39 protein-coding genes are annotated in these 42,428 nt (G+C 71.6%); 28 read left to right on the plus strand and 11 right to left on the minus strand.

The annotated features are described in order from the left end of the window. The first annotated feature begins 219 nt into the window (after window positions 1-219). From VGO10_RS11265 to VGO10_RS11300, 8 genes are read left to right on the plus strand one after another with little or no spacing between them, the layout of a single operon-like run. Window positions 220-1,677, plus strand: a complete 1,458-nt coding sequence (locus tag VGO10_RS11265) for a hypothetical protein (RefSeq protein WP_327468272.1) — start codon at window positions 220-222, stop codon at window positions 1,675-1,677. A 7-nt stretch (window positions 1,678-1,684) separates the two neighbouring features. Next, window positions 1,685-3,166 (plus strand): hypothetical protein, encoded by a 1,482-nt coding sequence (locus VGO10_RS11270; protein WP_327468274.1) that lies wholly within the window; start codon window positions 1,685-1,687, stop codon window positions 3,164-3,166. Beyond that, a complete protein-coding gene (locus tag VGO10_RS11275; protein WP_327468277.1) occupies window positions 3,153-4,955 on the plus strand; it encodes an ArnT family glycosyltransferase in 1,803 nt (600 codons plus the stop codon). Before VGO10_RS11270 ends, VGO10_RS11275 begins: the two co-directional genes overlap by 14 nt. 34 nt (window positions 4,956-4,989) lie before the next feature. Next, a complete protein-coding gene (gene ribD, locus VGO10_RS11280) occupies window positions 4,990-6,126 on the plus strand; it encodes a bifunctional diaminohydroxyphosphoribosylaminopyrimidine deaminase/5-amino-6-(5-phosphoribosylamino)uracil reductase RibD (RefSeq protein WP_327468279.1) in 1,137 nt (378 codons plus the stop codon). Further along, entirely contained in the window at window positions 6,127-6,720 is a 594-nt protein-coding gene (locus VGO10_RS11285; RefSeq protein WP_327468281.1) for a riboflavin synthase, read from the plus strand. After that, on the plus strand, window positions 6,717-8,027 hold the full coding sequence (locus tag VGO10_RS11290; protein WP_327468283.1) for a bifunctional 3,4-dihydroxy-2-butanone-4-phosphate synthase/GTP cyclohydrolase II: 1,311 nt from the start codon (window positions 6,717-6,719) through the stop codon (window positions 8,025-8,027). Before VGO10_RS11285 ends, VGO10_RS11290 begins: the two co-directional genes overlap by 4 nt. Further along, the gene (ribH, locus tag VGO10_RS11295; protein WP_327468285.1) at window positions 8,024-8,470 is read left to right on the plus strand and encodes a 6,7-dimethyl-8-ribityllumazine synthase; all 447 of its coding nucleotides are present in this window, start codon (window positions 8,024-8,026) and stop codon (window positions 8,468-8,470) included. The genes VGO10_RS11290 and ribH overlap by 4 nt, the downstream gene beginning before the upstream one ends. Before the next feature lie 43 nt (window positions 8,471-8,513). Then, entirely contained in the window at window positions 8,514-8,855 is a 342-nt protein-coding gene (locus VGO10_RS11300) for a hypothetical protein (RefSeq protein ID WP_327468287.1), read from the plus strand. On the opposite strand, the gene VGO10_RS11305 is transcribed toward VGO10_RS11300, so the two are convergent. The 3 genes from VGO10_RS11305 to VGO10_RS11315 all read right to left on the minus strand — a co-directional run bounded on the left by VGO10_RS11305 (window position 8,852) and on the right by VGO10_RS11315 (window position 12,266). After that, window positions 8,852-9,433 (minus strand): helix-turn-helix domain-containing protein, encoded by a 582-nt coding sequence (locus VGO10_RS11305; protein ID WP_327468289.1) that lies wholly within the window; start codon window positions 9,431-9,433, stop codon window positions 8,852-8,854. The genes VGO10_RS11300 and VGO10_RS11305 overlap by 4 nt on opposite strands. Before the next feature lie 3 nt (window positions 9,434-9,436). After that, complete coding sequence (locus tag VGO10_RS11310; protein ID WP_327468291.1) at window positions 9,437-10,243, minus strand: N-acyl homoserine lactonase family protein; 807 nt, start codon at window positions 10,241-10,243, stop codon at window positions 9,437-9,439. Window positions 10,244-10,688: 445 nt separating this feature from the next. Further along, the gene (locus tag VGO10_RS11315; RefSeq protein ID WP_327468293.1) at window positions 10,689-12,266 is read right to left on the minus strand and encodes a serine/threonine-protein kinase; all 1,578 of its coding nucleotides are present in this window, start codon (window positions 12,264-12,266) and stop codon (window positions 10,689-10,691) included. A gap of 82 nt (window positions 12,267-12,348) precedes the next feature. Between VGO10_RS11315 and rpmB the strand changes: the two genes are divergently transcribed. From rpmB to VGO10_RS11340, 5 genes are read left to right on the plus strand one after another with little or no spacing between them, the layout of a single operon-like run. Continuing rightward, on the plus strand, window positions 12,349-12,540 hold the full coding sequence (rpmB, locus tag VGO10_RS11320) for a 50S ribosomal protein L28 (RefSeq protein ID WP_327468295.1): 192 nt from the start codon (window positions 12,349-12,351) through the stop codon (window positions 12,538-12,540). 55 nt (window positions 12,541-12,595) lie between these two features. Then, complete coding sequence (locus VGO10_RS11325; RefSeq protein WP_327468297.1) at window positions 12,596-14,320, plus strand: DAK2 domain-containing protein; 1,725 nt, start codon at window positions 12,596-12,598, stop codon at window positions 14,318-14,320. 15 nt (window positions 14,321-14,335) lie between these two features. After that, window positions 14,336-16,486: an ATP-dependent DNA helicase RecG gene (locus tag VGO10_RS11330; RefSeq protein ID WP_327468299.1), complete on the plus strand. Its 2,151-nt coding sequence runs from the start codon at window positions 14,336-14,338 to the stop codon at window positions 16,484-16,486. Between the two features lie 43 nt (window positions 16,487-16,529). Then, the gene (gene coaD / locus VGO10_RS11335; protein WP_327468301.1) at window positions 16,530-17,027 is read left to right on the plus strand and encodes a pantetheine-phosphate adenylyltransferase; all 498 of its coding nucleotides are present in this window, start codon (window positions 16,530-16,532) and stop codon (window positions 17,025-17,027) included. A 16-nt stretch (window positions 17,028-17,043) separates the two neighbouring features. Continuing rightward, a complete protein-coding gene (locus VGO10_RS11340) occupies window positions 17,044-17,514 on the plus strand; it encodes an ATPase (protein ID WP_327468303.1) in 471 nt (156 codons plus the stop codon). Between the two features lie 23 nt (window positions 17,515-17,537). On the opposite strand, the gene VGO10_RS11345 is transcribed toward VGO10_RS11340, so the two are convergent. From VGO10_RS11345 to VGO10_RS11355, 3 genes are all read right to left on the minus strand, one after another. Continuing rightward, window positions 17,538-18,335: a hypothetical protein gene (locus VGO10_RS11345; protein ID WP_327468305.1), complete on the minus strand. Its 798-nt coding sequence runs from the start codon at window positions 18,333-18,335 to the stop codon at window positions 17,538-17,540. Then, entirely contained in the window at window positions 18,332-19,264 is a 933-nt protein-coding gene (locus tag VGO10_RS11350; RefSeq protein WP_327468307.1) for an ABC transporter ATP-binding protein, read from the minus strand. The genes VGO10_RS11345 and VGO10_RS11350 overlap by 4 nt, the downstream gene beginning before the upstream one ends. A 116-nt stretch (window positions 19,265-19,380) precedes the next feature. Further along, the gene (locus VGO10_RS11355) at window positions 19,381-19,980 is read right to left on the minus strand and encodes a TetR/AcrR family transcriptional regulator (RefSeq protein ID WP_327468309.1); all 600 of its coding nucleotides are present in this window, start codon (window positions 19,978-19,980) and stop codon (window positions 19,381-19,383) included. An 82-nt stretch (window positions 19,981-20,062) separates the two neighbouring features. Between VGO10_RS11355 and VGO10_RS11360 the strand changes: the two genes are divergently transcribed. Continuing rightward, on the plus strand, window positions 20,063-20,968 hold the full coding sequence (locus VGO10_RS11360) for an oxidoreductase (protein WP_327468311.1): 906 nt from the start codon (window positions 20,063-20,065) through the stop codon (window positions 20,966-20,968). 2 nt (window positions 20,969-20,970) lie between these two features. Here the strand turns inward: VGO10_RS11360 and VGO10_RS11365 are convergent, their stop codons facing one another. After that, window positions 20,971-24,567 (minus strand): AAA family ATPase, encoded by a 3,597-nt coding sequence (locus tag VGO10_RS11365; protein ID WP_327468314.1) that lies wholly within the window; start codon window positions 24,565-24,567, stop codon window positions 20,971-20,973. Next, window positions 24,564-25,808, minus strand: coding sequence for a DNA repair exonuclease (locus tag VGO10_RS11370; RefSeq protein ID WP_327468316.1), 1,245 nt, complete (start codon window positions 25,806-25,808; stop codon window positions 24,564-24,566). Before VGO10_RS11370 ends, VGO10_RS11365 begins: the two co-directional genes overlap by 4 nt. Before the next feature lie 68 nt (window positions 25,809-25,876). On the opposite strand from VGO10_RS11370, the gene VGO10_RS11375 reads away from it, so the two are divergent. Together VGO10_RS11375 and VGO10_RS11380 are read left to right on the plus strand one after the other, a co-directional pair. Next, window positions 25,877-26,812, plus strand: a complete 936-nt coding sequence (locus VGO10_RS11375; protein WP_327468318.1) for a hypothetical protein — start codon at window positions 25,877-25,879, stop codon at window positions 26,810-26,812. 59 nt (window positions 26,813-26,871) lie between these two features. Further along, entirely contained in the window at window positions 26,872-28,530 is a 1,659-nt protein-coding gene (locus tag VGO10_RS11380) for an acyl-CoA synthetase (RefSeq protein ID WP_327468320.1), read from the plus strand. Window positions 28,531-28,532: 2 nt separating this feature from the next. Here the strand turns inward: VGO10_RS11380 and VGO10_RS11385 are convergent, their stop codons facing one another. Continuing rightward, window positions 28,533-29,489, minus strand: a complete 957-nt coding sequence (locus VGO10_RS11385; RefSeq protein ID WP_349258940.1) for a zinc-dependent alcohol dehydrogenase family protein — start codon at window positions 29,487-29,489, stop codon at window positions 28,533-28,535. Between the two features lie 28 nt (window positions 29,490-29,517). Between VGO10_RS11385 and VGO10_RS11390 the strand changes: the two genes are divergently transcribed. After that, window positions 29,518-30,039, plus strand: coding sequence for a DUF177 domain-containing protein (locus tag VGO10_RS11390; protein ID WP_327468324.1), 522 nt, complete (start codon window positions 29,518-29,520; stop codon window positions 30,037-30,039). Between the two features lie 36 nt (window positions 30,040-30,075). On the opposite strand, the gene VGO10_RS11395 is transcribed toward VGO10_RS11390, so the two are convergent. After that, window positions 30,076-30,960, minus strand: coding sequence for a GNAT family N-acetyltransferase (locus VGO10_RS11395; protein WP_327468326.1), 885 nt, complete (start codon window positions 30,958-30,960; stop codon window positions 30,076-30,078). A 75-nt stretch (window positions 30,961-31,035) separates the two neighbouring features. On the opposite strand from VGO10_RS11395, the gene rpmF reads away from it, so the two are divergent. The 6 genes from rpmF to VGO10_RS11425 all read left to right on the plus strand — a co-directional run bounded on the left by rpmF (window position 31,036) and on the right by VGO10_RS11425 (window position 37,500). Next, the gene (gene rpmF / locus VGO10_RS11400; RefSeq protein ID WP_327468328.1) at window positions 31,036-31,236 is read left to right on the plus strand and encodes a 50S ribosomal protein L32; all 201 of its coding nucleotides are present in this window, start codon (window positions 31,036-31,038) and stop codon (window positions 31,234-31,236) included. 4 nt (window positions 31,237-31,240) lie between these two features. Beyond that, window positions 31,241-32,344: a phosphate acyltransferase PlsX gene (gene plsX, locus VGO10_RS11405; RefSeq protein WP_327468331.1), complete on the plus strand. Its 1,104-nt coding sequence runs from the start codon at window positions 31,241-31,243 to the stop codon at window positions 32,342-32,344. After that, on the plus strand, window positions 32,341-32,595 hold the full coding sequence (locus VGO10_RS11410; RefSeq protein WP_327468333.1) for an acyl carrier protein: 255 nt from the start codon (window positions 32,341-32,343) through the stop codon (window positions 32,593-32,595). The genes plsX and VGO10_RS11410 overlap by 4 nt, the downstream gene beginning before the upstream one ends. Window positions 32,596-32,654: 59 nt before the next feature. Continuing rightward, a complete protein-coding gene (locus VGO10_RS11415) occupies window positions 32,655-33,305 on the plus strand; it encodes a ribonuclease III family protein (protein WP_327468351.1) in 651 nt (216 codons plus the stop codon). A gap of 56 nt (window positions 33,306-33,361) precedes the next feature. Further along, window positions 33,362-36,706, plus strand: a complete 3,345-nt coding sequence (locus VGO10_RS11420; RefSeq protein ID WP_327468335.1) for a chromosome segregation SMC family protein — start codon at window positions 33,362-33,364, stop codon at window positions 36,704-36,706. 431 nt (window positions 36,707-37,137) lie between these two features. Next, window positions 37,138-37,500: a PRC-barrel domain-containing protein gene (locus tag VGO10_RS11425; protein ID WP_327468337.1), complete on the plus strand. Its 363-nt coding sequence runs from the start codon at window positions 37,138-37,140 to the stop codon at window positions 37,498-37,500. 9 nt (window positions 37,501-37,509) lie between these two features. Here the strand turns inward: VGO10_RS11425 and VGO10_RS11430 are convergent, their stop codons facing one another. Next, complete coding sequence (locus VGO10_RS11430) at window positions 37,510-37,968, minus strand: GNAT family N-acetyltransferase (protein ID WP_327468339.1); 459 nt, start codon at window positions 37,966-37,968, stop codon at window positions 37,510-37,512. Window positions 37,969-37,987: 19 nt separating this feature from the next. On the opposite strand from VGO10_RS11430, the gene ftsY reads away from it, so the two are divergent. The 5 genes from ftsY to ffh form a co-directional block, all read left to right on the plus strand. Then, window positions 37,988-38,995, plus strand: coding sequence for a signal recognition particle-docking protein FtsY (gene ftsY, locus VGO10_RS11435; protein WP_327468341.1), 1,008 nt, complete (start codon window positions 37,988-37,990; stop codon window positions 38,993-38,995). A 47-nt stretch (window positions 38,996-39,042) separates the two neighbouring features. Then, window positions 39,043-39,474 (plus strand): NfeD family protein, encoded by a 432-nt coding sequence (locus VGO10_RS11440; protein WP_327468343.1) that lies wholly within the window; start codon window positions 39,043-39,045, stop codon window positions 39,472-39,474. A gap of 55 nt (window positions 39,475-39,529) precedes the next feature. Then, on the plus strand, window positions 39,530-40,444 hold the full coding sequence (locus VGO10_RS11445) for an SPFH domain-containing protein (RefSeq protein WP_327468345.1): 915 nt from the start codon (window positions 39,530-39,532) through the stop codon (window positions 40,442-40,444). Further along, entirely contained in the window at window positions 40,422-41,057 is a 636-nt protein-coding gene (locus VGO10_RS11450; protein WP_327468347.1) for an O-methyltransferase, read from the plus strand. Before VGO10_RS11445 ends, VGO10_RS11450 begins: the two co-directional genes overlap by 23 nt. A gap of 45 nt (window positions 41,058-41,102) precedes the next feature. Further along, on the plus strand, window positions 41,103-42,428 hold a 1,326-nt coding region (ffh, locus tag VGO10_RS11455), incomplete at its 3' end, for a signal recognition particle protein (protein ID WP_327468349.1).

A 42,428-nucleotide genomic window follows, 5' to 3' on the forward strand; every position in this document is an offset into this window, starting at 1 on the left:
GAGCTTCATGAGAAGTGGGGTGGGGACGGCGCGCGAAGGGAGGGATGCGTGCCGTACACTCGCGGGCCCAGTATCTCAGAGGTTCGGGACGTTCGTCGTCGCACGCAACACCTCCTAACCCGGGCCACTGGAACCTCGACCCCGTATGGAGAGCGCGACGCTCACCTCGCCGCGCGCCGGCACGGCACCCACAGCACTATGGCTGGGGTAATACGCCCCTTGCCGCGTCGCAAGCTCGGCCTGCTCGGGCGGCTGCGCGCCGTGCCGGAACGCGTGTACGCGCGCGCCGGCTTCGCGCTGCTTTGTCTCGGAGCAGCCATCGGGTACCTGGTGTACCCGACCTATCCCAACTACGACTCGGCCTACTCGCTGATCTGGGGGCGGGAGCTGCTGGACGGCGCGCTGCCGTCCTTCGACGCCTACCGCGCGCCGACCGAGCATCCGCTGGCCGTCGCGTTCGCCGCGGTGCTGTCGCCGCTGGGCAATGCGGCGCCGCGAGTCTGGCTGGGGTTCACGGTCCTCGCCTTCTGCCTCCTGGTCGCGGGCGTCTACCGCCTGGGCCGTGCGGCGTTCACGCCGTGGGTCGGCGCGATCGCAGCGCTGCTTGTTCTTAGTCGCCTGGATTACGCCTTCCTGGCCGCGCGCGGCTACATCGACATCCCGTACCTGGCGATGGTCGCCTGGGCCGCGGCGCTGGAGACCGGGAAGCCACGGCGCGGCGGCGTCGTCTGGCTCCTCCTCACGCTCGCCGGCCTCTTGCGCCCCGAGGCGTGGATCCTGCTCGGCGCCTACTGGCTCTGGTGCAAACCGAGCGTCAGGACCACGCTGATCGCCGCGATCGCGCCCCTGTTGTGGGCGCTGACCGACCTGCTGGTAACCGGCGACGCGCTCTTCTCCCTCAGGCACACGTCGTCGCTGGCCAACGACCTCCAGCGGACCAAGCCGGCCTCCGAGGCTCCCGGCTTCGCGATCCACTCCCTGACCGGCACGCTGAAGTGGCCGGTCCTGCTCGGGGCGGTCCTCGGCGTTCTCCTCGCGCTCGCCTTCGCCCGCCGCCGCGCGGCCGTCGTGCTGGCGATCACCGCCTCGGGCCTGCTCACCTTCGGCCTGATCGCCGCCGCCGGCCTCTCGGTCATCGACCGCTACCTCGCGGTCACCGCGCTCGGCCTGCTGGTCTTCGCCGGCTTCGCGATCGCCGGCTTCACGGTGCTGCCGGAAGGCCATCGCGCCCGCCGTGCCTGGATCGCCGCGGCGGTGGTGGTCGCCCTGGGTGGCGCCGCGTTCACGGCCACGCATCTTCATCCTGGGTACATCGACCGCGAGCTGACCACCCGCCGCGAGTTGCGCCAGGAGCTGGCGCGCCTCGTCAAGACGCCGGCCTTCACGCTGGCCAACCGCTGCGGGCCGGTCACCGTCCCCAACCACAAGCTGATCCCCGACACGCGCTGGGTCCTGCATGCCGATGCGGATGAGGTCCTGGCCCGCTCCGACCTCCCGGACTTCGGCCAGCGCGAGCATGGCGTCCAGGTCTTCGTGACCGGCCCGATGATGTTCACCAACTCGACCTACGGGCCGTTCGTCCCCGGCTCCCGCGACGATGCACGGATCCAGGTGCCCGGCCCAGGACTCCGCCTCATCGACCGCAGTGCCCATTTCCTCGCATATGCCAGCTGCTGAGCCCGCGGTGCGCAGCGCGCGCGCGCCCCTGCTCCGGCGCGCGGCCGGCCTGCCCTGGCCCGCGCTGGCGCTGCTCGTGCTCGCCATCGCCACCTTCGTCGGCTTCCTCGTCTACCCGACCTATCCCAACTACGACAGCTACTACTCGCTGCTCTGGGGCCGGGAGGTCCTGCACGGCCACCTGCCGAGCTTCGACGAGTACCGCTCGCCGACCGAGCATCCGCTGGCGGTGGTCTTCGGTGCCGCTCTGTCGCTGCTGGGTCGCCACGGCGACCGCGTCATGGTCTTCTTCACCGAGGCGTCGTTCGTCGTGCTCTGCGCCGGGATCTACCGGCTGGGCCGGCTGGCCTTCACGCCGCTGGTCGGCCTCGCCGCCGCCGGCATCCTGTGCACGCGCTTCGACTTCCCGTTTCTGGCCGCGCGCGCCTACATCGACATCCCGTACCTGGCCTTCGTCATCTGGGCGGCGGCCTTCGAGCTGGCGCGCCCGCGCCGCGGTGGGATCGTCTGGGTGCTGCTCGCGTGTGCCGGCCTGCTGCGCCCGGAGGCGTGGATCCTCATCGGGCTGTACTTCCTGTGGATGTGCTCCGGGGAGCTGCAAGCGCATCACAACCCGCGCGAGCGCCTCATCCGCTGGGCCCGCTACGCGGCGTACGCCGCGGTCGGTCCCGTCGTCTGGGTGGCCACCGACTTCATCGTCACCGGCCATCCGTTCTTCTCCCTCCAGCACACCACCGGCCTGGCCGAGGAGCTGGGGCGCACCAAGGGCCTCTCCGAGGTCCCGACCGCGACGAGGAAGTTCTTCCTCAACCTGGCCAAGGCGCCGGTGCTCTACGCGGGCATCGCGGGCTTCATCGCAGCGGTCTGGCTGGCGCCGCGGCGGGCGCTCATGCCCGCAGCCCTGTGGCTGATCGGCACCGGCACGTTCGTCCTGGTCGGCGTCGCGGGCCTGTCGGTCATCGACCGCTACCTGCTGGTCCCGACGCTGATGGTGATGGTCTTCGCCGCCGTGGCGCTGGCGGGCTGGACGATGCTGCGCGAGGGCCTGCTGATCCGCAAGCTCTGGGCCATCGCGGCGGCCGCGATCGTGATCTACGGCATCGCGTTCACCGCGACGCGGGTCAGCTTCCACAACTTCGACGGCGAGCTGCGGCTGCGCGGCAACTCGCACCGCTCGCTCGTGGAGCTGCTCGACCAGCCCGCCGTGCGCGCCGCGCGTCGCTGCGGGCCGGTCTCGACGCCCAACCACAAGCTCGTGCCCGACACGCGCTGGATCCTGGGCGCCTCGGCGAGCCAGGTCGTCGCGCGCGCCGATGACGCCCAGGCCCAGCGCGTGAAGCGCGGCGTCTCGCTGTTCGTGGTGGACCGCGGCGCGCTGCTGCGCCAGGCGCTGGTCGCCGACACCGACGACCCGTTCGACAACATCCCGCTGCCGGACTTCCGCCGCCTTGCGTTCACCGACTACTACGCCGCGTATGTCCGTTGTTGAGGAGGCCGTGACCGCGCTGCCTCATGACGACGCGCCGGTGACCGAAGACGCAGCCCGTGCGGCGGTGCGGCGCACGCAGCGGCGCGAGCGCCTGCGCTGGGCGCCGGCGGTCCTCCTGCTGTTGGTCGTCAGCTTCGCGCTGCGCGTCTGGGGTGCCAAGCAGGGGTTGCCTTACGCCTACAACGCGGATGAGAACGCGCACTTCGTGCCGAAGGCCATCGGCCTCTTCGGCCATGGGTTGAACCCGCACTACTTCGTCAACCCGCCCGCCTACACGTACCTGCTGCACGTCGTCTTCGCGGTCTGGTTCGGCGGTCGCGAGGGCGTGTCGAACTCCTATGCCGCCGACCCGACCGACGTCTTCTTCGTCGCGCGGATCGTCGCGGCCGCCTGCGGGACGATCGCCGTCTGGCTGCTCTACCTCGCCGGGACCAAGCTCTTTGCCGATCGCCGCGTCGGCTTCCTGGCCGCCGGCCTGCTCGGCGTCGGCTTCCTGCCGGTCTTCTACTCGCACCTGGCGCTCAACGACGTCCCGACGCTCGCGCCGATCTGCCTCGCGCTCTACGGCACGGCCGGCATCGTGCGCCAGGGGCGGCTGGTCGACTTCCTGGTCGCCGGCGTGGGCCTCGGGCTGGCGTGTGCCACCAAGTACACCGGCGGGATCGCGCTGCTGCCGATCCTCGCGGCAGCCGGTGGCTGGTTCGTCGGTCGCCGGCGGCTGCGACCGTCGACGGTCATCGCCGGCCTTGCGATCACGGCGTTCTTCGCGCTGGTCGCCTTCGTCGTCTTCGACCCCTATGCGTTGCTGGACTTCACCGGCTTTCGCGACGGCCTGCAGCACCAGACCTCGGTTGCCGACGACGCGCTGGGCAAGCTCGGCCTGACCGAGGACAACGGGCTGGCCTACTACCTCTGGACCTTGACCTGGGGGCTGGGCTGGGTCCCGGCCGTCGCGGCCGCGGCCGGCGTGGTCATCGTCGCCCGCGACAACTGGCGGATCGCCGCCGTCCTGGTCCCGGCGCCGCTGCTGTTCCTGCTCTTCATGGGGACCCAGGAGCGCTTCTTCGGTCGCTGGCTGATGCCGGTCTTCCCGATGATCTGCCTGCTGTCGGCCTACGCGGTGCTGCGCGCGATCGGGGTCGTGGGGCGCCGCCGGCCCGCGCTCGTTCCGACGCTGCTGGTGCTCGCCACCGCGGCGCTCTGCGGTCAGGGGCTGATCGCCTCGCTGCACAGCGGTCAGGTGCTCTCGCGACCCGATACGCGCAACATGGCTCGCGCGTGGCTGGTCGCCCACGTGCCGCCCAAGACCAAGATCGTCGTCGAGCCCGTCGTTCCCGACGGCTGGGCGCAGGACATCGGCCACCCGTCGCCGCTGACCAGCAACGGCAACCGCTGGGTCAAGTTCCCGACCAGCCGCTCGAACATCGCCAACGACGGCTCCGAGATCTCGGGCCCCGGGCGGATCGTCAACATCGAGGACTACGAGCGCACCCTGTACCCGGGCCTGGTCGACCGCTACGAGGAGCAGGGCTACTGCTGGGTCGTCGTCGGCTCCACGCAGCGCGGTCGCGCCGAGGTCGAGCCCGAGGCCGTCCCGCGCGCGCTGGCCTACTACCACGAGCTCGAGCGCCGCGCCGACACGGCTTACGTCGCCTCGCCCTATCGCTCCGGTGCCGACCCGGTCGCCTTCAACTTCGACTGGTCGTTTGACTTCTACCCGCTGGCCTACCACCGGCCGGGTCCGCTGATGTGGATCTACCACCTCCGCGGTGGCTCCTGCGCGAGCTGAGGCTGGCGGGGCTCGCGCCCTATCCTCCAGGGCGGTGCAGCGGACCGAGAACGACCACGAGCATCTGTCCCGCGCGATCGAGATCGCGACGCGAGGTCGTGGCCGCGTCCATCCGAACCCCGTCGTGGGCGCCGTGGTCGTCAAGGACGGCACGGTCCTCGGGGAGGGCTGGCACGCCGAGTACGGCGGTCCGCACGCCGAGGTCAACGCGATTGCCAACTGCAATGGCGCCGACCTCACGGGCGCGACGATCTACGTCTCGCTGGAGCCGTGCTGTCACCAGGGCAAGACCGGCCCGTGCACCGAGGCGATCGTCGCCGCCGGCATCACCCGCGTCCTCGTGGCCACCGACGACCCGACCGAGAAGGCCTCCGGCCGCGGCCTCGGCATCCTCCGCGACGAGGGCCTGACCGTCGACGTCGCCGGTGGCGAGCTCGCCGCCCGCGCGCGGCTCTCCAACCAGGCGTTCCGCAAGCACGCCCGCAGCGGCCGCCCGTGGGTGCTCTTCAAGTCCGCGATGACGCTCGACGGCAAGGTCGCCACCCGCACCGGCGACTCCAAGTGGATCTCCTCGGAGTCCAGCCGCGCGCTCGCGCACCGCTGGCGCGCCTCGGTCGACGCGGTCGTGGTCGGCATCGGCACGGCGCTGGCCGACGACCCGCAGCTGACCGCGCGGATCGAGGATCCTGACCCGACCGCCCCGCCGTTGCGCCAGCCGCGGCGCGTCGTCTTCGATGCGACCGGCCGGCTGCCGCTGGACTCCCAGCTCGTCCAGCAGGCCCCCGAGATCCCGCTGACCGTCGTCGTCTCGCGCGCCGCGCCGCGCAGCGCGGCCGACGCGCTGCAGAACGCGGGCGCCGACGTCATCGTCGCCACCGGCGAGCACGAGCCGGCGCGCGTGCGCTCGGCCCTGGACCAACTCGGTGAGGCGGGCATCCACGCGGTGCTCCTCGAGGGTGGCCCGCACTTGGCTGGCGCCTTCCTCGACGCGGGCGAGATCGACGAGGTCCGCCTCTTCCTGGCGCCGCTGCTGCTCGGCGGCAGCAAGGCCCGCGACCCGCTGGAAGGTGAGGGTGTGGAGAAGATCTCCGAGGCGCTGCGGGCGCTCACGCTCGACTGCGAGCGCGTCGCCGACGATGTCTTGATCAGCGCACGGCTGCGGGAGTGGTGAATGTTCACCGGACTTGTTGAGGATCTTGGGACGGTCGTGGCGGTCGACCGCAATGACGGTGGGGCGGTGCTGACGGTGGAGTCGCGCCTGGCGCCGCAGATCGGCGAGGGCGACAGCGTCGCGGTCAACGGCGTCTGCCTGACCGCGACCGGGATCGACGGCACGCGCTTCGGCTTCGACGTCATGTTGGAGTCCTTGCGCCGGTCCTCGCTGGGCGAGATCGACGCCGGCTCGAAGGTCAACCTGGAGCTCGCCCTGCGCGCCGACGCACGCCTGGGCGGCCACATCATGCAGGGCCATGTCGACGGCGTCGGCACGGTCGCCGCGCTGCGCGACGAGGGCTTCTCGCGGATCGTCACGATCGACGCCGATGGGGAGCTGCTGCGCTACGTGGTGGAGAAGGGCTCGATCGCCGTCGACGGCGTGAGCCTGACGGTGTCGCGGGTCGACGAGACGTCGTTCGACGTGTCCTTGATCCCGGAGACGCTGGAGCGGACCAACCTGGGCGCCACCACGGTGGGGCGCACCATCAACCTGGAGGTCGACGTGGTGGCTAAGTACGTGGAAAAGCTCGTGGGCGGAGCACGCGCATGAAGGCCGAACCGCAGGCCACCCGCGACGACGTCAAGTTCGCCACGATCGAGGAGGCGCTGGAGGACATCGCCGCCGGCAAGATGATCGTGGTCGTCGACGACGAGGATCGCGAAAACGAGGGCGACGTCGTCATGGCGGCGGAGTTCACGACCGCCGACGACATCAACTTCATGACGCGCCAGGCGGGCGGCTGGATCTGCCTGACCTTGACGCCCGAGCGCTGCGAGGAGCTCGGCCTCGAGTTGATGTCCTTGAAGAACGAGTCCGCGCACGAGACGCCGTTCACCGTGACGATCGAGGCGCGCGAAGGCGTGACGACGGGCATCTCGACCGCCGACCAGGCGACGACGATCCGCACCGCCGTCGAGCCGGGCAAGGGCAAGAACGACATCGTGGTCCCCGGCCACGTGCATCCGTTGAAGGCCCGCAGCGGCGGCGTCCTGGAGCGCACGGGCCACACCGAGGCCTCGGTCGACCTCGCGCGCCTGGCCGGCTGCACGCCGGCCGGCGTCATCTGCGAGGTCCAGAACGAGGACGGCTCGATGGCCCGCGTCGGCGATCTCGCGGCTTACTGCCACAAGCACGGCTTCAAGATGATCACGATCGCCGATCTGATCGCCTACCGGCGCCGCCACGACAAGCTCGTCGAGCGGGTCGTCTCGACCACGATGCCGACCGGCTTCGGCGACTTCACGGTCGTCGGCTACCGCTCGCTGGTCGACGAGAAGCACCACGTCGCGCTGGTCAAGGGCGAGGTGGCGGGCAAGGAGGACGTGCTGGTACGCGTGCACTCCGAGTGCCTGACCGGCGACGTCTTCCACTCGCTGCGCTGCGACTGCGGCGAGCAGCTGGAGTCGGCGCTATCGATGATCGAGGCCGAGGGCGAGGGCGTGCTGCTCTACCTCGCCCAAGAGGGCCGCGGCATCGGCCTGCTGAACAAGCTCAAGGCCTACAAGCTGCAGGAGGAGGGCTATGACACCGTCGACGCCAACCTCAAGCTCGGCCTCCCGGCCGACCTGCGCGACTACGGCATCGGCGCCCAGATCCTGGCCGACCTCGGCCTGTCGTCGATCCGGATCCTCACCAACAACCCCAAGAAGATCCGCGGGTTGGAGGGCTACGGCCTGCGGGTGAGCGATCAGGTGCCGATCGCCCACGCGCCCAACAAGCACAACGAGGCCTACCTGCGGACCAAGGCCGAGCGGATGGGGCACACGCTGCACCACCAGGGCCTGGCGCTCGACGAGGAGATGCTCCACGACGAGCACATCCACGACATCAAGCGCGACGCGGAGGCGTCCTCGTGAAGGTCGCCATCATCGTCGCCCGGTTCTACGAGGAGCTCGCTGACAGGCTCACGGCCGGCGCGCGTTCCACGTTGGCCGAGGCCGGCGTGACCGACATCGACGAGTTCGCGGTCCCGGGCGCCTACGAGCTGCCGCTGGCCGCCAAGTACGCCGCCGAGTCGGGCCGCTACGCCGCGGTCGTCTGCCTCGGCGCGGTGATTCGTGGCGAGACGACGCACTACGACTACGTCTGTGGCGAGTCGGCGCGCGGCATCCAGGACGTGCAGCTGTCGACGGGCGTGCCGTGCTCGTTCGGCGTGCTGACGGTCAACAACCTGGATCAGGCGCTGGCGCGTTCGGGCGGCGACAAGCGCGACTCGGGCCGCCACGCGGCCGAGGCGGTCCTGGCGCTGCTGAACATCAAGGCGCAATTGGCTGACCCCGCCGCCCTGCGTGCTGGCTGACCCTCGGCGCCACGGCGGTTGCGACCGCCGCTAATCTGGAATTGTGAGCCTGGAAGTCATCGCGATCGCGCTGACGCTCGTCGTCCACTTTCTCGGGGCGATCGTGCTCATCTGGGCGATCATCGGCGACGAGCAGATCGACTGGCGCGCCACGCTGTGGCCGCGCGACGACGATGGCGGAGGCGGCGGGCCGGGCTTCGAGCCCCCGCGTGGTCCTGACGGTGGTCCGGGTGGCGGCATGCTGGCACCGCCGCTGGCCGACGCCGCGCCTTCACCCATCCGCCTCCGCGAGCCCGGTCGCATCGCCGACGCGCATCCACGGCCGGCGCGGCGTCCCGCACACGCGCCGGAGCGCACGCCGGTGCACGAGCCGGCGGGGGTCTAAGGCGCAACCGCGATCGCGGCCCAGGCACCGTCGGCGATGAGGTCGACGGTGCCGGGGTCGTCGAGGTCGATCGTGCCCCTGGCTGCGTGCTGGGCGACGATCGCCGGCTGGTTCATGCAGCCGACGACCAGGGCGCTCAGCACGCGGACGGGGCCGGGCTTGACGGTCCCGTCGGCCTGCCCTTCCTGGATGAGGCGATCGACGATCCTGATGGGGTAGGGGAAGTCGGCGGGCAGGGCGGAGAGAAACTGTTGTTGGTGGCCAAGGACGAAGCGGTGCGCGGTGGGGTCGGTGCGTCGGGCCTGGAGCGCCGCCTCGGCTAGGCCCTTGATGCGCGCCTCGACGGTGCGGTTGTGGTCGTCGGCGACGGTCTTGAGCACCGTCGCGTAGCGGCGCATGTGGGTGGCGAAGAGCGCGAGGCCGACCGCCTCCTTGGAAGGATGGTGGCGGTAGAGCGCGGCCTCGCTGACGCCGGCGCGCTGTGCGATGTGGCGGACGCGCGTGGCGTCGTAGCCGCGCTCGGCAAAGCAGGCCAGGGCGGCGTCGAGGATCTCGGCCTCGCGGCTGGGGCGCGCCACCGTCTACAGCGTGTCGGTCTCCCGCAGCCGTCGGACCGACTGCGGGTCGTGGCTGGGGAGGTAGACGGTGGGGTTGGTTTTGGCGTGCGCGAGGATCGTCTTCATGGTGGCGATCGCGACGTCGTCCTTGGGGCTGACGCCGTCGACACGAAGCTCTTGGAGCTGTGCTTGGTCGTAGGCGGTATCGCCGCCGAGCAGGACGTGGTGGTCGGGCTGGACGACGAGGATGGCGATGTGGCCGAGGGTGTGGCCGGGTGTGGAGACTGCGACGATGCGGCCGTCGGTGGTGAGGGCCTTGCTGGCGGTGAACGCGCCGAGCGCCGGACCGTCGAGGGTGAAGGGCCGGGGTGCGAATCCCGGCGGCAGCGGCTGGCGGGTGACGGTGCGCTGGAGGCGGCCCATGGGCGCGTTGGCGATCGCGATCTCGCGCGCGTTGGCCAGGACGGTGGCGTTCGGGACGTGCGGCAGGCCGTCGATGTGATCGCCGTGGATGTGGGTGAGGACGACGGTCTTGATGTCGTCGGGCGCGAAGTTGGTGGCCTTGAGCTGATGGTCGAGCTCGTCGGCGCGGGTGACGTGGAACTCGGCGAAGGTCCCGCTGCGGGCCTCGTGGGTCTCGCCGGCGTCGATGAGGAACAGGCCTTCGGGATGCTCGATCAGCCAGGCGTGGATGGGGAGGAGCTCACCCATGGGACCTTTGCGCAGGATCTTTGCGCGGCGTCGCAGGCCGGTGCCCTCGCCGCGGTGCATCTTGGTGTGGATGCGGACCTGGCCGGTGGTGAGGGGATGGATGGGCAGGACGTCGGGCATGCGGCTCTCGCTTCTTGCAAAGTGAATGTTCGCTTACTTTGCCTGGGAGGTGCGGGCGTTGTCAAGCGTTGGTGGCGTCCAGTGCGCGGCGTTGGTCGCGTTTTGCGGCGTGGTCTGTCGGCACCGAGGGAGTGAAGCGAAGCGGCGATTCGTCGCGTCCCTCGTCATCCGCCGACGCTCGCGGGGATCCGGGTCGACTCGTGGTGAATTATTGACCACGAAACGCCCCGGACACTCAGCGCGCGAGATCCGACCTCGGGGCCCAAGGGTCCTGGTCGTTTTCGACGTCCCATTGACGTCGAAAGCACCCGCATCCCCGACGCCGGCGGACGACGGACCAGCGCTCCGCCGCGCAACCGCCTTCACTCCCTCGATGCCAGCGAACCACGCGGCAAAGCACGCGGACGCCGCGCACTGGGCGCCACAAACGCCCGCGCCGCGACAATCAGCCGCCCGCCGCCGCCTTCTGCGCCGTCTCCAGCTCCTTGCGCACGATCCCGCGCTTGTAGTTGGAGATCTTCAGGCGCTCTTCCAACAACGGAACCGCCTCGGCAGGACGGCCCGCAAGCCGCAGCGCCCAGCCGTAGTTGTAGAGCGCGTAGGCGTAGTCGGTGCTGCTGGTGTCGCCCTCGGCGCGGAACTTCTCGATGGCGCGCGCGAGTAGCGGCAGCGCGCCCTGAGGGTCGCCCGGCAGCATCGCGTAGCCGGCGTTGTTGATGGCCGCGGCGGAGCGGCCGTCGTCTGGGGCGGTTGCCGGCGCCTGCGTCGTTGCCGTCCCAGATGGCGCGCTCGATGACGCACCGGCCCCAGCGGCCGGCGCCGTGGTCGTCTCCGACGGTGCAGCCGCACCGCTCGCCGCAGCAGCCCGCTGCTCCTTGCCCGACCCCTGCGGCTTCGAGCTCACCGCTCGCGGCGCCGTGGCGTCTCGGCCGCCGTTGTTGCCGTTGTCGCCGATCAACGCCGCGCCCGCGCCGAGGACGACACACGCCACCGTCAGCCCGGCCAGCAGGAACGCCCTGCGGTGCGGGTTGCGCTGTCGCGCCACCGGATCCGGCGGCGGCTCGCGACGGACCGGTCCGCGCGCCTCGCTGGACGTCGCAGCAGCACCGTCCCGCGCGAACCGCGGTCGCTCCGTCCACTCCCGTCCTGCCGCGCGCCGCGGCATGACGGTCGTCACGCGCGTCGGCTGCGCTGCATCGCCCAGCGCGTCCTCCAACGCCGCGACGAACGCCGTCGCCGTCCGTGGACGGTCGCCGGGCTCGCGGGCGAGGCCCCAGGCCAATGTGTCGCCGGCTGCCGCACACGGACCCGTCGGCGTTGCCGGCTCCTGCTCCACCCGCGCTCGCGCTTGCGCCATCGGCGTGTCGCCGTCAAACGGCCGCCGGCCGCAGAGCAGCTCGAACGCGACGACCGCGAGCGCGTAGCGATCCGACGCCGGCGTCGCGGGCCGTCCGCCTGCCTGCTCGGGCGACAGGTACGCAGCGGTCCCCAGGATCTGCCCAGCCGCGGTCATCGCCGTCTCGCCCGCCAGCGAAGCGATGCCGAAGTCACCGACTGCCAGCCGGCCGTGCTCGTCCAGCAGCAGGTTGCCGGGCTTGACGTCGCGATGGACGATGTCGGCGGCGTGCGCGGCGTCCAGCGCCGAGGCGGTCTCGCGCAGCCAGCGCAGCGCCTGCGGGACCGAGACCGAGGCCCGCCCGCCGTCGCCCTTCAGCCGATCCGCGACCGACCCGCCCGCGAAGTGCTCCATGACGATGAAGGCCTGGCCGTCGTGTTCCCCCGTGTCGAAGATCGTCACGACGTGCAGATGGTCCGAGACGCGCGCTACTGCCCGCGCCTCGCGGGTGAACCGTCGCCGTGCCGATGGGTCGGCCGCATAGCCGGCCGCGAGCACCTTGACCGCTACCAGCCGCCCCAGCACCGAGTCCTCCGCAGCCCAGACCGTCGCCATGCCGCCGTTGGCGATGTGGCGCACGACGCGGTAGCGCGGAGGCAGGTCAACCTGCTGCGAAAGGGCGCGCATCCAGAGCCGATTACCCTAGGCCAGCTGGCCTCACACAGGCGCGCCGCCCTGCCGCCACGGGCCCGCTACACTCCCCGGCCGAATGTCGAAGGTTTGCCACAGCTGCGGGCGCGGTCCCGCTTTCGGACAGAGCCGCAGCCACTCCATGCGCGCTACCAAGCGCCGCTTCGATCCGAACCTCCAGAAGGTCCGGATCTTCGTGGGTGCTGCTCCGCGTCGTGTGTACGTCTGCACGCGCTGCCTCAAGGCCGGCAAGGTCACCAAGGCCGCCTAGCTGCGCAGCGCGTCTTCGCGGCGCTGCCAGCCGCCCGACGCGCTACGGTCGCACCGTGTCCGATCCGAGTCTCGTCCGCTTCCGCGTGGCGGTCCAAGGCGCGCTCGCGCACCTCGAGTCCCGCCGCCAAGAGATCAACGATCTCAATGTGTTTCCGGTCGCCGATGGCGACACGGGCGACAACATGGCGCTCACGCTCAAGGCGGTCCTCGCCGAGCTCGACCGCCTGGCCGAGCTGCACGACCGCTCGATCGACGAGATCGGCCGTGACGAGATCGTCGAGACCGTCGCCCGCGCCGCCCTGCTTGGCGCGCGCGGCAACAGCGGCGTCATCCTCTCCCAGCTGATCCGCGGCGCCGCCGAGGAGCTGGTCTCGCGCCCCGGCGAGCTGGTCGATCCGGTCCTGCTCGGCGCCGCCTTCGCGACTGCCGCGCAGCGAGCCTACGCCTCGGTCCGCGAGCCGGCCGAGGGCACGATGCTCACGGTGATGCGCGACATGGCGACCTCGATCGCCCACGACCTCGCGCACCTGCCCGAGGACCAGCGCCGTCTTGCGGCCGCCGCCGCTCCCGAGCAGCAGAACCTACTGATCGCCGCGGCGCTGGAGCGGGCGATCGTCGCCGGCGAGGCCTCGGTCCAGCGCGGCCCCGAGCTGCTGCCCGCACTGCGCGAGGCGGGCGTCGTCGACGCTGGCGGCTACGGCGTCATCATCATCTTCGCCGGCATCGTCGCTGCGCTGAAGGGCACCGACGCACCCGAGCTTGACCACTACGCGCCCGCACGGATCACCCATCCCGAGCACGCGAGCGAGACCTACCAGTACTGCACCAACTTCGCGGTCACTGGTCAGGGCCTGGAAGCGTCGCGCTACGTGCCCAAGTTGGAGGAGATCGGCGACTCGGTGCTCGTCGTCGGCGACCACGCGACGCTGAAGGTCCACGTCCACACCGACGACCCCGAACAGGCGACGCTCGTCTTCGCCGGCGCCGGCGAGGTCTCGCGCCTGGATGTCGCCGACATGCACGCCCAGGTCGTCGAGCGCGAGGCGCGCCTCAGCGCGGGCGGGTCCAACGGCCACGCGAACGGGAACGGGAACGGCGCGGTCACCGGCAACGGCGGCGCCCTCGCGGTCACCCACGCCGAGCACCAGCACGCCTGCGGTGCCCTGGCCGTTGCCACCGGCGCCGGCCTCGTCGCGCTCTTCGAGAGCCTCGGCGCGCGCGTCCTCGACGGCGGTCCGACGCTCAACCCCTCCACGATGGAGATCCTCGCCGGCATCCATGACGTGCCCGCCGAGGAGGTCGTCGTGCTGCCCAACAGCGCCAACGTCTTCATGGCCGCCGAGCGCGCCGCCGAGCTGTCGGAGAAGGTCGTCCGGGTCGTGCCGTCGCGCTCCCAGCAAGCCGGTCTGTCGGCCGCCTTCGCGCTCAACGCCGAGCGCGGCGCCGCCGAGAACGCCGACGCGATGCAGGCGGCGCTGGATGCCGTGCGCACCGGCGGCGTCGCGCCCGCCGCGCGCCAGGATCCCGACGGCCGCTTCGCCGTCGGCGACGCCGTCGGCTACGTCGGCGAGGAACTTGTCGCGTGGGGTGAGCCGCGCTCCACCTTGGAGGCCGTGCTCGGCCAGTTGTCGGCCGACGCCGAGCTCGTGACCTGCATCGAGGGAGAAGGCGCACCGCTCGACGATGCCGCGGTCGCCGCGCTCGCGCCAGCTGGGGTGGAGCTCGAGCTCGAGGACGGCGGCCAGCCGTCCTGGTGGTGGCTCCTCGCGGCCGAGTAGCCCGGGACCGCCGCCGTGCCGCCTCCAGCCGACAGCGACGCGCCCGCCTTCGGGCCAGGCCTGACCCCGCCGATCGCCTTTGCTGAGCCACGCGAGCTGAGCGCCGAGGAGCTGTGGAGCGCGCCCGCCCGCACCCCGCGACCCTCACGCCTGCAGGAGCCGTTGAACATCAAGCCGCCGACCGCCGCGGCCGCCGCGGAGTCGATGGGCCTGGAGACCGTCGGCGACGTCCTCGCGCACCTGCCGCGCGCGACCGGCGAGGCGCGGACGATCGGCGAGCTCGCGCTCGACGAGACCGCCACGGTGATCGTCGAGGTCAAGTCCATCACCTCGCGCCCGGTGCGCCGGCGCGGCATGAAGCCGCTGGTCGAGGCGACGGTGACCGACGGCACCGGGATCATGAAGGCCACGTTCTTCAACCAGCCGTGGCTTTCGGCGCAGTATCCGGTGGGCACGCGGCTGATGCTGGCCGGCAAATACCAGGGCAACGGACGCTTTCGCGTCAACGCCCATGCCAAGACCGACGCGGTCGTGGCGATCGGCGACGAGGCCGGGGTGGCAGGGCAGTATCCGGCGACCAAGGGCATCAGCTCGACCCAGCTTCTGGCGCTCGTCCAGCAGCACCGCGGCGCGATCTTCGACGTCACCGACCCGCTGCCCACCGCGCTGCGCCAAGAGCTACAACTTCCCGATCGACCTACCGCACTTGCCGCCGCGCACTTCGGCGACCATGAGGGTGGCCGCCGGCGGCTGGCCTTCGACGAGCTCCTGGTCGACCAGATCGTCCAGCTGCGCCTGCGCCGCGAGCGCCGTGCTGACGTCCACGCCGCGCCGCTCACCGACGCGCCCACGATCACGAAGGAGTGGCGCTCCACGTCGCTGCCGTTCACCCCGACCGGCGACCAGGACATCGCGATGGCCGACGTCGACGCCGACCTCGCGCGCGCCCGCCCGATGCAGCGGCTGCTGATGGGCGAGGTCGGCTCCGGCAAGACCGTCGTCGCGCTGCACGCGATGCTGCGCGCCGTCGAGAACGGCGGCCAGGCCGCGCTGATGGCGCCGACCGAGACGCTGGCCGACCAGCACTTCGCGACGATCCAGGCGCTGATGCCGGGATCGCTTCTCACCGCGGCGCTGCTGACCGGCTCGACGACCGCCGCTCGGCGCCGCGAGATCCTCGCCCGCCTGGCCTCCGGCGAGCTGCAGCTGATCGTCGGCACGCACGCGCTGATCGAGGATCCCGTGATCTTCCAGAACCTCACCGTCGCGGTTGTCGACGAGCAGCACCGCTTCGGCGTCCGTCAGCGCGCGGCGCTGGACGCCAAGGCTCCCGAGGGTCTCGTGCCGCATCTCCTGCACATGACCGCCACGCCGATCCCGCGCACGCTCAGGCTCGCCAACTTCGGCGCGCTCGACGTCACCGCGCTGCGCGAGCTCCCGCGCGGGCGCCAGCCGATCGCCACCCACGTCTGCTCGACCGAGGCCGAGCGCCACCGCGCCTACGAGCGCATCCGCGAGGAGCTGCGTGCCGGCCGCCAGGCGTTCGTCGTCTGCCCGCTGGTCAGCGAGTCAGAAGCCCTGAACGCCCGCGCCGCCACCGCGGAGTACGAGCGGCTGAAGACCGGAGAGCTGGCCGACTTCGAGGTCGTCCTGCTTCACGGTCAGATGCGCCCGGCCGAGAAGCAGGCGGCGATGGAGCGCTTCGCCGGCGGCGACGCGCACGTCCTCGTCGCCACGACGGTCATCGAGGTCGGCATCGACGTTCCCAACGCCACGATCATGCTCGTCGAGGATGCCGACCGCTACGGCATCTCCCAACTGCACCAGCTGCGCGGGCGCGTTGGGCGCGGCGAGCACGCGTCGCTCTGTCTGCTCTTCGGGCCGCGCGAGTCCGGGCGCCTGAAGGCCCTGGCGATGAACGAGGACGGCTTCCGGCTGGCCGAGATCGACCTGGAGCTGCGCGGCGAGGGCGAGCTGACCGGCACGCGGCAGTCCGGCCTGGCCCGCTTTCGCTTCGCGCGCTTGCCCGACGACGCCCTGGTCCTGGAATCGGCCTTCGCGACGGCCGAGGCGCTGCTGGAACGGGATCCGGAGCTTCAGGCCCCGGAACACGAGCTGTTGCGGGCCGAGTTGGAGCGCGCGGAGGCGGCCCCAGTCGCCGCATGAGTACGATCCCGCCCCCGTTGATCTCCTCCACACCCCAGAACGCATGACCGCCGAGAAGCGCATCGCTGTCTGTCCGGGCAGCTATGACCCGATCACCAACGGCCACCTCGACATCATCGGCAGGACGGCCGAGCAGTTCGACGAGGTCGTCGTCGCGGTCGTCAACGTCTCGGTGCGCAAGAACCAGCCGATCTTCTCGATCGAGGAGCGCCTGTCGTTCATCGAGGAGGCGACGGCCAACCTGCCGAATGTCCGCGCGGAGCCCTTCAGCGTCCTCGTCGTGGATTTTGCCCAGGCCATCGGGGCCCGCACGATCGTCAAGGGCCTGCGCGCCATCTCGGATTTCGAGTACGAGCTGGAGATGGGTCAGCTCAACCGCATGCAGGCCCCGAACGTCGACACGCTCTACCTGATGGCCAGCCCGCAGTACAGTTTCCTTAGCTCCAGTGGAGTCAAGGAGCTCGCCACGTTCGGCGGCGACATCGACAGCCTCGTCCCGGAGCGTGTCGCCCGCCGACTGAAGGAAGAGCTCACCCGATGACGAAAGACGCTTAGCCATGGACGTCCTGGTCCTCATTGACAAGCTCGACGACCTTGTCCACAACGCCAAAAGGCTCCCTCTCACCGACGAGGTGCGGGTGGATCGCGATAAGATTTACGACATCTTGGATCAGATGCGCGCGACCATCCCTGAGGAGATCAAGCAGGCGCGGTGGATCGTCAAGGAACGCCAAGAGATGCTCGCCGAAGCCAAGCGCGAGGCGGAGCGGATCGTCAAGGACGCCGTGCGCAAGCAGGAGGAGCTCGTCTCCGATCAGGAGGTGACGCGCGAAGCAGAGCGCGCCGCCGAAGAGATCGTGGAAGATGCGCGGGCCCGCGAGCGCGAGATTCGTCTCGGCGCCGAGGACTACGCCGACGAGATCCTCAACACGCTTGAGGTCAACCTCTCGAAGTTCATCGCAGCTGTGCGCCGCGGCCGTGAGCGGCTGCAGGGCAAGGAAGAGGAAGACTCCGTCGAAGCGGCGTAAGCGGGGCGGGTGGGTTCGTCTCCCTAGCGGATCTCTCCGCGCAGGAAGCGCCACGCACCGATCGCCATCGGGAGCGCGAGCCAGAGCAGGAGCGTCGTGTCGACGCGCGCCCAGGCGTGCGCGCTGTAGATGTGGTCGGTGAGGTCGGGCAGCGTCTCGCCCTGATCGAGCCAGTTGGCCGCGCCCTTGAGGCCGCCGATCAGGTGGGTCGCCGCGCCGAAGCCGATCGGGAGGACGAAGGACGCCACGATCGCCGGCGCCGAGAGCAGGATCGCCGCGCCGAGGCCGACGCCGATCAGCATCGAGATCACCGTGAAGAGCGCGGTCTGCGCGAGCACGCCGGCGCTCAGCGACCAGGTGCCGTCGCCGGCGGACGGGTTGATCGCGGCCCCCAGGGCCGACAGCGCCAGCGCCAGCGCGAAGGTCATCAGCGCCAGGACGATGCTCGCGCAGATCTTGGCCGCCAGAACGCGGCCGCGCTGGGGCACGAGCGTGAATGTCACCTGCGCGGTGCGCTGTGACCACTCCGAGGTGACCAGCAGGATGCCCACGATCGGCACCAGCACGTTGATGGCCTGTGTCGTGTTGTTGAGGATGTTGCTCAGCGTGTGATCGGCGTCGTGGCCGGTCAGAGCCGTGAGGCCGGCCGTCAGCGCCGCCAGCAGCAGGCCGCTGAGCAGCAGCCAGAAGCCGGCCCGCGTGTCATACATCTTGCGCAGCTCGACGCGCGTGAGCGTGACGAGGCTGGGGCGGTGGTTGCGCGCGGAGTCAGCGGCACGCGGTGCGAGCGGGTCGTCGAAGCGGGCGGTGGCGGTGCTCATCGGGCGGTCTCCTGCAGATCGGCGGGCGCAGACGCGTTTGGCGCGTCGGGCGCGCCGCTGGTGAGGTCGAAGAAGAGCTGCTCGAGGCCGGCGCTCTCGGACGGGCCGAGGCGCGAGAGCGCGACGCCGCCGACCTGCGCGGCGCGACCGACCTCCTCGGGCTCGGCCTCGACGATGAAGCCGCCATCGGGATGGGCGCGGGCGGCAAGGCCGGCCGTCGCCATCGCTGTCGCCAGCGCAGCGCTGTCATCAGCGGCGCGCACGAGCGTGCCGGCGCCGGCTAGCAGCTCGTCGCGGGTGCCGGCCGCCACGATCTTCCCGGCGCCGATGATCAGCAGCTGGTCGGCGACCGCCTCGACCTCATGCAGCAGATGCGAGGAGAGCAGGACGGTGCCCCCGCGGTCGGCGAAGTCGCGCAGCAGGCCGCGCATCCAGCGCATGCCCTCGGGGTCCAGGCCGTTGGCGGGCTCGTCGAGGATCAGGACCTCCGGGTCGCCGATCAGCGCGTTGGCGATGCCGAGACGCTGGCGCATGCCGAGCGAGTAGGCCTTCACACGCTGGCGTGCGGCGCGCTTTTCCAGGCCGACGCGTTCCAGCAGCGCGGGCACGCGCTTGGGGTCGGCGCCCATCGTCAGCGCCGACAGCGTGAGCGTCTCCTGGCCGCGGCGGCCGCCGTGCTGGGCGCTGGCGTCAAGCAGGATGCCGACGCGGCGACCCGGGTTGGGCAGGGCGCGGTAGGGCCCGCCGAGGATCTCGGCGTGGCCGGCGTCGGGGTCCGACAACCCGCACAACATGCGCATCGTGGTGGTCTTGCCCGCGCCGTTGGGGCCGAGGAAGCCGGTGACGGTTCCGGGGGCGCAAGCGAAGGTCACGTCGGAGACGACGGTGCGACCGCCGAGGCGCTTCGTGAGGCCGTGGGACTCGATCATGGTGCAGAGCATGGTCGGTTCGCCGCGGTGATGCGGCGCTGAGCGGTCGGGATGTCCGCGTTTCAGCGCGGGCGCAGCCTGGGACAGCGGCGCCGCGGTGCCGACGCTCTCGTCGGTCAGCGAGGCCGCAGTCCGAGCACCAGCCGCTCGACGACCTCGTCGAGCGTCTCGGTGAGCGGCGTGCCATCGAGCATGCCGTTGTTGGTCAGCGCGACGAGGCCCTGGAGGGCGGCGAAGGCGACGATGGCGACGCGCTCTGGGTCGCCTGCGACGACTGCGCCGGCGGCCTGGCCATCGGCCACCGTGGTCAGCGCCGGGGCCAGGGCGCGCTCGCCGGCCGCGGTCAGCTCGGGCGAGACGTCCTCGGCATGCTTGGTGGCGAACATCAGCGCGATGAGCGCGGGATGGCCGGTGGCGAAAGCGACGTAGGCGCGAGCGAGGCCGAGCATCTGCGCGTCGAAGCCCTCGCCGGCGGCGGCGATGGCCGCGGTCAACGCCGCGCCGAGGCGCTCCCATCCGCTGAAAGCCAGCGCATCCAGCAGCGCCTGCTTGTCGGAGAAGTGGCGGCGTGGGGCGGCATGGCTGACGCCGACCTCGCGCGCCAGCTCGCGCAGCGACAGGTTCTGGGCGCCGCCGGCCTCCAGCGCCTGCTCGCCGGCCAGCAGGAGCGCTTCGCGGAGGTTGCCGTGGTGGTAGGGCCGCGCGGCGATTGTCACGGTCACAGCGTACCGACAGGAGTAGACGCTGCCAGCATTGTTGTCATTGACACCTTTGTCGGCAGCGACTACATTGCGCCCCATGCCTGCTTCCTCCTCCTGGACCGCCGCCGACCTCCCCGATCTGTCCGGCCGCACCATCGTCGTGACGGGCGCGTCGAGCGGCCTCGGCGCCGTCACCGCCCGCGAGCTGGCGCGGGCCGGCGCCCACGTCGTCCTTGCCGTGCGCGACACCGCCAAGGGTGAGCGCGTGGCCGCGGCGTTTACCGGTGACTGGGAGGTGCGGGAGCTGGATCTCGCATCGCTGGCCTCGGTACGCGCGTTCGCCGACGGCTGGAGCGGGGACCTCGACATCCTCATCAACAACGCCGGGATCATGGCCGTGCCGCAGTCCAAGACGGTCGATGGCTTCGAAGCGCAGATCGGCACCAACCACCTCGGGCACTTCGCGTTGACCAACCTGTTGTTGGGGCACATCACCGACCGCGTCGTCAGCGTCTCCTCGGGCGCGCACCGGATCGGCAAGCTGCACCTCGACGACCTCAACTGGGAGCAGCGCCGCTACGACCGCTGGCGCGTCTACGGCCAGACCAAGCTGGCCAACCTGCTGTTCACGAGCGAGCTGCAGCGGCGGTTGGACGAGGCGGGCAGCTCCGTCCGTGCGGTTGCCGCGCATCCGGGCTACGCGAGCACGCACCTGCAGAGCCACACCGGCAGCCGCATCAACCACTTGTTGTTCAACACGATCGGCAATCGCCTGCTGGCCCAGAGCGAGGAGATGGGTGCGCTGCCGACGCTGTATGCCGCGACCCAGGACATCCCAGGCAACTCCTTCGTCGGTCCGGACAAGTTCCTCGAGCAGCGCGGCCATCCGAAGCTCGTCGGCCGCACGAAGGCGGCGAAGAACGCTGACGATGCTCGCCGGCTGTGGACGTTGAGCGAGGAGCTCACGGGCGTTGGGGCGGGCACCATGCCTGTCGCGGCGTAGACCTACAACAGGGTCTGCTGCTCGCCGAAGTCGTCCGGAGGGCCGGCGCCGACGAGCGCGGCTTCCAGCTCGTCGGCGAGCGTGGGGACGGGTGGCACGGCGTCGACTTCGACGTCAACGTCGGTCGCCGTCGCCTCGCTCAGCTCGATGACGTCCAGCCGGCGCTTGGGCAGCGTCGCGCGTGCGATCTCCACCAGGTGGCGGTGGTGGGTGAGGACCAGCACCTGGGTCTTGGTCGCCAGCTCGGCGAGCGCGGAGAGGATGCGCTGGGCGCGCTCGTCGTCGGACTCCAGCAGGACGTCGTCGAAGAGGACCGGCACGGCCTCGGCCGTGGCGACGTGGCGCTCGATGGCGGCCAGGCGCAACGCGAGGAAGAGCTGCTCGCGGGTGCCGTCGCTGAGCTCCTGCACGCGGCGGCGTGCGCCGTCGGCGGTGACGGCGATCAGGACGTCCTCGTCGCGCTCGTCGACATCGGTCTCCAGGCGCGCGAAGCGTTCGCAGGTCAGCGCGGGGAACAGCGCGTTGGCGCGCGCCAGCAGCGGGCCCTCGTGCGCGGAGCGGTAGCGGGCGATGGCGTCGCGCAGCACGCGCTGGGCCAGTCGGGCGCGGGCGTAGCGCTCGGCAAGCTCCTGGATCTGGGCCTCCAGGCTCGCCTTGGCCTGCGCGGCCTGCGCCGCTTCCTCGGAGCGCTCCAGGCGCGCAAGCTCATCGCGGGCGCGGGTCAGTGCCTCGCCGGCCTCGTCGCGCTCGCTGCGGCACAGGACGGCGAGATCCTCGAGCTCCTCGACACGCGCCGGCAGGGCGTCGGCATCGAGATCGGCTACGGCCGCGGCGACCTCGGCGGCCGGGGCGCCGCCCGCGCGGGCGAGGTCGCCGTCGAGTGCGGTGATCTCGGCGCGCAGCTCGGCGGCGCGGGCGCTGGCCTCCTCACGGAGCAGGAGCTCGGCGTCGTCGCTTGCGGCGGCGGCGGCGCGGAGCGCGGAGAGCTCCTGCTCGGTCTCGGCGACGATCGCGATGGCCTCGGCCTGCTCGGCGTCGAGGATGGCCAGCTCGGCAGCCAGCGCCTCGCGCTCGGCCGCGGCGGCGCGTGCCTCGGTGGCGCGACGGTGCAGGACCGCAGCCGCTGAGGTGGCGGGCTGCTCGGCGAGGTCGGTGGCGCCAGTGGCCGTGATGAACTCTGCGACCGCGGTCTCGAAGGCGTGGCGGCGAGCGTCGACGGCGTCGATGTCGGCGCTGAGCGTGGCGAGCCGCTCCTGATCGCGCGCGGCCTGCTCGATGGAACGCAGCGCGCCGAGCGCATCCGCGGGCTCCAGCGTCTCGGCAAGGCCGCAGCCCGCGCGCAACGCGCTCCACTCGTCCTGCCACCGCGCCAGCGCGGCCTCGGCGCGCGCCAGCCCGACCTCGGCGTCCTCGCGCTCGGCGACCGTCCGCGCGACGGCCTCCGCGGCACGACCCGCAAGCTCGCCCTCGCCGCGCAGCGCGTCGAGGCGGCCGTCGGCCAGCTCGATGAGCGCGGAGAGGGGGAGAGCGGCGTCGGCCGCGATGTCGAGCGTCGCGAGCAGAGCGTCGCGATGCTGTGCGCGGAGCGCCTCCGCCGCCTCCGCCCGCTCGGTGGCGCTCGCGGCGTCGGCGAGTTGGCTGAGGACGGTGTCGCGGGCCGACAGCCATGCGCCTGCCTGGGACGGTGCGGGCGCGTGCTCGCCGGCCGGCTCCCAAGCCGATGACCACGCCGCACAGGCGCGCTCGACGACCGCGGCATGCCGCTCGCGCCGATGGCCCAGCTCCTCGACATCGTGGGCGAGAACCGTCAGCTCGCGCTCGACGTCAGCCAGCCGCGCGACATCCTCGGCTCGCTGCAAGCGAACATCGGCGACCTCGTCGGCGGCTGCGACCGCGCGCTCGTGCTCGGCGACCAGCGCTGCGGCATCCTCAAAAACGACGCCCGACCCCAGCGCCTCGCGCACGGCCTCCCAGGCCTGCGCCCGCTCCTCCCGCGCATGCTCCAGGGCACTGGCGTCGAGCACGGGTGCCTCGGCCGCGAGCTGATCGCGTTGGCGCTCCAGCAACCGCGTGCGGTCCTCGATGCCCTCGGCCTCGAGCACCAAGCCCGCCGCGACCTGCTCGGCCTCAAGAACAGCAACAAGCAATCGCTCGACCGTCGCCTGGTCGGGCACGGGCAGTGCGGCGAGCATCGCCGCATCGAGCGCTGGCCGCATCTGCGCCGCCGTCCGCTCAGCGGCCGCGAGCGCGCTGCGCTCCTCAGCGCGCGCCCGCGCCGCGTCTTCATCCACTGGCCCGGCCCCGCGCGCCGCCCGCAGCGCCGCGGCCAGCGCGTCGTCGTCGATCTCCGCCGGCGCCTCGTCTGCAGCGCGCTGCGCCCGCTCGGCCACCCGCACCGCCTCGGCCAGCCCCTCGCGCGCGCTGCTCACCGCCTGCTCGACGCCCGTCCGCGCCTGCAGGCATTCCTCCAGCCGCGCGCGGGCATCCTCGTCCAGCGCCAGCTCGCGCAGCGAGCGGCCTCCGAGCGCCGGCGCCAAGGACACCAACAATTGCTCTAACCGCGGCGCCAGCGCCGTGCGCTGCGCGGCCAGGTCCTCGCGCCGGGCGGCGTCCTGCGCGACGGCCGTGCCCTGCGCGTGCACGTCCTCCAACTCGGTCACGAACGGCAACAGGCCCTCGTCGACCGCCAGCGCGGCGAACCGTGCCCGGCGCCGCTCGACATCGCGCTCGGCCGCCGCACCGCGCGCGCGGGCCGCGTCACGCCGCTCCTGCGCGGCGCTCCGTCGTGTCGGGGCGTCAGCGGCCAGCGCTGCCACCTCACCCAGCTCCTCCAGCTCGAGCGCCCGCGTCGCACGCAGCGCCGCCAGCGGCAGCGCGCCACGCAGCCGCTCCAGACGCGCGCGCTCACGCTCGACCTCATCCAGCTCGCCACCCGCCCGCGCGTAAGCCGCCTCCAGCCCCTCCAGCGCTCGGGCCAGGGCCTCATGCTGCGGCGGTCGCAGGGCAGCGTCGCGCAGCGTGCGCACCGCCTCGGCATGCTGGGCCAGCAGCATGTTGAGGTCCTTCTTGCGGCCCAAGGGAGTGAAGACCGCGTCCGCGTCGCCCTCCAGGCGCCGTAGCAGCGCATGCAGCCGGCTCGTCCCCGCGGCGGCGGCAAAGAGCGACTCGCCGACCGCGCCGCGGCCCGCCAGCAGCTCGTGGCCACCCTGCACCAGCGAGTCGTGGGTGATCTCGAAGAGCCCGGCGTGGACCTCGCCGCTCAGCCCGCCCAGCGCGCGATCCAGCGGCGCCGGATCGAGCGCCTCGCCGTCGGCATCCAACAACGTGTTCTTGCGGCCCTTGCGCCGGACGACCTCGACCGGCGTGCCGTCGAGCTCCAGCAGCGCGCCGACGCGCAGATCCGCGCCTGGGCGCCCGAACGTGTCGGTCGTCCGCTCCGGCACGCCGAACAGCAGCGCGCTGACCGCGCGCCGCGTCGTTGACTTCCCGGCCTCGTTAGCGCCGAAGATCACGTGCAGCCGCCCTGCCTGCCCGAAGGTCAGACGGCGTCCGTCGAAGTGCCCCCAGCGCTCGAGATCAAGCCGCGCGATCCGGATCACGGGCCACCACCGCCGTCCAGCAAGAGCGCCGGCAGCTCGCGCTCGACGTCGGCCAGCAGCGAACGCACCGTCTCGGGCGCCAGCGGATCCCAGCCCAGGTCGACCGGCAGCTTGGCCGCCAGCGGTGCGAGCTCCTGGGCCAGCGTGGCCACCGCGTCAGCGTCGCCGGCCGCGTCCCGTACCGCGCGCGACAGCTCGGCGAAGACGTCGTCGGACTCCAGCTCGGAGCCGGCGCGCTCCGGTGTCGTGCGCACCACGACCTTCTCGACCCACGCCCGCTCGCCCGCTACCTCGCCGGCGGCGCTGCGCACATCCCATTCGAAGCGCCGCGCATCGCGCACCAGGGCGCTGTGCGCCGGCGAGGCGCCCGTCACTCGGACGCGCGCGGCCAGCAGGCGTCCGTCGGCGGCCTCGACGGCCTCGGCCAGCGCATCTCCGGCCGCCGCGACGACCGCATCCGCATCGGCCAGCTCGCTCGCATCTACCGAACAGACCGCCCAGCGCACGACGTCCAGCACGTGCTCTTCCAGCACCGGCCGGCCGTCGGCGCCGAACGTCACGACCGTCGCGCCCTTGGGCCCGGTCTCGCGCACGTTGCGCCCCTGCAGGCAGCCGGGGAAGAGGATCGGCGGATCCTCGTGCAGCAGCACGCGCTCGTGCACGTGCCCGAGGCCCCAGAAGTCGTAGCCGTGCGCGGCCAGCCGATCGACGCGGCACGGCGCGTAGGGCGCGTGATCAAAGCGACCGTCGGCGCTGGTGTGCAGCAGCCCGACGTTCACCATTCCCGACAGCGCGCGCGGATAGGCTGCCGAGAGATCCTCGGTGACCGCTGCCGTCGCGTAGCCTTGGCCGTGGACGGCCAGCCCGAGCTCCTCGAAGATCTTGGTCCCCGGTGCGTCGACCGGCAGGACGTGCACGTTGTCGGGCAACCGCAGCGCCTTGGTGATTCGGCTCGCCGCGTCGTGGTTGCCGGTGACGAGCACGATCGGAATGCCCGCCTCGGCCAGCCGCTGCGCCTCGCGCACGAATTGGGCACCGGTCGCGTAGTCGTGCCAGTCGCCGTCGTAGAGGTCGCCGCCGATCAGCAGCGCGTCGGCCTGCTCGTCCAGGCACAGCTCCACGAGGTTGCGCAGCGCCGCCCGCGTCGCCAGCCGCAGCTCGCTCACCGGCGCGGTGTCATACGCGGCTAGCCCGTGCATCGGGCTGTCGAGGTGGATGTCTGCGGCATGGACCAGCTTCATGGGCGATCGCTCAGTGTGCGGGTGGCGACGGACAGACGACTCCGCCCGTCCCCATAGGCTGCGTAGCGATGCGGCCAACGCTCACTGGCATTGAGCAGATCCTGGCCGATGCGGGCGGGGCGGATGCTCCGCGCGAGCGCGTCGGCCAATTGCGCACGTTGCTGGGAAGAGAATTGCAGCACGGCGTCGAGGAGCTCGCGGCGGCGCGCTCGGGCTACGAGCATCCGGTGGTTGTCGCCGCGGCCGTGCACACCGACGGTCTGGTCGTCGTCGCGCCGATCGCGCCCGAACTGCGGGCCGACCCCGATGCCGTCGACGAACGTGCCTGGCTGCTGGCCGCCGCGCTGGTCGGGGCGCTGGAGGAGTCGGTCAGCGTCTCGGGTGAGCTGACCGCCGGCAGCTTCGACGGGTACTTCGCGCTGCACCTCCACGCGCCGGTCGCCGATGCCGTCGTCGAGCTCTTCCCGCTCGCCTTCGAAGAGCAGGTCGAGCCGGTCGACCGCCTGAAGGCGATCGCGATCGCGGTGCCCGAGGCGCTGCTGGAGGACATCATCGACCTCCGGGCGCCGATCGGGCCGGCGCACCCGCTGCGCGTCGCGCTGGAGATCGCACGGCTCGGTGGCCGGCCGGCCGACCACGCCGCGCAGACCGAGCACGAGGACGCGATCCTCGCCGTCCTCGATGCTGCCGACCATGACGGCGTCGCGCGTCCGCACGATGACCCGGATCCCTCGCGCCGCGTGGCCCGCCGGATCCTTCAGCGGCTCGACGGGATGGGCAAGTGGGGTGGGTACCACACCGCCTTCACGCACCTCGCCCGCGGCTTTGCCGGCAACGACCGCGCGCTGGCCGAGGAGGTGGGAGAAGCGTTGCTGCTCTCAGGATTGCTGGTCGAGAAGCCGAGCGTGGGACAGCGCCATGTCTTCCTGAACCCGCGGCGCGCAGCCGACATCCGCGGGCTCATCGAGCGAGGCGACGTTCCGGGCGACCTGACCCTGCCCTGAACGCCAGGCGTCATGGCGTATCACCACGAGGAGTCCCGTTAGTGCCATATTCCCACGCAATGTCTCAGGTGCAGCACGTCTTTGACCTGATCGGCAACCGCGCGCAGGCCGTCAAGGTCCTCGCCGAAGCCGGCGTCATCGCGCCCATGCGGCCCGACAAGGTCGTCCACATGGCCTCGACGATGTTGCGCTGGGGCCCGACGCCCGCGGCCGGTTACTCGGTCTCCGCCGCACGGCGGCCCGACAAGATCGGGATCGTCGACGAGCTGGGGACGCTGACCTTCAAAGAGATCCACGAGCGCACCAACGCGCTGGCCAACGCGTGGAGCGACCTGGGCATCGGCGAGGGCGACGGCGTGGCGATCCTCTGTCGCAACCACCGCGGCTTCATCGACGCGACGGTGGCGTGCTCCAAGCTCGGCGCCAACGCGTTGTACCTCAACACGATGTTCGCGGGCCCGCAGATCACCGACGTCTGCAAGCGCGAGAAGCCCAAGGCGCTGGTCTACGACCAAGAGTTCGCCGAGCTGGTGCAGGAGGCGGGCAAGCGGCGCAAGCGCTTCGTCGCCTGGTTCGACGGTGACACGGGCCCTCCCACCCGCCCCTCCGACGATCCGTTGTTGGAGGACCTGATCGCGCGCGGCGACACCGCCGACCTCGTCCCGCCGGCCGAGAAGGGCCGCGTGGTGATCCTGACCAGCGGCACGACCGGCACGCCGAAGGGCGCCAACCGCAGCCAGCCCAAGTCGCTGCTGCCGGCCGCCGGCTTCCTGTCGAAGATCCCGCTGCGCTCCGAGGAGCCGTGGATGGTCGCCGCGCCGATGTTCCACTCCTGGGGCTTTGCGCACTTCACGCTCGGGATGGCGCTCGGCGGCCAGCTCGTCCTGCGTCGCAGGTTCGACCCCGAGGGGACGCTCAGCGCGATCGCCCAGCACGGGTGCACGACGCTCGCCGTGGTGCCGGTCATGTTGTCGCGGATCCTCGAGCTGCCGCCCGAGACGATCGCCCGCTACGACACGCGCTCGCTGCGGATCATCGGCGCCAGCGGCTCGGCCTTGCCCGGCCCCTTGGCCAACGAGGTCATGGATCGCTTCGGCGACGTGCTCTACAACCTGTACGGGTCGACCGAGGTCGCGTGGGCGACGATCGCCCAGCCCGGCGATCTGCGCGCCGCGCCCGGCACCGCCGGCTGCCCGCCGTTCGGGACCGTGGTCAAGCTGCTCGACGACGACGGCCGCGAGGTCCCCGGCGGCGAGACCGGCCGCATCTTCGTTGGCAACGAGCTCGTCTTCGACGGCTACACCGGCGGCGGCAACAAGGCGATCATCGACGGCCTGATGTCGACCGGCGACGTCGGCCACTTCGACGCCGGCGGCCGCCTGTTCGTCGACGGTCGCGACGACGAGATGATCGTCTCCGGCGGCGAGAACGTCTTCCCGCGCGAGGTCGAGGACCTCCTGAGCCACCACGACGCGGTCGAGGAGGCCGCGGTGGTCGGCGTCGACGATCCGAAGTTCGGCCAGCGGCTGAAGGCGTTCGTCGTGCTCGGCGCTGACGGGGCTGCGTCGGAGGACGAGCTGAAGGCCTACATCAAGTCGAACCTCGCCTCCTACAAGGTGCCGCGCGAGATCGTGTTCCTCGAGGAGCTGCCGCGCAACGCGACCGGCAAGGTCCTGAAACGAGAGCTGGCGACCGACGGAGAGCCGGCGAACTCGTAGTCCTACGGGACGATGACCGCGGCGCCTTCCAGGGCGCCGGAGCGGAGGTCGTCGAGCGCGCGCTGCGCGTCCTCGAGCGCGTAGGTCGTCACCTGCGGGCGCAGCGGCACGCGCGTCGCGAGCGCGAGCAGTTCGTGGCCGTCGGCGCGCGTGAGGTTGGCGACCGAGCGCAGCGAGCGCTCGCCCCAGAGGTCGGCGTAGGGGAAGGAGGGGATGTCGCTCATGTGGATGCCGCCGCAGACCACGATCCCACCCGGCCGGACGGCACGCAGCGCGAGCGGGACGAGCTCGCCTGCTGGCGCGAAGATCAGCGCGGCGTCGAGCTCGACCTCGGGGCGCTCGTCGGTCCCGCCGGCCCAGATCGCACCCTGCGCCCGCGCGAACTCCTGCATCCGCGTATCGCCCGGGCGCGTGAAGGCGTACACCTCGCGCCCTTCCCAGACCGCGATCTGGCAGATCAGGTGCGCGGCGTTGCCGAAGCCATAGATCCCGACGCGCGCCGGGTCGCCGCCCGCCCGCAGCGTTCGCAGGCCGATCAGCGCGGCGCACAGCAACGGCGCCGCGTGGACGTCATCGATCGCGTCGGGCAGCGGCAGGCAGAAGCGCTCGTCGGCGATCGCGTACTCCGCATAGCCGCCGTCGAGGTCCTTGCCGGTGAAGCGCGCGGCGACGCAGAGGTTCTCCCGGCCGCCGGCGCAGTAGCGGCACGTCCCGTCGGTCCAGCCGAGCCACGGGACGCCGACGCGCTCACTGGTGTCGACCCGCTCGGCGACGATCTGGTGACCGAGGACGAGCGGTGAGCGCGTCGCCTCGACCTCGCCGTCGAGCAGGTGCAGGTCGGTCCGGCAGACGCCGCACGCGCGGACCTTCAACAGCACCTGACCAGGCGCTGGCTCGGGCATCGGGAGGTTTGCGAGCCGCAGGGACGTCTTCGGGCTGTCCAGCACCATCGCGCGCACCGACCCATCTTCTACCCTCGTGAGCAAGATGTCTGCGCGTACCGACACCTTCGACCTGGGCCCCCTGCATCTGCGTGCCGGCGAGGCCCGCCACCTCGAGCTGGAAGTCCCGCTCGACCACTTCGAGCTGAGCAACGAGCGTTACGACGTCCGCCCGACGCCGATCCCCATCCACCTCGACGCTTCCAAGATGACCGGCGGCGGCTGGTCCCTGCGGCTGCGCCTGCGCGCCCAGCTGCACGGGCCGTGCATGCGCTGCCTCGACCCCGCCTCGCCCGCCTTCGAGGTCGACGCCTACGAGGTCGACCAGCCCAACAGCGGCGAGGAGCTGGACTCGCCCTACGTCACGGGCGAGGTCCTCGACATCGCCGCCTGGACGCGCGACGCCCTCGCGCTCGAGCTGCCGGCCAACATCCTCTGTCGCCCCGACTGCCTCGGGCTCTGCCCAGAGTGCGGCATCGACCTCAACAACGCCGGTCCCGAGCACCACCACGAGAAGGCGCCCGACCCGCGCTGGGCGGCGCTGTCGGAGCTGAAGCTGGAGAACTAGTCGCGGGTGAGCGGTCCCACCCGCCCCGCGCGCGACTCAGAGATACGCGCCGCTGGGCAGGTAGGGCGCGAGCGGGCCGAGCTCGCCGCGGACGAAGGTCGGGCCGTCGGGCGTGAGCGACAGGCCGGCGTCGAGCGCGACGGCGACCGCCCAGTCGTTGCCCTGGGTGATGAAGTCGATGTGGGTCGGCGCGCCGGCGTCGCCGGCGGCCAGGCAGGACCAGGTCAGGTCGGTCGCCGTCTCGTCGTCGAGCGCGGCGACGATCGCGGGCGCTCCGTCGCGCCCCACGGCCCAGCCAGCACCCTCGATGACGAAGAGCTGGCCGCCCGCGGCGATCATCGCGCCGACGTCCTCGAGGTGCGAGGCGCTACGGACGAACCGCGATGCGGCGTCGATCGTCGCGCGGTCGGCCTCGGACTCCAGATCGCCCGGGCGGGCGCGCAGCCCCGCCGGAATCCGTGTGCGGTTGAGCTCCCCGGCGGCGGCAAGGCACGGGCGGACTCGGAAGCCGGCGCGAAAGTAGCGGCGCATCGCCCGCGGGTCCGACGAGCTGAGGATGATCGCCGCCCGGCAGCCCTCGGCGGCTCGCAGCGCGCCGGCCAGCAGCGGTCCGCCGATGCCCTGGCCCTGGAGCCCGGGCTTGACACCGAAGAGCGAGAGGCCCCAGACGCCTTCGCGCACCAGCGCGAGCGCCACCCCGACGATCTCGCCGTCGAGCTCGGCGACCCACGCACCCGCGGGATCGCGGTCGCGAATGTGACCGACCCGGGCCCGCGAGCGCCGGGCGAACTCGGCGCGCGTCGCGGCGTCGTCGGGGCGGAACTCGACCGGGTAGAGCACCTCGAGGGCGGCGGTGCCGACCGCGGCGGCGCCGTTGACGTCGTCGGGCGACATCGGGCGGGTGATGACCGTCGCAGACACGCCGCCGCAGTCAACCACGCGCCGCGGACCCGCACGGCGGTGCGGTCCGCCGTCCGCTACCCTTCGGCGTCGCCCATGGCCGTCCCGAAGCAGAAGCAGTCGCACAGCCGCACGACCAAGCGTCGTTCGCAGCACAAGATCAGCTCGCCCGCGATCAACGCGTGCCCGCAGTGCCACAGCCCGCGCCGTCCGCACCGGGTCTGCCCCGTGTGCGGCACCTACGCCGGCCGTCAGGTCCTTGAGCCTGACACCGATCACCACGGCCACGAGCACTAGGCCGATGGCTTCCCCGGACGACGGGGCAGCCGACCGCCGCATCATCATCGCGGTCGACGCCAACGGCGCCGACCTCGGCCCCGCGGAAGTTGCCGCCGGCGCCGCGATCGCCGCGCGCCAGGGCGTCCGCACCCTGCTCTTCGGCCCCGCCGAGAAGTTCGGTGAGATCGACGCGCCCGACGGCCTCGTCGAGATCGTCGACGCCCCCGTCTCGATCGCGAAGGTCCCGGACCCCGTCGCCGCCGCGCGGTCGACCAAGAACGCGTCGATCGTGCTGGCCGCCAAGGCCGTCGCCGACGGCCGCGCCGACGCGCTGGTCTCCGGCGGCTCGACCGGCGCCGCGCTCGCCGCGGGCCTGCTCAACGTCCGCCGCGCCCAGGGCATCTACCGCCCGGCGCTGGCGATTCCGCTGCCCGTCCCCGGCGGCCGCCAGCCCGTCACGCTGCTCGACGTCGGCGCCAACGCCGAGGTCCGCCCCGAGCACCTCGTGCAGTTCGCCTTCATGGGCGCCGCCCTGGCGTCGACCGTCCTGGGCATCCAGCGCCCGCGCGTGGCGCTGCTGTCCAACGGCACCGAGGCGATCAAGGGCACGCCGCTGGTTCAGGAGACCCACAAGCTGCTGCAGGAGCGCGCCGCCTCCTCGCCGCTGGTCGACTTCGTCGGCAACACCGAGGGCAACGTCGTCATGGACGGCGTCGCCGACGTCGTGGTGGCCGACGGCTTCACCGGCAACGTCGCGCTGAAGTTGATCGAGGGCGTCTCCTCGGCGACGCTGCGCTCGATCCGCGAGGCCGCCCTCGGCTCCACGCGCGGCAAGCTCGGCGGCCTGCTGCTGCGCGCCGATCTTCAAGCGCTGCGCGCCGAGATCGACCCCGAGGTCCAGGGTGGCGCCTACCTGCTCGGCCTGCGCAAGCTCGGCGTCGTGCCGCACGGTCGTTTCACGCGCATCGGCTTCTCGCAGGCGATCCTGCTCGCCGCGCGCGGCGTGCGCAACGACGTCGTCGGTCGTACCCACGCCGCGCTGGAGGAGGCGGGAGCGTTGAGGACCCCGCCCGCCCCCGCGCCAATTGCGTCCGATTCGAGCACTACTGTGCAACCAGAGCCATGACCCGCGAAGCCGTCCTCACCTTGATCCGCAATCATCTCGCCGACGAGCTCGAGCTCGACGCCGGCCGGATCGAGGAGGGCACACGCTTCAAAGAGGACCTGGACGCCGACTCGCTCGACCTCTACACCCTGGTGCAGGAGCTTGAGGACTCCTACGGCGTGAAGATGACCGACGAGCAGGCCGCGCAGATCCTCTCCGTGGGTCAGGCAGTCGACTTCGTCCTCGCCCACGCGCCCAGCGGCACGGCCTAGCTCGGGATCCGGTTCCGCTGCACCAGCTGCACGCACTGCTCGACGAGGTTCCCGCAGACCTGGCGCGCCAGGTCTTCACCCACGCGTCGTGGACCGCGCGCCGCTCAGATTCCTACGCGCGCCTCGCGTTCTTGGGCGACAGCGTCCTGGGGCTGGCGATCACCGCGCACATCTACCCGCTGCTGGAGGCCGAGCGCTACGGCGCCGGGCGCCTGACGAAGATCCGCGCCCAGACGGTCTCCGGACCGTCTTGTCGCAACGTCGCCGAACGGCTCGGGGTTCCCGAGCGGCTGCGTGCCGCGGCGCCCGAGGGCGCCGAGCAGACGACCGCGCTGATGGAGACCGAGCGTGTGTTGGCCTCGATCATCGAGGCGGTGATCGGCGCCTGCTTCCTGCACGCGGGCTACGAGCGCACCGCCGCGGCGGTCGTCGAGGCCTTCGCGCCGGAGCTGGAGAACGCCCTGGAGCATCCCGTCGACTACAAGTCGACGCTGCAGGAGCGGCTCGCGCAGCGGGGCGAGGTCGTCGTCTACGCGGTGACCGCCGAGCACGGCCCGCCGCACGACCGCACCTTCGAGGTCGCCGCCGGGGTGGAGGGCAACGTCATGGGGACGGGGTCCGGCCGCTCCAAGAAGCACGCCGAGCAGGAGGCCGCGCGCGTGGCGTTGGAGTCGCTGGAGCCGGAAGAGGCCGCCGAAAGCCCTGCGTAGGGCGGACGGTTCACGCTTCGGTACCGAACGTCCGGGGCACCCGCCAGGATATGGGGGTGCATCTGAAGTCGCTGACCCTGAAGGGCTTCAAGTCCTTCCCCGACCGCACGAAGCTCGAGTTCGGCGAGGGCGTGTCGGTCATCGTCGGGCCCAACGGCTCCGGCAAGTCCAACATCACCGACGCCGTGCTGTGGGCGATGGGCGAGCAGTCGCCGCTCGCCGTGCGCGGCCAGTCGATGCAGGACGTCATCTTCGGCGGCGGCCGCGGGGTGCAGGCGCGCTCGTCGGCCGAGGTCGAGTTGGTGTTGGACAACTCCGACGGGACGGTCGACCTGCCGGTGGGGGAGATCTCGATCCTGCGGCGGCTGGATCGCAACGGCGACGGCGAGTACCGGCTCAACGGCGCGCGCTGCCGGATGGTCGATGTGCTGGAGGTGCTCTCCGACACGGGCCTGGGCAAGGAGTCGCACTCCGTCGTCTCCCAGGGGCGCGTCGAGGCGATCGTCACCTCCAAGCCGCGCGACCGCCGGCTGCTGATCGAGGAGGCGGCGGGCTTGGGCAAGCACCGCAAGCGTCGCCGCCGTGCGCAGCTGAAGCTGGAGCGCACGCAAGACAATCTGGATCGTGCGCTGGACGTTGAGCGCGAGGCCCGCTCGCGCCTGCGGCCCTTGAAGCGTCAGGCCGAGGCGGCCGAGCTGCACGAGCGGCTGGAGCGTCAGACGGTCGAGGCGCGGTGGGAGCTCGCGCGCGAGACGGTGCGCGCGCGGCGGGCCGAGATGGCCGATGCGCTGGCCACTGCGACGTCGGCGAAGGCCGCGCGGGAGGAGGCCCAGGGCGAGCTGCGTGAGGTCGCCGCCCGCAGGCAACTGGCCGAGGAGGCGCTGGCGCAGCGGTCCGAGCAGCGTGAGGCGCTGGCGCGGCGCGTCGAGCGTGCGCGCAGCGCCGCTGAGCGGATCGAGCTGCGCCTGGAGCGCACGCGCGAGACGGCCGAGCAGGTTGCCGAGCGCGCGGAGGGTCGGGAGCGCCAGCTGGGCGCGCTGCGCTTGCAGGCGGCCGAGGACCAGCCGGATGAGAACGGTCTTGAGAGGATCGAGTCGCTCGAGGCGCAGCTCAAGGCGCTGGACGAGGACCGCCAGGGCGCGCTGGAGCGCGAGCTGGCGGCGCTGGAGCAGCAGCGCGTGGCGGCCGCGGCGCGGGTCGAGGAGCTGCGCGTGGTCGTCGACGCCAAGCGCGCGGCGCTGGCGGACGCCGACGCCGCCTGCGAGCTGGCGCGCCAAGCACGGCGGGCAGCGGAGACGTCGGCCGAGGCCGCGCGGCGCGAGGCGGCCAAGGTCGGCGCCGAGCTGGCGCGGGCCAATCAGTTCCTGCGGTCGGCGGCAGGACCGTCGGGCGGTGCGCGGTCGTTGAGCGATGACTTGGAGGTCGAGGCGGGCGCCGAGCTGGCGCTGTCGGCCGCTTTGGGTGCGCGGCTGTCGGCTGCGGTCGTCGAGGATCGCGCGGCGGGCGGCGCGCTGCTGGATCGCGCCAAGCGCGACGGTGGCCGCGCGCTGGTCGCAGGTTCACATCCTGTCTCCCCGATCGGTGCGGTCTCCGCCACCGGCGCCACCGGCACGAGCGCCGAAGGTTCGAAACCTTCTCCCGCCGAGGCCGTCCCGCCGGTCCCTGGCGCGCGCCCCTTCACCGACCTGGTCCGCGGTCCCGAGCCCGCACTCTCGCTCGCCCGCCGGTTGCTCGCCGACGCGTGGCTTGTCGACGCCCTCGACGACGTCCCGGATTCCTTCACCGGCGTGGCGGTCACCGCGGCCGGCCGCGCCTGGCTCGGTGCGACGCGTGAGCTTCAGCAAGCCGCCGAGGGCGGGGCCGAGCGCGTCTTGGCGATGCGCAACCAGCGTGACGCGCTGATCGCCCAGGCAGAGGTGCACGTTCAGGCCGAGCACGAGGCGGGCAAGGGCGTCGAGTCGGCGTCCCAGGCCGTCGCCGCCGCCGACGCCTCACGCGACGAGGCCGAGCACGGCCGCCGCGACGCCGAGCGCGCCTACGCTGAGGCCAAGGAGTCCGAGCGTCAGGCCGCCTGGCTGATGGAGGAGCGCCGCAAGGCGCCCGAGCAGGGCGAGGCGGCCGTGCGCCGCGCGCAGCTCGAGGGCGAGCTGACCTCTGAGCGCCGCGTCGCCGAGCAGGCCGCCAAGGCGCGGGCGGAGCGCACGCAGCGGATCGCGCACCTCGAAGCGCAGCTCGCGCGCGACACCGCGCTCGGCCCAGCAGCCGGCCGCGTCGCCGACGTCCTGGCGACCGTCCACGAGGCGGTCATGGAGCGGATGCGCGAGATGGAGGCCGCGCTGGCCGCCGACCGCGCCGAAGGCGAGGGCGTCGCCGCCGAGCTCCGCGCCTGCGCCGCGTCCGAGGCCGAGATCCAGCAGCGCCTGGGGGAGCGCAACGAGCTCGTCACGCGCGCCGAGGTCCGCGCTCAGCAGCTGCGCGACCAGGAGGCCGAGGCGGTCCTGGAGCTCACCGCGCTGGCCGAGAAGCTCGAGCTGCCGGCCGAGCCGCGCGACGAGCCGCTGGAGCCCGAGGAGGCGTCGCAGCTGCGCCAGCGCGTCGAGCGTCTGATCAAGCGCCGCGAGCAGCTCGGGCCGGTTAACCCGCTGGCCAAGCAGGAGTACGACGAGGCGGTCGCGCATGTCGATGAGCTCGAGCGCCAGCGCACCGATCTGGAGACCGCGCTGCGCGAGTTGAAGGCCTTCATCCGCGACACGGACCGCCAGATTCGGACGACGTTCACCGAGACGTTCGAGGCCGCGGCCAAGAACTTCGAGGAGCTCTCGCAGACGCTCTTTCCCGGCGGCAGCGGGCGGCTGACGCTGGTCCGTGAGGAGAACGCGCCGCGACCGGTGCTCGGCGGCGCGAAAGCCGACGACGGCGACGGCGCCTCGGAGGTCGAGGCCGAGGCGGCTGTCGAAGCAGCGGCCGACGCCGAGGCAGAGGCCGCGGAGGGCGGGATCGATCCGGACGACGACCTCGGCGTCGAGATCGAGATCACGCCCGCGGGCAAGTCGATGAAGCGCTTGACGCTGCTCAGCGGCGGCGAGAAGACGATGACCGCGGTCGCCTTCCTCTTCAGCGTCTTCCTGGCCAAGCCGTGCCCGTTCTACATCCTTGACGAGGTCGAGGCCGCGCTCGACGACCTCAACATCACGCGCTACCTCGACCTCCTGCAGGCCCATGCTGACCGCGCGCAGTTCATCGTCGTGACACACCAGAAGCGCACCATGGAGGCAGCCGACACGCTCTATGGGGTGTCGATGAGCAACGACGGCGTCTCGAAGATCGTGTCGCGGAAGATGCCGAAGGAGTATGTGGCGGATGCGGAGGCGGCGCAGCCGGTGGGCGCGGGCGCTTCGTAGCTCGTTGCGTTGGCCGGTCGTCCGCGTGACGGCCGTGGCGCGTTGCCGTTGGTCGTCCGCGGGTGCTTGTTTGCGTAGCGCACGATCGGTCCTGGTCGAGTTGACCGGCACAGCACACGTCAACTCGACCCGGATCCTCAGTCCGGGGCCGAATCGTCGATCCGGGTCGCCTGGGGTCTCTATATGGGGTTCGAAACGCTCCGGACCACTTAGTGGCCACGAACTCCCCGCGCCCAAGCGCCCGAGACGACAAGCCCGCGCTCCGAGTCGCCACCACTCCTCACTCCCTTCGCCGCCCCCGAACCCCGCCGCGCACCCACCGAGAACAAACGCGCGGAACGCCACGGGTGCGACACGCCAGCCACCACCCGCGGACGACCACCCCAAAACACGGGCGCTTGCTACCCGCCCCGCCGGGTAGCACCGAGCCCATGGACCACGGCGCACCCGGCTCATACCTCACGCTCACCCCCGGCACCGATGTGGTGTCCAGCGACGGCGAGACCGTCGGCAAGGTCGAGCACGTCCTCGCCGACGAGGGGACCGAGATCTTCGACGGCCTCGTCATCGACGTGCGCACAGGCCCCGGTGGACTGCGCTTCGTCGACGCGCCCGAGGTCGACGCCATCTTCGAGCGCGCCGTCGTCCTGAGCGTGCCGGCCGCGGAGATCGACCAACTCCCCGAGCCCACCGCCTCACCAGCTGTGCTCGAGAACCACGGCGAAGAAGACTCCGAGAGCGCCCTGCAGGGCAAGCTGCGCCGCGCCTGGGACCTCATCTCCGGGCGCTACTAGCCCGGCGCGCTACAGGACCTTCTCGCCCCAGAAGCTTGCGAACGGATTCGCGTTGAAGTTCCCGATCGGCAGATACCCCGCCCGCTCGTACATCGCCTGTGCCGCAGGCTGGTGCACGCCGGTGTCCAGCCGCGCGATCGCGTAGCCCAGGCGCCGCGCCTCATCCTCCAAGGCCTGCAACAACCGCGACGCATGCCCGCGCCCACGTGCCTCCGGCACCACGTACATGCGCTTGATCTCGCAGGCATCATCGTCGAGGCGCTTCAACCCCCCGCCAGCCACCGGCACGCCGTCCTCGAACACCACCAAGAACACACCGCCACGCTCCGGCGAGAAGTCCTCCGGCGTCGCACTTGGCGCCCCCGGCACGTCGATGCGGCCATAGAGCTCAGAGACCTCGTCGACCATGGCGGCGACGAGGTCGGTTGCGGGCGGCTCGCCCGACGGGACGGTTCGTGACTCGATCACCCCGCTATCTTCGCGCGCCATGGCCCGTGACTGGCGCGACCTCTTCCTGACCGGCGACGCCGGTGACATTTCAACGCTCGCGGGGGACGGCGAGCGGGTGGGTGGGGCCGAATCTCGCGGCGGCTTCTTCAAGCGCCTGCGCCAAAACCTGTCCAAGACCCGCGAGGCGCTGACCTCCGAGATCCAGGCGACGCTCTTCGACACGCTCGACGACGAGACGTGGGAGCGGCTGGAGGAGGCGCTGATCATGGCCGACGTTGGCGCGCGCACGACCGCCGGCGTCGTCGGTCAGCTCGAGCAGGAGGCGACCGCCGGCAGCGTCGAGGGCGGCCCGGCGCTGCAGGAGCGCCTCGTCGAGCTGCTGGCCGGCATCGCCAGGACCGGCACCGACACGATCGACCTGCGCCACGAGCCGACCGTGATCATGGCCGTCGGCGTCAACGGCACGGGCAAGACCACCACCATCGGCAAGCTCGCCTGGCACCTGCGCCAGGAGCTCGGCAAGACCGTCCTGCTCGGCGCCGCCGACACGTTCCGCGCCGCTGCCGTCGAGCAGCTCACCGAGTGGGCGCGCCGCGCCGACGTCGACATCGTCACCGGCCCCGAGAACTCCGACCCCGGCTCGGTCGCCTTCGAGGCGGTCAAGCAGGGCCGTGAGCGCGGGGTGGACGTCGTCATCATCGATACCGCCGGACGCCTGCACAACCAGGACGAGTTGATGAACGAGTTGGTCAAGATCCGCCGCGTGATCGGCAAGCAGATGCCCGACGCGCCGCACGAGACGCTGCTCACGATCGACTCAACGACCGGCCAGAACGGTGTCCGCCAGGCCAAGCTGTTCTCGGAGGCGGTGCCCGTTGACGGGATCGTCCTGACCAAGCTCGACGGCACGGCCAAGGGCGGCATCGCGCTGGCGATCGCCGGCGAGCTAGGCATCCCGGTCAAGCTGATCGGGATCGGCGAGGCGCTGGAGGATCTGCGTCCGTTTGATGCCGACGACTTCGCCCGCGCGCTGGTCAGCGCCTGACGGGCTCTGCTTCCGCCATCCCGGCGGCGTGTGATACTCGCCGGAGAATGGACGCTTGGATCATCTGGCTGATCGCCGGGGTGTTTGCCGCCGTGGGGGAGATCCTCACCGCGGGGTTCTTCCTTGCCCCGTTTGCGGTTGGCGCCTTCGGCGCGATGCTCGCGGCGTTGGTCGGCGGCGGTGGCGCCATCCAGACGATTGTCTTCGCTGTGCTGGCGCTGGCGTGCTTCGGCCTGGTGCGCCCGATCGCCACGCGCCACATGCACACACCGCCGCGGATCCGGACCGGCACCGCTGCGCTGGTCGGCCGCTCCGGGATCGTCCTGGATCGCATCGCCAACGATGAGGGTGTGGGCTCGGTCCGCCTCGACGGTGAGGTCTGGACCGCCCGCGCCTACGACGAGCACATCGTCATCGAGGCCGGCACCAAGGTCGAGGTCGTCGAGATCCGCGGCGCGACCGCCCTCGTCGCACCATGACCATGGCCATCAACTTCTTCGCAGTGACCCGCATCCCCTCACCGGAGGTATCCCCGTGGCCGCGCTGATCGCGCTGATCGTCATCCTGCTCTTCGCGCTGTTCGTCGCGTCGCAGACCATCCGCATCATCCCGCAGGCACGTGCCGGCGTCGTGGAGCGTCTCGGCCGCTACAGCCGCACGCTCGATCCCGGCCTGACGATCGTCCTGCCGTTCATCGACCGCGTGAAGCCGCTGATCGATCTCCGCGAGCAGGTCGTCAGCTTCCCGCCCAACGGCGTGATCACCGAGGACAACGTGACGGTCAACATCGACACGGTGTTGTACTTCACGATCACCGATCCGAAGTCGGCGTCCTACGAGGTCGCCAACCCGCTGCAGGCGATCGAGCAGCTGACGGTCACGACGCTGCGCAACGTCATCGGTGGCCTGACGCTGGAGCAGTCGCTGACCAGCCGCGACCAGATCAACACGCAGTTGCGCATCGTCCTCGACGAGGCGACGGGCAAGTGGGGGATCCGGATCAACCGTGTGGAGCTCAAGGCCGTCGACCCGCCGGCGGGCATCCAGGAGGCGATGGAGAAGCAGATGCGCGCCGAGCGCGACCGTCGCGCAGCGATCCTCACCGCGGAGGGCTCCAAGCAGGCGCAGATCCTCGATGCCGAGGGCGAGAAGCAGTCCCAGATCCTGCGCGCCGAGGGTGCCCGGGAGTCGCAGGTGCTGCGCGCCGAGGGCGAGGCCAAGGCCATCGCAACCGTCTTCGACGCCATCCACAAGGGCGACCCCGACCCCAAGCTGCTCAGCTACCAGTACCTGCAGATGCTGCCGAAGATCGCCCAGGGTGACGCCAACAAGGTGTGGGTCATTCCGTCGGAGTTCACCGCCGCGCTGTCACAGGCGACCCAGGCGCTGACGGGCACCGGCACCGACCCCGAGAAGGAGCCGCCGCATGTCGGACCTCGTCCGGTCTGACGTCGAGGCCTACGCGGCCGCCCACACCACGCCCTTCGCGGCGTCGATGGAGCGGCTGCACGCCGAGGCGACCGCCGAGCTGGCATACCCGCAGATGCTCAGCGGCCCGGTCGTCGGCCGGCTGCTGGAGACGCTCGTCTTCGCGCTGCGTCCGAAGCTGGTCGTCGAGGTCGGCACCTATGCGGGCTACAGCGCACTGGCGATGGCCGCTGCGCTGCCGCCCGGCGGGCGCGTCGTGACGCTGGAGATCGACGACACCAACGCCGACTTCGCCCAGCGCCACATCGACGCCTCGCCCTTTGCCGATCGCATCGAGATCGTGCGCGGGCCGGCGCTGGAGTCGCTTGCGGCGCTCGACGGTCCGTTCGACCTGGTGTTCATCGATGCCGACAAGACCGGCTACCCGGATTACTACGAGGCTGCGCTGGCCAAGCTCGCGCCGACGGGCCTGATCGCGGCCGACAACACACTGCGCGACGGCGGCGTCCTGGCGCCCGACAGCGAGAGCGATCGCGTGATGGCACAGCTCAACGACCGCTGGGCGGCCGACGAGCGCGTGATCGTCACGCAGCTGACGGTGCGTGATGGCCTGACGGTGATCCGGCGGCGCTGAGACAGCCTCGGGCGCCGCGCCACGGGCCGTACACTGAGCGGCCTCGTGTTCGACGCCCTTGCCGAGAAGCTCCAGGAGACCCTGTCCGACGTCCGCGGCCGCGGCACGCTGACCGAGGACGACGTCAACAAGGCCATGCGCGAGATCCGGCTCGCCCTGCTGGAGGCCGACGTCAACTTCAAGGTCGTCAAGCAGTTCACGAGCACGGTCAAGGAGCGCTGCCTGGGCGCCGGCGTGCTGGGCCAGCTCAACCCCGGCCAGCAGGTCGTCAAGATCGTCGACGAGGAGCTGGCCGAGCTGATGGGCGGCGCCTCGCGCGAGCTGGTGTTCGCGTCCAGCCCGCCGACCGTGATCCTGATGGCCGGCCTGCAGGGCTCCGGCAAGACGACCGCGACCGGCAAGCTCGCCCGCTACCTGAAGGAGCACCACGGCTCCTCGGTCGCGGTCGCCGCCTGCGACGTCTACCGCCCGGCAGCGGTCGACCAGCTGATCAAGGTCGCCGGCCAGGTCGGCGCCGACGTCTACGAGAGAGGCACGGACGCGAACCCGGTCGAGATCGCGAAGTGGGCCCGCGAGCGCGCCGAGCGCGAGGGCAAGGACGTGCTGATCGTCGACACCGCCGGCCGCCTGCACGTCGACGAGGACCTGATGAAGGAGCTGGCGGAGGTCAAGCGCGTCACGAAGCCGACGCAGGTGCTGCTCGTCGTCGACGCGATGACCGGCCAGGACGCCGTCAACGTCGCCGAGCAGTTCGCCGAGGTCGCGCAGTTCGACGGCGTCGTGATGAGCAAGCTCGACGGCGACGCCCGCGGCGGCGCCGCGCTGAGCGTCAAGGCCGTCACCGGCAAGCCGATCCTGTTCGCCTCCACCGGCGAGAAGCTCGACCAGTTCGAGCGCTTCCACCCGGACCGAATGGCCCAGCGGATCCTCGGCATGGGCGACGTGCTCTCGTTCATCGAGAAGGCCGAGCAGCAGTTCGACGACGACCAGGCGAAGGAGCTCGAGCGCAAGATCCGCAAGTCGGAGTTCGGCCTCGACGACTTCCTCGACCAGCTGCGCCAGATCCGCAAGCTCGGGCCGCTGCAGAACCTGCTCGGGATGCTGCCCGGCCTCGGCGGCCACCAGCTGTCGAAGATGAGAGTCGACGAGCGCGAGTTCGACCGCATCCAGGCGATCATCCTGTCGATGACCCCCGAGGAGCGCCGGCACCCGGAGATCATCAAGGGCGGGCGCCGGGTGCGCATCGCGCGGGGGTCCGGCACCAACGTCCAGCAGGTCAACGCGCTGGTCAAGCAGTTCGGCCAGATGCGCAAGCTCATGCAGCAGCTCGGGAAGGGCCGGATGCCCGATCTCGGGGCTCTGATGAGGCAG

This window comes from Baekduia sp. (assembly GCF_035996765.1).
In the GTDB taxonomy this organism is placed as follows: Bacteria; Actinomycetota; Thermoleophilia; order Solirubrobacterales; family Solirubrobacteraceae; genus Baekduia.

Coding starts and splice junctions, on each gene's coding strand:
- VGO10_RS11290 (WP_327468283.1), top strand. CDS start 6,717: ATGAAGGCCGAACCGCAGGCCACCCGCGACGACGTCAAGTTCGCCACG.
- VGO10_RS11345 (WP_327468305.1), bottom strand. CDS start 18,335: ATGAGCACCGCCACCGCCCGCTTCGACGACCCGCTCGCACCGCGTGCC.
- rpmB (WP_327468295.1), top strand. CDS start 12,349: ATGTCGAAGGTTTGCCACAGCTGCGGGCGCGGTCCCGCTTTCGGACAG.
- VGO10_RS11315 (WP_327468293.1), bottom strand. CDS start 12,266: ATGCGCGCCCTTTCGCAGCAGGTTGACCTGCCTCCGCGCTACCGCGTC.
- rpmF (WP_327468328.1), top strand. CDS start 31,036: ATGGCCGTCCCGAAGCAGAAGCAGTCGCACAGCCGCACGACCAAGCGT.
- VGO10_RS11450 (WP_327468347.1), top strand. CDS start 40,422: ATGTCGGACCTCGTCCGGTCTGACGTCGAGGCCTACGCGGCCGCCCAC.
- VGO10_RS11310 (WP_327468291.1), bottom strand. CDS start 10,243: ATGCCCGACGTCCTGCCCATCCATCCCCTCACCACCGGCCAGGTCCGC.
- VGO10_RS11390 (WP_327468324.1), top strand. CDS start 29,518: ATGTCTGCGCGTACCGACACCTTCGACCTGGGCCCCCTGCATCTGCGT.
- VGO10_RS11370 (WP_327468316.1), bottom strand. CDS start 25,808: ATGAAGCTGGTCCATGCCGCAGACATCCACCTCGACAGCCCGATGCAC.
- VGO10_RS11275 (WP_327468277.1), top strand. CDS start 3,153: ATGTCCGTTGTTGAGGAGGCCGTGACCGCGCTGCCTCATGACGACGCG.
- VGO10_RS11380 (WP_327468320.1), top strand. CDS start 26,872: ATGTCTCAGGTGCAGCACGTCTTTGACCTGATCGGCAACCGCGCGCAG.
- VGO10_RS11440 (WP_327468343.1), top strand. CDS start 39,043: ATGGACGCTTGGATCATCTGGCTGATCGCCGGGGTGTTTGCCGCCGTG.
- VGO10_RS11375 (WP_327468318.1), top strand. CDS start 25,877: ATGCGGCCAACGCTCACTGGCATTGAGCAGATCCTGGCCGATGCGGGC.
- VGO10_RS11360 (WP_327468311.1), top strand. CDS start 20,063: ATGCCTGCTTCCTCCTCCTGGACCGCCGCCGACCTCCCCGATCTGTCC.
- coaD (WP_327468301.1), top strand. CDS start 16,530: ATGACCGCCGAGAAGCGCATCGCTGTCTGTCCGGGCAGCTATGACCCG.
- VGO10_RS11425 (WP_327468337.1), top strand. CDS start 37,138: ATGGACCACGGCGCACCCGGCTCATACCTCACGCTCACCCCCGGCACC.
- VGO10_RS11410 (WP_327468333.1), top strand. CDS start 32,341: ATGACCCGCGAAGCCGTCCTCACCTTGATCCGCAATCATCTCGCCGAC.
- VGO10_RS11350 (WP_327468307.1), bottom strand. CDS start 19,264: ATGATCGAGTCCCACGGCCTCACGAAGCGCCTCGGCGGTCGCACCGTC.
- plsX (WP_327468331.1), top strand. CDS start 31,241: ATGGCTTCCCCGGACGACGGGGCAGCCGACCGCCGCATCATCATCGCG.
- ftsY (WP_327468341.1), top strand. CDS start 37,988: ATGGCCCGTGACTGGCGCGACCTCTTCCTGACCGGCGACGCCGGTGAC.
- VGO10_RS11285 (WP_327468281.1), top strand. CDS start 6,127: ATGTTCACCGGACTTGTTGAGGATCTTGGGACGGTCGTGGCGGTCGAC.
- VGO10_RS11340 (WP_327468303.1), top strand. CDS start 17,044: ATGGACGTCCTGGTCCTCATTGACAAGCTCGACGACCTTGTCCACAAC.